The sequence below is a fragment of the Pseudoduganella albidiflava genome (assembly GCF_004322755.1).
Classification (GTDB): domain Bacteria; phylum Pseudomonadota; class Gammaproteobacteria; order Burkholderiales; family Burkholderiaceae_D; genus Rugamonas; species Rugamonas albidiflava.
This window is the reverse complement of sequence record NZ_CP036401.1, coordinates 115343-173013: the sequence shown is the minus strand read 5'-3', so window position 1 is coordinate 173013 and position 57671 is coordinate 115343. Positions and strand designations below refer to the sequence as shown.

Genomic DNA, 57671 nt, shown 5'->3' with positions numbered 1-57671 from the left:
TGCGATCGAGGGCGGCCCCGTGGCGAACGTGCAGGACGGCGAACTGCCGCTGGTCCTCACCGCCACCACGAGCATGCTCCTGCCGTCCGGCGAAACGGCGCTCGTGGTCGAAGGCAGTTTCCAGCGCCCCGCCGGCGACGAACTCCTGGGCGATGTCGAAGGCGCCCCCATCCACCTGTACCTGCTGCGCCAGCAGGACGGCGCATGGCACGTCGTCCGCAAGCACGAGAACATCGCGGAAAAGGGCCGCCATGGCACCGATGTGCGCTGGCTTGCACTGGGGCCCGGCAAGCCGGGACTGGCCGTCGAAACGCACTGGCTTGGCCAGGGCTACCAGGGCACGTGGCTGGCGCTGTATGACCCCGCCAGCGACAAGGTGGAGAACCTGCTCGGCGACAGCCTGATGACCATGTCGAACAACGAGGGAGTCTGCGAAGCGGAATGCTGGTCCGGTGAAGCCAAATGGCGCATGGACACCGGTTCCGGCGCCTCCCGGAATGCGCCCTACGACGATCTCGTGCTCGACATCACCGGCGAGGAAACGCTGCAACCAGCCAATGATGTCGAGGGCGACTCGGACGAGGCCTCGCCGGCGCAAACCGGTACCGCGGCACCGGCCAGGAAACGCTCGCTGGCCAGCACCGCGCGCTATGCCTTCAGCGGCGGCAGCTACCAGTTGCAGGAAGGCGCCAACACGCTGCCGTCGTTCTGAACACGCGTAGCGCGTGTTCAGCGAACCCGGCGGAAAACGCCTACAATCGCGCTTTTCGCACACGAAACGAGAGATTTACCATGCGCATCCTGCACACCATGCTGCGGGTCGGTGACCTGCAGCGCTCCATCGATTTCTACACCAAGGTGCTCGGCATGAAACTGCTGCGCACCAGCGACAATCCCGAGTACAAGTACACGCTGGCCTTCGTCGGCTATGGCAACAACCCGGACCACGCGGAACTGGAGCTGACGTACAACTACGGCGTCGACAGCTATGACCTGGGCAATGCCTATGGCCATATCGCGATCTCCACCGAGAACATCGTCGAAGCCTGCAATGCCGCGAAGGCCAGCGGCGGCAACGTGACGCGCGAACCGGGCCCCGTGAAGGGCGGCACCACCGTGATCGCGTTCATCACCGACCCGGATGGCTACAAGGTCGAACTGATCGAACGCTCCTTCGATGCCGAAGGCGGCGGACTGCGCTAGGAACCTGCCCGCGCAATGAAAAACGCCGGCCGTGCAATGCACTGGCCGGCTTTTTTTCGTTGGCGCTGGAGAACCGGTGTCTGATACTGCCGCCGTTAAGTCAAGCCCACCCCAAGGGCAAATTCCGGGGTCAGACCCGGCGGGTCTGACCCCAGCACTTCGCCGTTGGGGTACATGCATGGGCTTTCATGTGTCAGTTAATGCTCAACTTAGCGGCATTAATGTCGGACACCGGTGTTCGCCTGCCAACCGTTACCGCCCCATCATCCCGCCAGCAACGCGTTGATCGGTTCGAGATCTTCCGGCTTCAGCGTGCCCGCCGCCGCCTTCAGCCGCAGGCCATTCATGATCGTGTCGTAGCGCGCCTTCGACAGGTCGCGCTGGGTGGAGTACAGCTGGCGCTGCGCATTCAGCACGTCGATATTGATCCGCACGCCCACCTGGTAACCCAGCTTGTTCGATTCCAGCGCCGACTGGCTCGATACTTCCGCCGCCTGCAGCGCCCTCACCTGCGCCAGGCCGCTGTTCACGCCCAGGAAAGCCTGCCGTGCGTTCTGCGCGGCGGCGCGCCGGTTCGCTTCCAGGTCGTTCCGCGCGCGCTCTTCCAGCGCGATGGTTTCGCGCACCTTGCTGGTGACGGCAAAGCCGTTGAAGATCGGCACCGTCCACGTCACGCCCACCGAATTGCCGCGGGTGACGCCCTGCACGGGTGCGCTGTTGCGGTTCACGTTCGCCGTCAAGTCCACGGTCGGCAGGTGGCCGGCGCGGTTGCGCGTAATCTCGCGCTTGGCGATTTCCACATTCAGGCGCTGCGCCGCCACGTTGAAGTTGTCGGCCTCGGCGGCCGAGATCCATGGCTCGATATTGGCCGGCTGCGGCGGCGCGATCGTCACACCGGCGCGCAGTGTCGACAGGGTTGCCGGCGCGGTGCCGATGATCTGCTGCAGCGCGGAGCGCGCCACTTCCAGCGCGTTGATGGCGGCGAATTCCTGTGCCACCACCAGGTCATACGCGGCCTGCGCTTCGTGCGTGTCGGTGATCGTTTGCGTGCCCACCTCGAAGTTGCGCTTGGCCGATGCCAGCTGCTCGGTGGTGGCGGACTTCTGCGCCTGGGTCGAAGCCAGGTTGTCCTGCGCGGTCAGCACGTCGAAATACGCCTGGGCCACGCGCAGGATCAGGTCCTGCTGCGCCTGGGCGAACTGCACTTCGGCGACCGCCTGCGACAGCTTGCTCTGCTCGTACGACTGCCAGGCGCCATAGTCGAACAGCGGCTGCGACAGCGACAGCGTGTAGAGATTCACGTGCGAATCGGCATCGCGCTTGATGCCGCCCGGCGGCGTCACGGTGTCGTACTGGCGCGAATGATTTCCCTGCAATCCCACCACCGGCAACAACTGGGAACGCCCCTGCGTGATCCGCTCCTGGCCAGCCGTCAGCGTATTGCGCGCGACGGCGTACGTGGCGTCGTTCGCCAGCGCCTGCTGGTAGACTTGGATAAGATCGGCCGCCTGTGCCTGTCCGGTAAGCGTCAATGCGCTGGCGATCAGTACGGCGATAAGGGGTCTCTGCATTACATTCTCCGCGTAAGGTCGAGTAATAAACCGTCGAGTAATAGACCGTCGAGTCGTCGTCGTCGAGTGCTAAGTCGTCGAGTGGCAAGTCGTCGAGTGGTCAAAAGTCTTTGTAAGTGGTCTTGTTGCTTTTCCCGGCCGCCGATCGGGCAATGCTCAAATAGCAATGCTCAATACTTCGGCATCGATTCATCCACCTGCAGTGCCCAGGCATGCACCCCGCCCGTCAGATTCGTCACCTTCGCGAAACCATGCCGCTCGAGGAACGCCGCCACCTGCAGGCTGCGTGCGCCGTGGTGGCAGATGCAGACGATCTCCGCTTCTTCGTCCAGGTCGTCGATGCGGGCCGGGATGGTCTGCATCGGCATCAGGGTGGCACCTTCGATATGGCAGGTGTCGAATTCCCAGTTCTCGCGCACGTCCAGCAGGAACGGGCGCGCGCGCTTGTCATCGGCCAGCCATGCGGCCAGTTCGGGAGCGGTGATCTGTTGCATCGCCGGCCTCAGAACGTGAAGTGCGACGGCGTGACGGCAGCCTGCAGCGGCTTCACGTCGGTTTCAAACAGCTTCTTCGTGTCGTAGCTGGAATCGCCGTTGCGGGTGATCAGGTGCGCGGACATGACCGGCGATTCACCGATGATGGCCACGATGCGGCCTTCCGGCTTCACCTGCTGCAGCACCGTTTCCGGCAGCACGGGCAGCGCGCCGGCAAAGATGATCACGTCGAACGGCGCGCCGTTGCTCCAGCCTTGAGCGCCATTGCCCAGTTCCACGGTCACGTTGGTGACGCCGTTGGCCGCCAGGTTCTTCTGCGCCAGGTCCTTCAGGCCCGGGTCGATTTCAACGGCGGTCACGTGGCGGGCGCGGTGCGCCAGCAGCGCGGCCAGGTAACCGGTACCGGCACCGACCAGCAGCACGTTCTCATGCTTCTTCACGTGCGCGTCCTGCGTGATGCGTGCCTCGATCTTCGGGGTCAGCATCGCGGAACCGCCCGGCAGCGGAATGGAGATGTCGGCAAAAGCCAGGTTCTTGTAGGCTTCCGGTACGAAATTCTCGCGTTTGACGACCATCAACAGATCGAGGATATCGGTGTCCAGCACGTCCCACGGACGAATCTGCTGTTCGATCATATTGAATCGGGCTTGTTCGATATTCATCTTTTAGACTTTGGTGAAGGAATAAGAATCCATCATTTTATCGTTGAACTGGTCTGGACGGGATATTAACGATAACGATGGTATAAGGCTGGAAATTGCGACAGTCTGCAGTTTGGCGGGGTTGAACGAGCGAAATTGTCAGCATTCACACAGGCCGTGCCATGCCGCGTTCGACCAGCCCAAGGTAGGCATCCATGAACGCTTCCTGGTCGACCGGACCGCAGAAGGGATCGAAACTGTGCGCCCACAGCATCAGCATCGTGACGGGCGCGGTCAGCACGCGCGTCATGACCTGCGCATCGACGGGCATGAATTCGCCCCGTTCGACGCCGCGCCGCACGATCGATTCGATCAGGGCATGGCCGCGTTCGACCACTTCCTCATTATAGAAACGGGCTATTTCAGGAAAGTTACCGGCTTCCGCGACCATCAGCTTGGCCAGCCCGGAGGCCCTGGTGGAGGCAACGTCGGCCCACCAGCGCCGCAGCATGGTGCGCAGCAGCTCGGCGCACGAGGTGCTGTCGGCAGCGGCGAAGTCGCTCTCCGCCTTGCCGATCACGTCGACGATATTGTGGCGGACCACGGCCTTGAACAGCTCTTCCTTGTTTTCAAAGTAGAGATACAGCGTGCCTTTCGACACGCCGGCGCGGCGGGCCACGTCTTCCAGGCGGGTGGCGGCATAACCGCGGTCCACGAACAGGTCCAGCGCGGCGGCCAGCAGTTCCTGCGGCCGGGCGTCTTTGCGGCGCTCCCAGCGCGGTTTCGTGTCGGATTGCATATGAGGCGGAGAGTGACGGTTGCTGCGGATTGACTACGTTGCTTCAAGTATTGCCCAGGTAACCGCGCAGCGATGCGTGTGTTTTACCGTGACATTACTTACTTGCGGGTCAGTAAATGATAGACCTGCACTATAGCAACGTCAAGGAAACAAGGCCCTCCCTCACGGGCGATGCGTGACCCGGCTGCGCTCGGGGTTGGCGGAAAACTCGGCACCGCGGCGCACCGTTTCCAGCTGGCCGGACGGGAATGCCTGCTCATGCTCGCCATCGTCATCGTTCCAGCGGCAGCGGATATCGTCGCCACGCACCGCGATGACGATCATTTGCTGGTGCCAGCCGATCGGCCGCACCACGTCGCCGGCTTTCGGTCGCTCTCGATCCATGTTCACCTCCCGTGCCCTCATGCTAATCCAGGTCGCCGCATCGTGACGTACCGAACGGTATTGCCGGGCCGCGCCGACGTATCATCGGGCAAATCTTTTGCCGGGAGAATCTGTTGCCGTCCAGGGATCCGCTCATGCGGCTGCGCCGCATCCGCCGCATCGCCACCTGCCTGCTGGCCGCCATGGCCGGCGTCTTCCTGGCCGCCCGGCTGTTCCAGCCCGAGTACCCGTGGCTGGGCTTCGTGGCCGCTTTTGCCGAGGCGGCGATGGTGGGCGGCCTGGCCGACTGGTTCGCCGTCACCGCGCTGTTCCGCCACCCGCTCGGCCTGCCGATTCCCCATACGGCGATCATTCCCCGCAACAAGGACCGGATCGGCGCCAGCATCGCCGAATTCCTCGAACATAACTTCATCACCCCGGAGGTGGTGCGCAACGAACTGAAGGATGTCGACCTGGCCGGTGTCTGCGCGCGCTGGCTGGCCATGGATGCCAACAACCGCGCGGTGGCCGAACGCCTCGTCGGCACCATTCCCGCCGTGCTGAACATGGTCGAAGACCGCGACGCGGCCAGCTTCGTCGGCGGCACGCTGGCATCGAGCCTGAAGGACGTGAAGCTGGCGCCGCTGGCCGGGCAGGTCCTGTCGGTACTGGTGGCGAATGGCCAGCACGTGCGGCTGCTGCAGAAGGTGCTGGGGCTCGTGGCCAGCGCGCTGGAAGAAAACCGCGGCTACATCCGGCAGAAGGTGCACGACCACAGCCCGAAATGGATGCCGAAGATGCTCGACGAGAAGTTCTACGAACGGCTGATGGACGGCATCCAGAGCATCCTCGACGACATGGCCAACGAACAGGGCGAATGGCACGGGCGCTTCCACGCGGCCGTCACCGAGCTGATCGCGAAGCTGGAGGAGTCGCCCGAATACGAAGCAAGGCTGCGCTCCCTGCTGGCCCGGGGCCTGACGCATCCGCTGTTCCGCGAATACGTGGCCAGCGTATGGGCCGACCTGCGCACCCGGCTGCTGGCCGCCAGCGAGTCGCCCGAGTCGCGCCTGCTGCTGCGCACGCAGAGCGCACTGCGCATCTTCAGCACCGCGCTGGCGCAGAACGAACCGGTGCGCATGAAACTGAACGACTGGCTGAAAAGCTTCGCCGCCGAGGCGATCGTCGAGCGGCGCAGCCTGATCGTGGCGGTGGTGCAGAAGGTGATCGACAAATGGGATGCCGAGACCATTTCGCAAAAACTGGAACTGCACGTGGGGAGCGACCTGCAGTTCATCCGCATCAACGGCACGCTGGTCGGCGGCGTGGTAGGCGTGCTGCTGTATTCGATTACGCTGCTGCTGGGCGGGCACTAGGCGGCGTACAATAGCCGGTTTTCCGATCTGTTCCGCCGCTTCCATGAACTGCCGCGACCATTGCGGTGCCTGCTGCACCGCTCCATCCATCACCAGCCCGATTCCCGGCATGCCGAATGGCAAACCGGCTGGCGTACGCTGCGTGCAGCTCGACGACGACAACCGCTGCCGCGTGTTTGGCAAGCCGGAGCGGCCGGCGTTTTGCGGTGGCTTGCAGCCCTCCCTCGAGATGTGCGGTCCGGATCGCGAATACGCGATGGTGTGGCTGGCGGAGCTGGAGCGGGCGACCGCTCCAGCGTAGGACGCTTCACGTCGTCGCCCGCTCCACGATCGTAAACCCCACGTCGCACACCGGTTCGGCCACCACCTCCCCTTCGGCGCGCTGCATGATGTACTGCGCGGCGGTATGCCCGATCAGCGTGCCGTCGACCCGCACGGAAGTCAGCGCGGGGTGCAGTTCGCGCGACATGGCCAGGTCGCCCAGGCCGATGATGGCCAGCTGTTCCGGCACCCGGATGCCTTGCGCCTGCGCCTCGGTCAGCACGCCCAGCGCCACCATGTCGGAACTGCAGAAGATCGCGTCCAGCGATGGATCCTTGGCGAGCAGCGCACGCAGGCCCTCGCGGCCGCTGGCGACGGAACTGGGCGCCGGCACCATGTGCGTGGGCACCACCTCCACGCCCAGCGCCTGCGCCGCGTTGGCGAAGGCGTTGTTGCGGCGGATCGCGCGTTCGTCGTTGGCGCTGATGCAGGCCATCTTGCGCCGGCCCCGCGCGTGCAGGAACTGCGCCACGGCGCTGCCCACCTTTTCATGGGAAAAGCCGACCAGCATGTCGACCGGCGTGGGCGTCAGGTCCCATGTCTCGACCACGGGAATGCCGCTGGCCACCAGCCGGCGCCGCGCCAGCGTGGAATGCATGATCCCGGTGAGGATCACGCCATCCGGGCGGCGCCCGATGATGGTTTCCAGCAGCGCATCCTCGCGCGAGCCATGGTAGCCCGACTGGCCCAGCATCATCTGGTAGCCGTTGGCCGCCAGCGTTTCGGTCAGCGCCTGCACGGTTTCCAGGAACACGGAACCGGTAATGGTCGGCACCACGGCGGCCACCAGCCGCGAGCGGCGCGAAGCCAGGCCGCCGGCCAGCAGGTTCGGCACGTAGCCGGTGCGCTCGACGGCATCCTTCACGCGCTGCAGGATTTCGTCCGACACCGCATCCGGCGTGTTCAGCGCGCGCGATGCGGTGATCGGTGCCACGTTGGCCAGCCGCGCCACGTCGCGCAGCGTCAGCCCGAGGCCCTTGCGGCGGCGGCGCTTGCCGGCCGCGCTGTCTGCATCCTTGTCGTCGGCCATCAGCGCACCAGGCAAGGCCGTTTGCTGTCGAACTGCCAGCCGGGGATCAGGAACTGCATGGCCGCCGCGTCGTTGCGCGCGCCCAGGCCCATGCCCAGGTAGCGCTGGTGCGCCGCCTCCACTTCAACCATGTCCAGCTCCACGCCCAGGCCCGGCTGCTTCGGCACGTCGACCAGGCCGCCGGCGATTTGCAGCGGCTGCTTTGTCAGGCGCTGGCCATCCTGCCAGATCCAGTGCGTGTCGATCGCCGTGATGTTGCCCGGCGCCGCCGCGGCCACGTGCGTGAACATCGCCAGCGACACATCGAAGTGGTTGTTCGAATGCGAGCCCCAGGTGAGGCCGAAGGCCTGGCACAGCTGCGCCACGCGCACCGAACCCTGCATCGTCCAGAAATGCGGGTCGGCCAGCGGGATCGTCACCGACTGCAGTGCGATCGCATGGCTCATCTCGCGCCAGTCGGTGGCGATCATGTTGGTCGCCGTCGGCAGGCCGGTGGCGCGGCGGAACTCGGCCATCACCTCCCGGCCGGAATAGCCGTTCTCCGGGCCGCACGGGTCTTCCGCGTAAGCCAGCACGTCGCCCTTGTCGCGGCACAGCCGGATGGCATCCTTCAGCAGCCAGCCGCCGTTCGGATCGAGCGTGATGCGCGCTTCCGGGAAGCGTTCGGCCAGCGCCGTCACCGCCTCGATTTCCTCTTCGCCGCGCAGCACGCCGCCCTTCAGCTTGAAGTCGCGGAAGCCATAGCGCTCATAGGCCGCCTCGGCCAGCGCCACCACCGCTTCCGGCGTCAACGCTTCCTCGTGGCGCAGCCGGCTCCAGGCGTCCGGCGCATCCGGCTCGCTGGCGTACGGCAGGTCGGTTTTATGCTTGTCGCCGATGTAGAACAGGTAGCCCAGCATCGGCACCTGGTCGCGCTGCTTGCCCTCGCCCAGCAGCGCCGCCACCGGCACGCCGAGGAACTGGCCCAGCAGGTCGAGCATCGCGCATTCGATCGCCGTCACCGCGTGGATCGCCACGCGCAGGTCGAAGGTCTGCACGCCGCGGCCACCGGCATCGCGGCTGGCGAAGGCCGCGCGGGCCGCGTTCAGCACCGCGTTGTAGTCGCCGAGCGCGCGGCCGACGATCAGGCCTTGCGCATCTTCCAGCGTCTTGCGGATCGCTTCGCCGCCCGGCACTTCGCCGACGCCCTGCCTGCCCGAACTGTCGGTGAGGATCAGCAGGTTGCGGGTAAAGAACGGCGCATGGGCGCCGGAGAGGTTCAGCAGCATGCTGTCGCGCCCCGCCACGGGGATGACGCGGACGGAGGTGATGACGGGGGTATCGCTCATGATGTCTTTCATTGCAGGTGAAGAGTTGTTTCCAGCCGGATGTCGTCCGAGGCGCTGCCGACCATCAGCTTGAATTCGCCCGGTTCGGCGCCCCATTTCAGGTCACCGTTGAAGAATGACAGCGTGTCGCGGTCGATCGTGAAGGTGACGCGGCGCCGTTCCCCCGGTTGCAGGTGGACCTTGGTGAAGCCTTTCAGTTCCTTGACCGGGCGGACCACCGAGGCGACAGTGTCGCGGATGTACAGCTGCGCGATCTCGGTGCCGGCAACCTTGCCCTTGTTCTGCAGCTCGAACGACAGCGTGGCGGTCTGGCCCGGCCGCAGGATCGTGCGGTCCAGCTGCACGCCCGAGTAGCCGAATTCCGTGTAGCTCTTGCCGTGGCCGAACGCATAGCGCGGCGTGTTCGGCGAATCGATATAGGCCGAGCGGTAGACGATGTCCTTCTCGCTGGTCACCGGGCGGCCCGTGTTGTACTGCGCGTACGAGATCGGGATCTGGCCCAGGTTGCGCGGGAACGTGGCCGGCAGCTTGGCCGACGGGTTGTAGTCGCCGAACAGCACGTCGGCCACCGCGTTGCCGCCCTCGGAACCGGGGAACCATGCATACAGGATGGCATCGGCATTGTCGGCGATCTCGTTGAAGATCATCGGCCGGCCGGCGAACAGCACGGCCACGACAGGCTTGCCGGTGGCCTTCAGCCGCCGGAACAATTCGGTTTGCTGGCCCGGCAAGCCGATGTCGGTGCGCGACTTGGCTTCGCCGCTCATGTCCCAGGTTTCGCCGACGGCCAGCACGATCACGTCCGCCTTGCCGGCCGCGGCGACGGCGGCATCGAATCCTTCCGCCGTGGCGCAGCCCGGTGCGCACGCGGCGGCGTGGCTGATCTGCGCGCCCTGCGCGTGGTTACGGATGCCGTCGAGGATGGAAACCACCTCGCCGCGCACGTCGGAGACCACCCAGCCGCCTTCCAGGTCGCGGCGCGAATCGGCCAGCGGGCCGATGACGGCGATGCTTTTCGCGTTCTTCGCCAGCGGCAGGATCGCATTGCCATTGAGCTTGTCGTTCTTCAGCAGCACCAGCGACTTGCGCGCCACGTCGCGCGCGATGGCGCGGTGCCGGGGATCGGCCAGCACCGCCTGCTCGCGCTGTGCGTCGGAGAAGCGGTAGGGATCGTCGAACAGCCCCATCTCGAACTTCTTGCGCAGGATGCGGCGCACGGCGTCATCGACATGTTTCTGCGCCACCCGGCCATCCTTGACGGCCTGCGCCAGGTGGGCGATGTAGGCCTCCCCTTCCATGTCCATGTCGCTGCCGGCGTTGATCGCCTTCACGGCCGCGTCGGGCAAGTCCTTCGCATAGCCGTGCAGGACCATTTCCTTCACCGAGGCCCAGTCGGACACCACGAAGCCCTTGTACTTCCAGGCGCCCTTCAGGATGTCGCGCTGCAGGAATGCGCTGCCGGTGGCGGGCACGCCGTTCAGCGTATTGAACGAGTTCATGAAGGTGGCGACACCCGCGTCGACGGATGCCTTGAACGGCGGCAGGTAGACTTCGTACAGCTGCTGCAGGCTCATGTCCACCGCGTTGTAGTCGCGGCCCGCCACGGCGGCCCCGTATGCGGCGAAGTGCTTGGCGGTGGCCATCACGCGGTCAGTGGCGCCCAGCTTCGGGCCCTGGAAGCCGCGCACGCGGGCAGCGGCGATCTTCGACCCCAGGTAAGTGTCCTCGCCGGCACCTTCCATCACGCGGCCCCAGCGTGGATCGCGGCCGATGTCCACCATCGGCGCGAAAGTCCAGTGGATGCCGGCCGCTGCAGCCTCGCGGGCCGCCACCTGCGCCGATTGTTCGATGGCTTCCAGGTCCCACGATGCCGCTTCGCCGATCGGTACCGGGAACACGGTCTTGTAGCCGTGGATGACGTCCAGGCCGAACAGCAGAGGAATCTTCAGCCGCGATTGCAGTGCCAGCGCCTGCGCTTCGCGGGTATCCTTCGCGCCCTTGATGTTGAGCATCGAGCCGACATTGCCGGCGCGGATTTCCGTGTTCTGGCTGGCGCGCTTGGCCGCCTCGGGCCCGGTGGCCTCGGCACCGGACAGCTGGTGCAGCTGGCCGACCTTTTCCTGCAGGGTCATCTGCTTGAGCAGCGCATCGACCTTGCGGTCGATCGCATCCTGGGCCAGCGCGGGTGCCGCCAGGGGAATGGATGCGGCAATCAGCGCCGCGGCCAGTGCAACGGGTCGTAACGTCATCGACGGTCTCCTGTCAGTTTTGTTGGTTTTGCTTGTTTTGTTGGTATTGCTGCTGCTTCTTGTCGTAGTACGCCTTCAGCGTATGGAACGCCTGCTTGCGCTTGCCCGTCTGCGAGATCAGGCCCTTGCGGTTCCAGAAGTCCTGGAAATACGGGTGCGGGCGGCGCGGCGAGCGGAAGTCCACCAGCACCCACGGCGTCATGCCCCGCAGGCCGGGGATCGCTTCGAGCATCTTGAACTGGTTCTTGTACAGCTGGTCCTGGTATTCCTCGCTCCAGCGGGTATCGGCATCGCCATGGAAACCGCCCAGCGCATCGGCGCCGAATTCGGTGATCATTACCGGCTTGTCGTACGGAATGTTGAAGTGGAAGTCCAGCATGTCCTTGTTGCTGGCCCAGTACCAGCCGGCATATTCGTTGAAGCTGGCCAGGTCGAGCTTGTCGGCGAGCGGGTCTTCCACCGTCACTTCATTGCCCTTGCGGTGCACTTCCAGCGCGGCGCCGACCAGGCGCGTGTCGTCCAGCGCGCGCACCGTGTCGGCCAGCTTGAACATGAATGCGTTGCGCGGTTCGCTGACCGGCGTCTCGTTCCCGATCGACCAGACCACGACACTGGCGCGGTTCTTGTCGCGCACGACCAGCTCCGTCAACTGCTGTTGGGCGTTCTGCAAGGTGGCCGGGTTTTGCCAAGAGATCGTCCAGTAGACAGGGACCTCGGCCCACACCATCAGGCCCATCTCGTCCGCCAGCCGTATCATTTCCTCGCTGTGCGGGTAATGCGCCAGGCGCACGTAGTTGCAGTTCATGTCCTTGGCCCACTGCAGCAGCATGCGCATGTCGCCGCTGCCGCGCAGGCGGCCGGGAATCAGCGGGTTTTCATCGTGGAGGGAGACGCCGCGCCAGAACGTCGATTTGCCGTTCAACAGGATGTCGCGGCCACGGGTCTCGATGGTGCGGAAACCGATACGGTCGCTGACCTTGTCGCCGCCGGCGGCGATCGTCAGGCCATACAGCTTGGGATCTTCCGGCGACCAGTAGCGCAGTGCCTTCACCGGAATGCGGATCGTTGCGCGGCCATTCGCATCGGTACGCACCTTCGCCGACAGGTTCGCTTCAGGAATGGTGACGGTGACTTCCTGCTGCTTGCGTGCGCCATCGAGCTGCACGTAGCCCTCGATGCGGCGCGCATCGCCCTTCGCCAGCTGCACCTTGTAGTCGGCGATGTAGGTGGCCGGCACTTCGGCCAGCAGCACGTCGCGCGTGATGCCGCCATAGTTCCACCAGTCGGTGGAAACGGTGGGAATCTCGTCCTGGTGGCGCTTGTTGTCGGCCTTGACGACCACCGTGTTCGAGCCGGCGGCGAGCTTGCCGGTGACGTCGAACTGGAATGGCGTGAAGCCGCCCTTGTGGCTGCCCAGCTTTTTCCCGTTCAGGTAGACGTGCGCCTCGTAGTTGACGGCGCCGAAGTAGAGGAAGTAGCGCTTGCCGTCCTTTGGCGCGGCATCGAACTTCTGCCGCATCCATACGGTGCCTTCGTAGAACTCCAGTTTGGCATCCTGGGAATTCCAGTCGCCGGGAATGGCCAGCGTGGGCGAGCCATCGAAGCTGTATTCGACGATGTCGCCCTTGTCCTTCGGCTGGCGGTCGTCGTAGTAGCCGCCGCTGCCCTTCTCCGACTCGTCATAGGGTTTGCGGCGGTAATCGTAGTACCCCGTTTCATACGGATCGACGATGTAGTGCCAGCGGCCATCCAGGTTCTGGTGGGTGCGGCCGTAGATATTCTGTAGCGGCTGGTTCTGCAACGGCTGGTTCTGTGACGCCTGATTCTGTGGTGCCTGGTCCTGCGGTGTCTCGTGTTGCGGCGACGGGGCGGCAAACGCCCCCGCATGCCATGCCAGCACTGCAACAGCGACAGCGGAAAATCGGTTCAGCATCGTGTCTCCATGTAATTGTATAGTCGATTTGCCTGTGACCGCTGGTACCGCTACCAACCCTAAAATATAAGCCCGGCGGTCGAGGATGTCAAAATAAAAAAACTGCGCATGCCCGGATCGTCCCGGCCGTGCATTGGTGCCCGGGCAGGAGAGCGCAACAATGCCTCTTCCACCCAGGGTTCCGTGCCTGTAGATGAAAGCGCCAGCGCGATGGCGGATGCCGGTGGCGCCAGCGCTTGGTCGATTTTTTAGTACATCCCTGCCTCCTTCCGTTTCAGTCACAGGATGTCGCCACGTGGCTGAAACCGTTTAACACTCCCGCGCGTCACCGTACCGCCAGCCCAGCCACTTGCCTGATTCGGCGAAGCCAATGCCGGATTAAACGTTTTCCCCAAAACGCAACAAATCATCCGCGCAAGATGGATACGCGTTGTGGCTGGTAGCGGTTTCAATTATTCTAATCCGAAAATTGGAAAGCTTTCCAAGCACGTTCCACAAAACCCACAGGAGACCGCACAATGACGCGACACTTCATCCGGACCGCTACCGCCCTCACCTTCGCCATCGCGCTGCTGCATGCGCCCGCCGCGACGGCGGCAGGACAATCCCCATCGGCAGCGCCGCCCCAGGCCGCCCCGCTATCGGCAGCCATTACCCCACAAGCAGTGCTGGCCGCCATGGAGCGCGTGGCCGACTGGCAGCTGGCCAACCCGAGCCGCCACCGTCCCGACGACTGGACCCAGGCCGTCGGCTACACGGGCTTCATGGCGCTGGCCGGCGTGTCGAACGACACCCGCTACCGCGACGCGATGGTGCGCATGGGTGAAAAGAATGGCTGGAAGCTGGGCCCCAACCACTATCACGCGGACGATCACGTGGTAGGCCAGACATACGCCGAACTGTCGATCGCGTTGCGCGATCCGAAGATGATCGCGCCGATGCGTGCGCATTTCGACGACATCCTGGCCAACCCTCGCACCGGCTCGCTGGAATTCACGGTGAAGGGCAACCAGGACCGCTGGTCCTGGTGCGATGCGCTGTTCATGGCCCCGCCGGCATGGCTGCGGCTATGGTCCATCACCGGCGACAAGCGCTATGTCGATTTCGCCGTGCGCGAATGGTGGGTCACGTCCGACTACCTGTACGACAAGGACGAGCACCTGTATTACCGCGACAGCAACGCGTTCGCGGCGCGCGAAGCCAACGGCAAGAAGGTGTTCTGGGGCCGAGGCAACGGCTGGGTGATGGGAGGCCTGGTGCGGATGCTGCAATACCTCCCGGCTGCCCACCCGGCACGCGCGAAGTTCGAGCAGCAGTACCGCGAGATGGCGGCGCGCATCGCCGGGTTGCAGCAAGCCGATGGCCTGTGGCGTTCGAGCCTGCTCGATCCGGCCAGCTATCCGATGAAGGAGTCATCCGGCTCGGCGCTCTACACCTACGCGCTGGCGTGGGGGGTGAACGCCGGGCTGCTCGACCGCGCCACCTATGAGCCGGCAGTGCGCAAGGCATGGACCGCGCTGGTCGGCAACGTCAACCCGGATGGCCGGCTCACGCACGTGCAGCCGATCGGCCTTGCGCCGAAGGTGTTCGACGAGCAGGCCACCGAAGTCTACGGGGTAGGTGCGTTCCTGCTGGCCGGCAGCGAGGTATACCGGCTAGCCAGGCGATAACCCGCATGACTGACACCTAGATCGACTGATTACACGGGCTGCCGGCCCGCCGCTGCACAGCCAGGCCTGTCCGCACCCGCCGGACCGGGGCCAGGCCCCCTCACACCCAAAACAAGGAGACAACCATGCTGTGGAAAGAACAACGCACCCCGCTCGCGCTGGCGGCGGCACTGCTGGCGGCTGGCGCCGCCCATGCGCAGGAAGGCGATGGCGGCAAGCTGGAATCGGTCGTCGTCACCGCCAACAAGCGGGTGCAGAACCTGCAGGACGTGCCGGCATCGATCACCGTGCTGGGCGACGCCGTGCTGCAGCGTTCCAATGTGCGCGAGCTGGACGACCTGCCGTCGCTGTCGCCGGCGCTGACGCTGTCGTACGGCACGCAGCCGGGCAATTTCAGCATCAACATGCGCGGCGTGGGCACGTTTTCGCTGGGGATCGGCGTGGAGGCCGATGTCGCCGTGATCGTCGACGACATCCCACTCGGCATGCAGGCCAATGCGTTCAAGGACCTGGCCGACGTGCACCGCATCGAGGTGCTGAAGGGCCCGCAAAGCACGCTGTTCGGCAAGAGCTCGATCGCCGGCGCCCTGAACATCACCACCAAGCCGATCGGCGGTCCGGTGAAGACCAGCGCCACGCTGCTGGCCACCAACGACCATGAATGGCGCGCCGGTGTCAGCGTTTCGGGCGCCGTGTCCGACACGTTCCGCATGCGCATCGCCGCCAGCAAGACCGACTACGACGGCACGCTGGACAACCTGACGACCGGCGGGCGGCTCAATGGCAGCAAGGGCGACAACCTGAACGCGAAGTTCGAATGGCAGCCGCTCGACAACCTGACGTTCACGCTGTCGCCGCGCTACAACCGCACCGAGAAGTTCTGCTGCACCACGGCCTTCACGTCGATGACGCCCGGTGGCCTCTACCGCAACGCGCCGCAGCTGCCGCAATCGGTCGTGCTGCGCGACATCCACATCGCGCCGGGCAACCGCGGCGTGCGCAACGACTATCCCACCGGCGGCAAGTTCCGCGACTGGGGCGTGGGCTTCAAGGTCGACTATGGCCTGGCCGCCGGCCACACGCTCAGTTCCATCAGCTCGTACGGCAAGTACCACATGGACGACTACCAGGACAACGATGCCACCGACATCGACATCCTGCAATACCTCACCCTGCAGGATGGCTCGCCGACAGGGATGCACGGCGGCTTGTACCAGTATGGCCAGTTCAACGTGAAGTCGACCACGCAGGAGTTTCGCCTGACGTCGCCGGACCAGGGTACCGTGCGCTACGTGGTCGGCCTCTGGTACGGCAAGAATGACCTGAACCGCGAGCTGGCGAAGGCGCCGCTGATCTTCAACTACGGCACCAACTACGGCGCGGATGCGTGGAACGTGAACAAGGCGGTCTACGGCCAGGGCACGTGGGACCTGCGCCCCGACACGAGCCTGATCGTGGGCGCCCGCTGGAACGACGAGGATACCGGCTACAACTACCGCCGCTACACGGTACCGCCGCAGGCGTTCGCGCTGACCGAGTTCTACACGAAGTCGGACAGCAACAGCAGCAAGACATGGAAGCTCGGCCTGGAACACCGGCTGACGCGCGACGCGATGGTGTATGGCACGGTATCGACAGGGCACAAGGGTGTGGCGTACGACCTCACCTCCGGCTTCACCGCGGCGCTGGCGGCCAAGCCGGCGGTGCCACCCGAAACGGCGCGCAGCTATGAGCTGGGCTGGAAGCAGAGCCTGTGGGACAACCGGGCGATGTTCTCGATGGCGCTGTTCCGCACCGAGTTCCGCAACTTCCAGCAGTCGGCCGGGTTCTTCGACTACGACGGCATTTTCCGCACCGCGCTGAACAGCCTGGGCGGCCTGCGCACCCAGGGGCTGGAAGTGGAAGGTTCGGTACGCGCGACGCCGCGGCTGCAGCTGAACGGCAGCTTCGCGTACACGGAAGCGACGATCACGGAATTTCGCAACGGCCCGTGCTACAACGTGCTGAACGCGGCCGGCACCGCCGCCACGCCCGGGCCCGGCTGCTTCCAGAGCCCGGAATTCAACAACACCAATGTGCAGGACCTGGCGGGCAAGACCTTGCCCAACGCGCCGAAAGTAAAGCTGAACCTGGGCGGCCAGTACGACGTGCCGCTGGCGTCGCTGCCGTTCAATGCCTTCATTTCAGGCACTACGCGATTCCAGAGCCGCACGCAGTATTCGCTGAACCAGGATCCGATGACGATCCAGGGTGCCTATGCCATCAGCAACCTGTCGGTCGGGGCAACGGACAAGCGGGGCCGCTGGAAGGCCAGCCTGTTCGTCAACAACCTGTTCGACAAGCGCTATGCGGCGGGGCTGAACAACAGCATCGCCAACGGCACGTGGAGCCCGAAGGCGCCGAACGCGCCGCGCGCCGTGAATACGACGGAATGGCTGCCGCCGCGCGACTGGCACCGGTATTTCGGTGTGCGGGCGGACATGACGTTCTGACGGAGCGGTGCCGCCTCACCGGGCGGTCGCCGGCATGCGGGCCGCCGCCGGCAACGCGTCGCGGCCGTCCCATGCCAGCCAGCAGTATGAAATCAGCTGGATCGCCACCAGCGTACCGAGCGGCACGGCCAGCAGCGCCGGGAACGCCAGCACGAGCGTCAGTACGCGCGCCCAATTCTTCGCCTTCGCTGCGCCCCACCCCATCACCGCATGCGGGGCAGCCAGCGCGCCCACGCATGCCGGCAAGTGCCAGCCGGTTTCCACGCCGAGCAACGCCCCGGCAACCAGCAGCGCACCGCCCGACAGCGCGTAGCAGCCGGCGAAGATGAAGTGGGCGCGGGCGGCCCGGGTATGGTTTCTCATCGTTACCTCCTGGAAGATGGAAATCCATCTTTATCCAAAAGGCAATTTTGCTTATTGATTCATAACATCAGCGCGATGTCCTGGATCGCTGCCCTGGTCCATGTTTTCCGGATCGGTATCCCGGTCATGGCAGGCGGCACGGCCGGGCTCCGGATGTTGTCGAGGTCGCAACGTGGTAAGCTTCGGCGCGCGCTTTCCTCCTCGTTCCGTACACGTCTCACATCATCACCTTCCACCTACCTTACCCACATCCATGGACATCGTTCTCGCATTGAAGGCCCTGATCATGGGGCTGGTCGAAGGTTTTACCGAATTTTTGCCCATTTCCTCCACTGGCCACCTGATCCTGACGGCGAGCCTGCTGGACTTCACCGGCGAGAAGGTCAAGGTCTTTGAAATCGCGATCCAGGGTGGGGCGATGCTGTCCGTGATCTGGGAATACCGTGTCCGCATCGGCAGCGTCCTGGCCGGCCTGGCGTCCGAGCCGAAAGCACGGCGCTTCATGATGAACGTGCTCATCGGCTTCTTCCCGGCCGCCCTGCTGGGCCTGTTCTTCAGCCGCCTGATCAAGGAAAACCTGTTCGCGCCCGTGCCGGTGGCTGCCGCCTTCATCGTCGGCGGCTTCGTGATCCTGTGGGTGGAGCGCCGCGCGCGCAACAACCCGGTCTCGGTACGGATCCACTCGGTCGACGACATGACGATGGCCGATGCGCTGAAGGTGGGCTGTGCCCAGGCATTCGCGCTGATCCCCGGTACCAGCCGTTCGGGCGCCACCATCATCGGCGGCATGATGCTGGGCCTGTCGCGCAAGGCGGCCACCGAATTCTCGTTCTTCCTGGCCATTCCCACGCTGCTCGGCGCGACCTTTTATTCGCTGTACAAGGAACGCGAACTGCTGTCGGCGGCCGACCTGCCGCTGTTCGGCGTCGGTTCGGTTGCCGCCTTCATTTCCGCCTTCCTGTGCGTGCGGTGGCTGCTGCGTTATATCAGCACGCATGACTTCACCATCTTTGCGTGGTACCGTATAGTGTTCGGCATCGTGGTTCTCGCCACTGCCTACACCGGTACTGTTGCCTGGGTCGACTAAGGTTCCTCACCTGACTGTCGGCTGAACCCTGGCGGCAACCCCGGGCCGGACTTTACCCCGGGTTTAAAAGCTTATCAATGGATCAACTGGACATCTCCCAACGCGCCCTTCACCTGCTCGAAACCGTCTTCGGGTATTCGGCCTTCCGCGGCCAGCAGGCAGAAATCGTCGAACAAGTCGCCAATGGCGGCGATGCGCTGGTGCTGATGCCGACCGGCGGCGGCAAGTCGCTGTGCTACCAGATTCCCGCGCTGCTGCGCGATGGCGTGGGCGTGGTGATCTCGCCGCTGATCGCGCTGATGCAGGACCAGGTGGATGCGCTGGCCGAAGTGGGCGTGCGCGCCGCCTTCCTCAATTCCACGCAAACCTGGGAAGAAACCGCCCGCATCGAACGCATGGTGCGCACCGGCCAGCTCGACCTGGTGTACGTGGCGCCCGAGCGGCTGATGACGCAGCGCTGCTTCGACCTGCTGCAGGATTCCAAGATCGCGCTGTTCGCGATCGACGAGGCGCACTGCGTGTCCCAATGGGGCCACGATTTCCGGCCCGAGTACATCAAGCTGTCGGTCTTGCACGAGCAATTCCCCGGCGTGCCGCGCATTGCGCTCACGGCCACGGCGGACCAGCAGACCCGCGCCGAGATCGCGCACCGCCTCGATCTCACCAACGCCGCGCAATTCGTCTCGTCGTTCGACCGTCCGAACATCCGCTATTCGATTGTCGAAAAGACCAATGGCCGCAAGCAGCTGCTGGACTTCATCGGCGGCGAACACACGGGCGATTCGGGCATCGTCTACTGCCTGTCGCGCAAGAAGGTCGAGGAAACGGCGGAGATGCTGAACGAGAACGGCATCCGCGCGCTGGCCTACCACGCCGGCATGGACCACGCGAAACGCGCGGCCAACCAGGCCCGCTTCCTGCGCGAGGAAAACATCGTGATGGTAGCGACGATCGCCTTCGGCATGGGCATCGACAAGCCGGACGTGCGCTTCGTGGCCCACCTCGACCTGCCGAAAAGCATCGAGGGCTATTACCAGGAGACCGGCCGCGCCGGCCGCGACGGCATGCCGGCCAGCGCCTGGATGGCCTACGGCTTGCAGGATGTGGTGCTGCAGCGCCGGATGATCGACGAATCCGAGGCCGACGAGGATTTCAAGCGCGTGCTGGGCTCGAAACTCGATGCGATGCTGGGGCTGTGCGAGACGCTGTCGTGCCGGCGCGTGCGGCTGCTCGATTATTTCGGCGAAGCTTCCACGCCCTGCGGCAATTGCGACACCTGCCTGTTCCCGCCCGTGTCGTTCGACGGCACGGTGCCGGTGCAGAAGCTGCTGTCGACGATCTACCGCGTCGACCAGCGCTTTGCCGCCACCCACGTGATCGAGGTACTGCGCGGCCAGGAAACGGAGCGCATCAAGACATGGCGGCACGACCAGCTTTCCGTGTTCGGCATCGGCGCCGACCGCAGCGAGCAGGAATGGCGCGCCATCCTGCGGCAGGTGATCGCACTGGGCCTGGTCTCCGTCGACCACGACCAGTACATGTCGCTGAAACTGACCGATGCGGCCCGCCCCGTGCTGAAGGGCGGCCAGAAAGTGCAGCTGCGGCAGTATGCGAAACCGGTGAAGGTGAAACGCGGGTCCACGCCGAAGGGCTACGTGGAAATGGATCTCGATTCGTCGGAACAGGCGATCTTCGAGCGCCTGCGCACCTGGCGGATGGGCGCCGCGCGCGAGCACAATGTGCCGGCCTACGTGATCTTCGTCGACGCCACGCTGCGCGAAATCGCCAAGGCCAAGCCCACCTCGCTGGACGACCTGCGCGGCGTGTCCGGCGTGGGCGAGAAGAAGCTTGCCTCGTACGGCGAGGACATCGTTCGCCTGATTCGCGACCTGGCCTGAGTCAGGCCCTCATTCAGCCCGAGATTCAGCCCCTGAGTCAGCCCAGACTCAGCCCCGGAGCGCGGCGCGCCACTGGCCCGGCGGCACGCCGGTCGCCGCCCGGAAGCGGTGGCTAAAGTGGGACAGGTCCGCATAGCCGCACGCATCGGCCACCTGCTGCAACGGCAGCGCTCCCGTCTTCAACAAGCCCTTCGCGCGGTCGATGCGCCGCGCCGCGATCCATGCCGACGGCGGCATGCCGAACGACATGCGGAACATGCGCGCCAGGTGGAACTCCGACAGGCAGGCCAGTTCCGCCAGGCGGCCCAGCGTGACCGGCTCGTGCAGGTGCGCCTCGATCCAGTCCGCCAGCCGGCGCCGCAGGTAGGGTGCCAGTCCCCCTTTCAGGCGCAGGTCGGGACGCAGCGCCGCCTGGTCGCGCAGCAGCTGCGACAGCGCCTCGTGCGTGATCTCGTTGGCGCGCAGCAGCTGGTCGGTGCCGAGCCACGGCGCATCGAGCAGCGACTGGCACAGGTGCGCCAGCGCCGGGTTGTCGAAATAGGTGCGGTCCTGCAGCATCAGCTCGCGCGGCTCGCGGTCCAGCTCCAGCACGGCGCGGCGCGTGAACTGGTCGGGCATGAAGTAGATGTGCATCAGCCGCAGCGAATCGCGCACCATCCAGCCCGACTCGTGCCAGTCCGGCAGCGAGCACAGGCGGCCCGGCGCCCCGAACTGTCCGGGCGCGCCATGGCGCTCGACACGGTAGCCCCCGCCCAGGTAGCACGACAGCGTGTGATGGCCGGGCTGGCTGTACGCGGTGAGCTGCTCGTCCGTGTGGCGCTCCCACACCGCCGCCGCCAGGCCATCGCCCAGCCATGCGAAGCGCTCCAGCCGGGCATCGGTGCCGCTCATCGTGCGGAACACCGCGTGCCCCATCGCATCGCGCGGCGCCGCTTCGAGCGCCGCCCGCGCCGCCGGCGCCAGGCGTTCGTCGGGGATCGGGTAAGGGAGGATGCCGGTGTTCATGGCGAAAAGTCTAGCATCCCCCGCCCTCCTCCCGCCGCCTCCGCCCTTGAAATGCGCAAGACCAGACAAGCGGCCACGCATTCCACCCCGCAATATTTCCAGAAACCGGGGTCAGACCCTAATGCCGCTTAGACAAGCCCACCCCAAGTGCAAATTCCGGGGTCAGACCCGGCGGGTCTGACCCCGGCCCTTCGCTGTTGGGGTGAATGCATACGCTTCCAACGTATCGGGTAACGCTTAACTTAGCGGCATTAAGGTCAGACCCCGATTTCTGGCAACTATTGGAATACGGACATGAATGCTCTTCTTTATGTGACCACGGTGCTGATCTGGGGCACCACATGGATCGCGATCAAGCTGCAGCTGGGCGACGTGCCGGCGCCGGTGTCGATCGCGTGGCGGTTCTGGCTGGCGGCGGCGGTGCTGTTGCTGATACTGGTGGTGACGAGGAAACCGGTATGGCCGCCGCGCCGCGCATGGCGCTACCTGGTGGCGCAGGGCACGGCCCTGTTCTGCTGCAATTTCCTGTGCTTTTACTATGCCAGCGCGCACGTGCCGAGCGGACTGGTGGCCGTGGTGTTTTCCACCGCGCCGGTGTGGAATGCGATCAACGGCCGGCTGTTCCTGGGGCGGCCGATCCGGGGCATGGTGATGGGCGGCGCGGCGCTGGGCCTGGCCGGCATCGGCCTGCTGTTCCTGCCGCAGATGGCCGGCCACTGGAACGACGGCAACATGCTGGCCGGCCTGGCGCTGGCCCTGCTGGGCACGCTGTGCTTTTCGGCGGGCAACCTGCTGTCGTCGCGGATGCAGGCGCTGGGCCTGACGCCATGGCTGACCAACACGTGGGCCATGTTCATCGGCGCCGCCATCCTCACGCTCGGCGCGCTGGCGCTCGGCATGCCGTTCCGCTTCGAGCCGACCACGCAGTACGTGGGCTCGCTGCTGTACCTGGCGATCCCCGGCTCCGTGATCGGCTTCACGGCCTACCTGCTGCTGGTGGGAAGGATGGGCCCGGACCGCGCCGCGTACTGCACGGTCCTGTTCCCCGTGGTGGCGCTGACGGTGTCGTCGGTCTACGAGGATTACCGCTGGAGCGCCGCCGCCTTTGCCGGGCTGGCACTGGTCATCGCCGGCAACCTGCTGGCCTTCCTGCCGGCCAAAACGAAAACGCCGGCCGCCGTGGGGACGGCGTCGGCGCGTTCATGAGGCAAGGCGGGCTTGCCCGATGCGGGCTTGCTTGATGCGGGCTTGCTTGATGCGGGCTTGCTTGATGCGGCTTGCCCGATACGGGCTTACCCGATACAGGCTTACTTCTTCGTGAACACCAGGTCCCACACACCATGGCCCAGCTTCAGGCCGCGGTTTTCGAACTTGGTCAGCGGGCGGTAGGCCGGCTGCGGCGCGTAGCCCTCGGCCGTGTTCTGCAGCCCTTCCTCGGCGGACAGCACCTCGAGCATCTGCACCGCGTAATCTTCCCAGTCGGTGGCCAGGTGCAGGTAGCCGCCCGGCTGCAGCCGGTCGACCAGCAGCTTCACGAACGGCCCCTGGATCAGGCGCCGCTTGTTGTGCCGCGCCTTGTGCCACGGGTCCGGGAAGAACACGTGCACGCCGGCCAGCGTGCCGGCCGGGATCATGTTGTTCAGTACCTCGACCGCATCGTGCTGGATCACGCGCAGGTTGGTGAGCCCTTCCTCGCCGATCAGTTTCAGCAGGCTGCCCACGCCCGGCGTGTGCACTTCCACGCCGATGAAATCCTTCTCCGGCATGTGCCTGGCGATATGCGCGGTGGTCTGGCCCATGCCGAAACCGATTTCCAGCACGACCGGCGCGGTGCGGCCGAATGCCGCCGCCGTATCGAGCGGCGCCTTGGCATACTCGATCATGAAGCGCGGCCCCAGGTCGTTCAGCGCACGCTCCTGCGCGGTGGACAGGCGGCCGGCGCGGGTGACGAAGCTCTTGATGCGGCGTTCGGTCGGGTCGTACAGCATGGACCGCGCGGGGCCCTTCGGTGGGGTTTCGGAAGACATGGAACTTTGCTGAAAAAAAGGGCGATTATAGCAGCAGCCTCCGTGCCGAACGCCCCCCGCGGTCTGCTACACTTTTCCTTCGAACACTTTTCTGGAACGGAACATGACGCAAGCATGGCCGCCTCCGGTGCAGGCAGTCCAGGCACTGCCGTGTGTACCGGACATTCTCTCCGTCATGGCCGAAATGACGGGCCTGCGCTTCGTCTGCGTGGCGCACGTGACGCCGTCCAGCTGGACCACCTGCGCGGTACTCGACCGGCTCGGCTTCGGCCTGCAGCCGGGCGATCCGCTCGACGTCACCACCACGCTGTGCGACAGCGTGCGCAAGGCCGATGCCGTCATCGTGATCGACCATGTCAGCCAGGACGAGCTGTTCCGCGACCATCCCTGCCCGCGCCAGTATGGCTTCGAAAGCTATATTTCGATCCCCATCTACGACACCGCCGGCGCCTTCTTCGGCACGCTGTGCGGCCTCGATCCAAAGCCGCTGGTGCTGTCCGAATCGAAGACGGTGAAATCGCTGGAACTGTTCGCCCAGCTGATCTCGAAGCAGCTCGAAGCGGAACGCCGCCACGCCGAGCGCATTTCCGAACTGACCGATGAAAAGGCCACCGCCCTGCTGCGCGAAGGGTTCATCGCGGTGCTGGGGCACGATATCCGCACGCCGCTGTCCTCGATCCTCCACGGCGCGCAGATCCTGCAGCAGCGCGGCGGCGACAGCACCACGCTGACGGTGGCCCGCACGATCCAGCGCAGCGGCCAGCGCATCGGCCGCATGATCGACGACGTGCTCGATTTCGTGCGTGGCCGGCTGGGCGGGGGCATCGCGCTGGAACTGGAGCCGGTGACCGACCTGGCGGAGGCGCTGGCGCAGACCGTCGTCGAGTGCCAGAGCGAATATCCGCAGCGCGCCATCGTCACCGATATCGCCATCCCGGGCACCGTATGGTGCAACCGCGACCGCATGACGCAACTGCTGTCGAACCTGTTGTCGAACGCGCTGCGCTATGGCGAGCCCGGCACGCCGGTGCGCGTCGACGCGCACGTGGAAGACGGCACCTTCCGGCTGACCGTGATCAACGAGGGCGAGACGATCGCGCCGGACAAGCTGGGCAAGCTGTTCCAGCCCTACTGGCGCGACGACGACGGCCAGCCGCGGCGCGGCCTCGGCCTGGGCCTGTACATCGCCTCCGAGATCGCCCATGCCCACGGCGGCAAGCTGCACGTGGTCTCGCGCGATCGCCGCACCGCATTCACCTGTTCGGCGCCGGCCGGGCTGCGATAATAGCGGCCCCGCCAATTTCCGGACCGATCCGTGCAACAAGCCCTTCTCATCGCAATCATCCTCGTGGCGCTGCTCGCGCTGTATTTCCTCCTGAAGGGCCGGCCGAAGGCGGCGCCATGGCAGGGGCATCCCACCGGCGGTTCGTACACGCCGGTGCCGGACGGCGAACCGGTGCGGCACTGGTCGGACGGCGGCCGCTTCGAGCTGGAAGTGGTGGGCGAATCGCGCTACCGCGACACGATCCGGGCACTGGCCGGCGAACATGGCGAAGCGAACGCCGATGCACGCCACCCGGCACTGCTGCTGCCGGATGACGCCAATCCCTACGAGGACAAGGCCGTTGCGGTGTTCGTATCCGGCAGCATGGTCGGCTACCTGGCGCCGAAGGATGCGCTGGCGTTCCGCCAGATGCTGGCGCGCCACGAGATCGACGGCAAGCCCACGTCCACCGACGCCGCGGTGCGCGGTGGCGGCACGTGGGAAGGCAAGCGCCTCGCTTACTCGGTGTGGCTGGATGTATCGCTGAACGGCTGAGCGGCCGGTATAGGTGATATAGGTGATATAGGTGATATAGGTGATATGGGTGGTGCGGGAGGCACGGACGCTTCGTGCCGGTGACCGGCGATGTGCTCTTCGAGCCGTCCGCCGTCGATCAGTTCACGCGCCAGTGCGCGGGCCTCGATCTCGGCCGCATGTTCGCGCTTGAACAGCGCCGGCGTTTCAATCACGATGGGCGGCTCGAACGTGCGGCCCGTGTAGCGGTGCGCCTTGACATGAATGCAGCCGCGATAGCGTCCGGATTCTTCCACCACCTCGACGCTGTAGACGTAACCCTTCACCCAGATATCTTCGGTCATGCTACTTCAACAATATGAAAGGGCGGATGCTAGCACGCGCGACCAGGGCCGCGCGCACGCTTGCTGACAGTAATGACGGCGCTCAGGCAGGCTTGCCCAGGTGCTCGCGCACGGCCTTGACACTGGTCCCGGCATCCTTCACCGCCTGGCGCAGTTCGTCCGCGGACAAGCCCAGTTCCTTCGTCCAGTAACGCAGTTCCCACTCTTCGTTGACGTTGATGCGGCTGCGGTCCTGCGGGCCGCGCTCTTGCAGATTGTCCGACATGATGTTCTCCTTTGATGCATGAAATGAAGCAGGGAAATGACGCACGACATGCTCGATCACGACATGCGTCGTTCATGAAAGGATCGCGCGCGGTGCATTACCGGTCAGTTAGCTCACGCACCTTGCGGCAAGTTCAGTTCTCGCAATTCCAATGGTCCAGCGGGCGGATATGCAGGCGGAAATCCTGCTGGTCCGGGTAGGCACGCAACAGTTCCAGCGGGGCGCGGCGGCGGCTGGCCCATTCGCGCGCCCGTTCTTCCGCTTCTTTCGATGCGTTCGCCCCCAGCACGATGCCCGTCAGCGCTTCCGGCGCGAACTCCACCGGCCCAGGTCCCTCATAGCGCACCGCGCGCCATTCGCCTTCATACAGCCAGTGCCGGCTCTTCATCAGGAAGGTCTTGGCAGCCATGTCCTCGTCGCGATCGCGGAACGGATTGATCAGCTCACGGCGCTGCTCGTAGCCGATCGGCCGCGCTTCGCGCAGGAAGGCGGCGCGCGCATCGAAGCGCAGGCAGATGCCCTTGTGGCAATCGGCATAGTGCGACCACATCAGGATATGGTCGCGCTCGGAGGAAAGGCACAGCACGCCGACTTCCTCGGCCAGGATGCGCGAGTGCAGTTGCTGGATCCTTTGCTGCCCCTGCGGCGTGCGCAGGTCGGTGGCGGGATCGGCCAGGATCTTTTCCAGCTCTTCCTCGCAAGCCCGTTCGGTCAGCTGCGGCATCTGCTTGCTGCACATGCGGCGGTAATACGCCTTCATCTCGTCGAATGGCGCATCGAAGGTGAACGCGGGCCGCGAATCGAAGGGATCGTTGAACGTGCACGGCGGCGCGAAGTAGATCGTGTTGTCGCACACGATCTGCCGCGTGAACTCGATATCGCATTCGCTGGCGAACGGCCGGTATTTGTACAGGTACTCCGGGTGCACGGTCCTTCCTCCCGCTGTGATGCCGCATGCCGAAATCTTAGCGAAACGGGCGGGACGGAGCGCACGGCCCCGCGGCTGGCGTGTTGTAACGAACCCTAAGCCAGCGCGGCCAACCGAAAATCAGGATCGATCAGAACTTGGCGCGCACGCCGAACACGATGCCGCGGCCGGCCAGCGGCGCGATGTCCTTCAGCACCGATGTCGACACGCGGATCTCGTCGTTCAGCAGGTTCTTCGCCAGCAGGAAATACGTGAGGTCCAGGGCGCCGGCTTTCTGTGTATAGGACAAGTTGGCGTTCAGCTGGTTGTAGCTGTCCGTCGGTGTGCCTTCGAACGACGCCAGCCGGTCCTGCCCGCGCGCGTGCACCAGCGACAAGCCGGCGCGCAGCGCATCCATCTTGTAGGCGACCGATGCGCCGATACGGTCGGCCGGCTGCAGCGGCAGGCTGCCGCCGGCATCGAGCTTGCCGCGCGACGTGTCGGCAAACACGCGCCCCGACCAGCCCGCGCCATGCTCGTTGACCGTCAGCTCGGCCTCGGCGCCGCGGATCGTGGCATTGCCCTGCTCGAAGATCCGTTCGCGCAGGTCGCTGCCCGGGTTGCCCTCTTCATCCACCAGCACGCCGGTCACGTTCCCGTAGATGAAATCGTCGACTTTGTTGCGGTACAGGTTGGCCTTCCAGCGCACCAGGCCAGCCGTCTTCTGTACCGACAGCTCGACGTTGCGCGACACTTCCTTCTCGAAGTCGGGATTGCCGATGTCGAACGTCACGGTCGCGTCGTGCGGGCCATGCGAATACAGCTCCTCGGTGGCCGGCGCGCGCTGCGCATACGAGTACGTGACGCCGGCGGCATAGCCCGGCATGAACGGCCACTGCGCACCCACCGAGCCGGACTTCAGGCCGAACGAGCGGTCCAGCCCCGTGACGGGCTGGCGCTTCACATGCTCGAGCCGCGCCCCGGCGGACAGGCGCACCGGCCCCAGGTCTTTTTCCTCGACGAGGAAGCCGGCCTGCGACGTGGACCGCGTGACCGGCACCGTATCCGGCCCGCCCTCCGCCGACAGCGCGGAGAAGTGCGTATTCTCGGTTTGCAGGCCGAAGGTGCCCCGCCAGCCGGCCACCGGCAGGTGCGACAGTTCCGCCCGGGTTTCCGTCGAGCGATTGTCGAAGATCACTTCGGGCGCATCGTCCTCGCCCAGTTCCGCGTGTTCATAGCTTGTATGGCCTGCCTTCAATTTCAGGTTCTCGAACCCCGCGAACGGCGCCTTCACCACGCCTTCGATGTCGTAGCGCGTCTGCTCCTGGTCGATGCGCGACCCCTCGGCGCTGGGGATGCCGTACAGGTTCGTCAGGTGCGACACCGAAGCGCCGGCATAGCCCCAGTCATCGACATACGAACCGCCGAGGCCCACGTTGCGCTCCCGCGTAAAGGAGTTGGCGAGGCGGCCGGAACCCGAGTCCGGATCGCCGATCGAACGCGTGCCGGGGATCTTGTAGTCATCGGCGTTGCGCCAGTTGCCATCTGCATGCAGGGCGAACTTGCCGACCGAACCGTCGATCGTGCCGGACGCGTTCTTGCCCGTATCGACGGTGCTGTAGCGCGCCTCGGCCTGCCCGGTCAGTTTCGGTTCCAGCGTGGTGGGAATGCGTTCGTTGACGACGTTGACCAGCCCGCCGATCGCGCCGGACCCGTACAGCAGCGCGGCCGGCCCGCGCAGGATCTCGATCTGGCGCGCCACGGCGCCTTCGGCCGCCACCGCGTGATCGTTGGACAGGCCGGACACGTCCGACACGGCCATGCCGTTCTCCAGCATCTTCACGCGCGGGCCTTCCATGCCGCGGATGATCGGGCGCGACGCGCCGGCGCCAAAGGCCGAAGCGGAGACGCCCAGTTCCTGCGACAGCGTTTCGCCCAGCGAGCTGCCGGCCTTGTCGCGCAGTTCGTCGCCCTGCAGCACCTTGGCCGGGGTGAGGATCTGGTCGCCCTCCGTGCTGCGGAATGGATTGGCGGTGACGACCACCTGCTGGACCTGGCCGGTGCCCTGCGGATCGGCGCCCTGCGGTTCGGCGCTGCTGGTATCGGCGTGCGCGGTGGAAGAGATGGCGGCCAGGATGGCACTGGCCAGCAGCGTTTTTTGGGTGTTCATGATGCGTACCTCGGATATCGGGAATGACGAGCCGCCGCCGCGCACATGGGTACGCGGCGGCGAAAATTGCTGTTGCAGGTGCTGGTCAGGCCCGGGGCGGGGCGCGCGGCTGGAAGGCGCGGACGGTCTTGCTGCTGGCCGGCCGCGCGGACGGTTCTTCCAGCGATAGATAGCCGCTGCCGGCTACCTTGAAGTGGTACGTCGGCACGCCGAACGCGTGCGCGAGCTGGTCGGCCGAGAGGCATTGCGCGCACAGGTGATCCGTTGCCGCCGGCGGAGCGCCATCCTGGTCGCGCAACTGCTCGGTGGCGCTGCGCTGGACATGGGTATAGCCGTGTGCCAGCGCCAGTTGCTGGGAAACCAGCAACAGCAGCGACAACAACAACTGGACGATGACGCGCGGGGACATGCGACTACTCGGGGAACTTTCGGTTGGCTGGGCCGCGGCTCGGGAATCCGGCCGGCAGCGTGGCTGCGAACATGGAGATCTGGAGCGGGTGAAGGGGATCGAACCCTCGTCTTAAGCTTGGGAAGCTCCTGCTCTACCATTGAGCTACACCCGCGTGCCGCACATTCTACGCGGGATTAACGGGCGCTGACAATATTGCAGGCTTAACGCAAGGCGCTGCCGGAGTGCGGCGCTCGCGGCACGCGGCGCCTTCGGATTTCCCCGCAAACGCACCAGACCGGCAGATGGGGCGTGGCTCCTCAGTCCGGGTCTCGACCTGGTGCATTGCACTCTTCGTCGAAATACCATGACAGGAAAGCGTTGAAGGACTTCCACCGAGCCGGGACCCTGCCCTTGACGAAATCGTCATATTCGCAAAGATCGAAATCATGCACCGTCCCATCCTCTCGATCGAACAAATACATGCCTTCACTCTCATCCGATGTCAGGGCAAGAAATTTCTCCGGAAACCGATATCGATCTCGAACGTAATCCGTTTGGTCGGGAATAGCGGGAATCTGTGGGCCTTCAATGTCCAGCAATTCGGCCACAACGCGGGGACTGATGAAGTTCCCCTGGTAAGTCAGATAGAACTCGCCGAATTCGGTGCTGGCATCCACGCCGAGGCGGCGCAGCATATGCAACGCCGATGGACGATCATCGCGCAGCACATCGCCTGTCTCTTTCGCCAGGAATGCTCTCACTCGTGCCGGGATCATTTCCGACTCCTCGCCAATTTTCCGGGCTTTCTATCACTGGCGCAGTTCACGCATTTACCGGGGAGAAGATCGAACTGAGTATAGGCCGGGTGCAATGGGACCTGCGTGATACCGTGTGTACGTTTCAAAGAGTATCAGGTCACCTGGGAAAAAAATTTCCCCTCCACGTCTTTTGTATCAGCCAGATACAAGTAAGCGACTGCATCGGATAACCCGAAAATGTCGGCATGCCGGCTGGGAAAATCGGAGCTGCTCAGTTGTAGGATATAGTTGAAGCCATCGAGATCCATCTCTTCATTCTGCAGGAAAGTTGGCTTGCCTCCGATACGCGATCCGCAGTCCGCGTCATCCTTAACAGCCTCGCCTGTATCCATTCGATACGCCGCGATAGCATACGGCTGGCATATCTCCTGCCCGGCGCGGTGCTGAATCACCCTTGTCGTTCCTGAATCGATCACGGCAAGCTCTTCCGGGTGACCATGGTAGGTGATCTGATCCAGGAAGTAGTCGGCTTCCGAATAGTATGAGAAAACCGAAGTGAACATCCCTGCCGAGAGCTGAACCCCGGTATGTTGTGCCAGGAAAGTGTTGGGAATTGAAGCGACCAGCATCAATAGCGTTCCATCCGGAGCAACGGGCCATTCTGCAACCCCGCCAATCAGTGCGCCGCCACCGATGCGCGCTTCGAAAGGGTCGGTCGATTCATTGGTGAAAAGCAGACGCTTTGTCATATCTCCACATCCAAGAACATATGTACTTCCTGCAACTCAATCCGAAGTACGCACATTATTCACGTGCCGATGCGGCACGAACACGATAAATATCCATCTGGAGATTCACCTTCCAAGCGCGAGGGAAAGTCATCTTCGTACAGGCCTCGCACAGTCTACCGTGCCCGCAAGGTGACTGGGGGCCCGACTCAGCTACGTTTTCTGCGCCATCCGGCAGCACTCAGCGACAGTGCCGACGCCAGGAAATAGAATGCGCCAAACCCCGCATAGCCTACGAGGCTCACGATCGATGGCACCGTGGGCAACTGCGCCTGGTAGAGGAAGAACGCACCGGCGAGCGCGGATTGCGCGCCGCTCACGGCCATGGCCCATTGTGCCCCATGGCTTTTCCAACGCCGCACCGCCGTGCCGAGCTGGAGCAGGCCGGACAGGATGGCCCAGGCACCGAACACGCCCAAGGCGCCGTGCATGTCGGGCCATGTGACGGCCAGCGCCAGCGCTACGGCGACACTGACGACGACGTTCATCGACTGGGTACGGTTCGCAGCCAGCCCGCCGCTGCGCCTGCTGTCGATCAAATTGGCAACAGCATCCCAGGCTGGATACGCGACCAGCAGCACCGCACTGGCTGCTGCCGAAGAAGGCGCAATCGCGAGGACCGCGATGATCCACGTGATCGAGAAGGCTGCGCGGATAAAGTAATAGCGCTTGAGCCAGCCTTCGTGCGCGGCAGGGTGGAATACGGTGTCATTCATGTTGCTGCTCCCATCGTTAAGAATCCGGTTATCTGCCTACTAGTTGGTAGGTAGATCGATCAAAAAAATCGGCAGCGCAGATCGGCAGCTCATGAGAACTGGCTGGGCATGCGGCGCCGGTTACTACTCCGTCTCGACGCAGCAAGTGGCATATGCAGAGGGCCTATGACTCCGTCGAGTAGCGGGCCAGCTGGCTTTCCGCCACCGTGGCGAAGACGGCGACATCGCCGTAGGCCCGGGCGGACAGCATTGCCCCATGAATGCTTGCCATGAGAACCTCCGCCTCGACTTGCGGGCCATTCGCGGACCGGACGGTTCCCTCGCGCATCCCCTGCTCCAGCACCGATGCCATCCACCCCGACAGAAAGCGGAAATATGCGCGTACTTCCACCGCGATTTCCGCTGGCAGGACTGGCAACTCCCCGGCCAGCAGTGCGCAGATACAAAACGGCGCACTCAGGTCGCTGATGCACTGTTCCCAGTACCCCACATACGCGCGCAGCTGTCCCATGGCATCGGGAATGGCGTGGCGTAGATTGCCGAGCCCTTCTTCGGTTGCCTGGCGGTGCTGCACGACGAGCGCCTTGACCAAGTCGACCTTGTTCGGGAAATGGTGATGGATGCTGGCTTTGCGTATGCCGACCACGTCGGCGATGTCCGCATAGCTGAAAGCGTTGTAGCCGCCTGCGACGATGAGGCCGCGCGCGCACGCCAGGATTTCTTCGGAAGTGTTCGACAATTTTGCCATGGACGAAGCCTACCTTCTGGTAGGTTGGCTGTCAACTGGCTGTTATCGGCGCAGCGATGGCACCCATATCCGAATGCGCCGACTACATTTATATATGTAGTCGCGGTACATAATGCCATTTCGACGACTGTATGGAAAATACAACTTCTAACGCCAGCAGAGGATAGAAGCCGCGTTTACCGTTTACGGCGCGTGTATTTTTGATACAGTTTCGTCAATCCGGATATCTAGTTTTAGTACAAACGGTCGAACCGCCAGTAGAGCGTGGCCAAAGCAGCACTTTTCGAAAACCATTGGAGACATCAATGCACGACCAAGTATCGTCCCGCAGTTCGCTTGCCTGCTTCCCGCTGCATCCCATTGCCACCGCCTGCGCAGTGCTCCTGTCGTTATCGAGTATCCCGGCAATGGCCCAGGATGCCGTTGCCGCAGCCGCCGCGCCAGCCACTACCACGAGCACAGGAGACGGCAGCATCGCCACGGTGAAGGTCTCGGGCATCCGCCGCGGCATCGAGGATGCCATCTCCGTGAAGAAAGACGCCACGTCCATCGTGGAATCGATTTCCGCCGAGGACATCGGCAAGCTGCCCGACACGAGCATCGCGGAATCCATCGCGCGCCTGCCGGGCCTGGCCGCCCAGCGCGTGGCGGGACGGGCACAGGTGATCAGCGTGCGCGGCCTGTCGCCCGACTTCGCCACCACCCTGCTGAACGGCCGCGAGCAGGTGAGCACGGGCGACAACCGCAGCGTGGAGTTCGACCAGTACCCGTCGGAGCTGCTGAGCGCGGTCACCGTGCACAAGACGCCGGATGCCGGCCTGGTGGGCCAGGGCCTGTCCGGCACGATCGACATGCAGACCGTGCGGCCGCTGTCGTTCCCCGGGCGCACGATTTCGTTCAACGTGCGGGGCGAGAAAAACTCGCTGGGCAAGATCGCCGATGCGAAGGACCATGGCCACCGCGTCAGCGCCAGCTACATCGATCAATTCGCCAACCGCACCATCGGCGTGGCGCTGGGCGTGGCGAACATGGAGTCGCCGATCCTGGACAATGAAACCGGCACCTACGAACCGTTCGACCAGACGCGCATTTCCGGCGTGCCGGCCGGCACCTACGTCACGGCCGGTGTCAAGGCGCTGGCGAAAAGCGGCCGCCTGACCCGCACCGGCGTGATCGGCGTGCTGGAATACCGCCCGAGCCGCATGTGGACCAGTACCCTCGATGTCTTCGCGTCGAACTTCAAGCAGGTCGACACGAACAACCAGTTCGAAGTCAACCTGGGCGGCTTCAACGGCAACAACAACCCGATCGGCTTCAACTACGCGAGCACCAATATCGTCGACAACACGCTGATCGGCGGGACCGCCACGGGCGCCTATCCCCTGGTGCGCGGCCAGCATAATCACCGCGAAGACCGGATCCGCACCGCCGGCTGGGGCAACCGCTTCAATTTCGGTGACTGGTCGCTGGTCGTCGATGCCAACTATTCGCAGGCCAAGCGCGACGAGACTTACCTGGAGAACAACCTGCAATTGCAGACCGCGGATGGCGGCGCGTTCAACGATCCGCTGATGACGGTCGGCTGGCGCACCGGCCAGTTCGCACACCTGTCCGGCCAGCTCGACTACAGCAACCCGGCCATCCTGCATACAGGCAATTCGATCTATGGCTATGGCAAGACCTACTCGCCGCACCTGAAGGACCGGCTGGCGAGCCTGAAGGTAGCGGCAAACCTGCCGGCGCCGGCGGCAATTGAAAACTACCTTTCCGGCTTCGACGTCGGCGTCAACTACAGCGACCGCACCAAGACCAAGCGCCAGCCCGAAGGCCAGCTGTTCGCCAAGGGCACGCCGACGATTTCCAGCGACCTGCTGTACGCGCCGGTCGACCTGGGATTTGCCGGCGCCGGCATCGTGCCATCCTGGAATGTGCCGGCGGTGATCGCCAAGTACTTCGACCCGATCAACTACAGCCTGGCAAACAATGCCGGCACGATCAGCCGGGCGTGGGACGTCACGGAGAAAATCACGACAGCCTTCGCCCGCGCCAATATCGACAGCGAGATCGGTGGCTATCCCGTGCGCGGCAATATCGGTGCGCAGATCATCCGCACCGACCAGTCGTCGGAATCGCTGTACGCCGATGCGGCGGGCGTGGCCCACCCGATCGAAAGCGGCAAGAAGTACACCGACGTGCTGCCGAGCATGAACCTGGCGATCAGCCTGGACGACAGCCAGACCCTGCGCTTCTCGCTGGCGAAGCAGATCGCCCGCCCCCGCGTGGACCAGCTCAACGCGGGCTTCAACTTCAGCGTTGCCAGCGGTACCCGCCTGCCGAATGGCAGTGGCGGCAACAGCAAGCTCGATCCATGGCGCGCCAAGGCATTCGATGTTTCGTATGAAAAGTATTTCGACAAGAAGGGCTATGTCGCGCTGGCCGGTTTCTACAAGAAACTGGACACGTATATCTACACCTTCTCGGAAACGCGCGATTTCTCGCAATTCACACCGGGCACGAACGCCATTTCCAACTTCGGCCAGTACACCACATCGTACAACGGCGATGGCGGCATCTTGAAAGGTGCCGAACTGACCGTGTCGGTGCCGCTGGAACTGCTGACGCCGGCGCTGGATGGCTTTGGCGTGCTGGCCAGCTCCTCCTGGACGGAAAGCGGCATCGACATCAAGGAAGTCAATTCGGCGATCGGCAAAATCCAGCTGCCGGGCCTGTCCCGCAATGTTTCGAACATCACGCTCTACTATGAAAAGGCGGGATTCTCGACACGCGTCAGCGGCCGCCGCCGTTCCGATTATGTGGGCGAGATCGGCAATTTCGCCGGCGACCGCCAGCTGCGCTTCGTGCACGACGCCCCGACGGTGGACGCGCAGGTGGGCTACACCTTCAACGACGGCCGCTACAAGGGCCTGGGTCTGCTGCTGCAGGTGAATAACCTGAACAATGCCGCGTATGAAACCTATGCGAACCGCAAGGATCGCCAGCTGGAATATGCCAAGTATGGCCGCACCGTGCTGTTCGGTGTGAACTACAAGTTCTGACGGACACCCATCGTCCAAGGACGCCGGCGCGACAGTGCCGGTTTGGGCCCTGCGGGCTTGCTGCCTGCAGGGCCATTTTTTTTTGCGCTTGGGAGTGTTCTTCGTGATGGTTCACGCAAGAAACATGCGGCAGCGCAATCCGGTTCTATACGGGTTTCGATGTAATCGGCATCGGTGCCATGCGAGCCAGTGTCAGTTCTTGAACCTTGAAAGCGCCAGATCAGCCGGCCTCCGAAGCCATTGCAGACCAGGGCCAGCGCAGCCTAGCGGCGTTGCCGTCATTCGCAGCGATGCCGAGCATGGGCCGACGATGGATGCTGCCGTCGCCATGTTTCACGCTGGAGTACCGGGTTCAAATCAAAGCTGGGAAGGGGCAGGACTGCAACATGACGAGTGACCTTGGATTGATCGCGAGCTAGAAGTTCGAGAAAACGACCAGCTTTCCTTCAGGATACCGTCCATCCCATCCGCAAGGAAACCCGTCGTGCAGATATACATCCAGAATAGTCTTCCAGATATCGGGAAAATACTCATTGGAATAGCAGTTCAGTATTATTCTCATATCCCGGATCATCAGTTCATGCAACAGGCAAGGTCCTTGCGTAAGTTTTATATCGGCACCATTGAAGTTCTTTGCTTCGATGCCAAAGTACCTGTTCTTGTGCAGATTGTGGTCGATCCAGCTGCTCCAGTCGAAACTCTCCGGGAACACCGCTTCTGAATCTGTAACCGTCTCCCATTCGTCGAAATCATCAAACGAATCGTCCGACGCATATTTAAACGCAGCTTTACCATCCTGAATAATTAATTTATTCGATCCATCTCCACTATATGGTTTCGTGAAGTAAGCATCTCTGTCCAAATATTCAATGAATGGCGCGGCTACTACAACCAGATCTTTCCAGTGTTTCCTCATGTACACTCCAAAAGTGCCACACAATCTAGTGCGATTTCGTTTGGCAAGTAAGCATCACGCAACACTTCGACCATTGCGCCGTCGTCCGCACTTACGCAGCAGCGCTTCGTCAAGCACGCATGGTCGTGCCGTCTCGATAGTGATGCCACCGCCATCACGCACGCCAGGCAAGACTGTGGCAACGGTCGCGGGACAGGTCGAGGAGGTTTCGGCATGGCGTTCACACCATCGTTACTCTGCGGCGGCAGTCCCGGCACTGAAGATAGATTACAGGTGCTGCCGTCTCGCCAGGTCAGCGTGAACTGCGTGTCATATCGCGGCGCGCGGATAACACCCTCGCCGCAAAGGGCGTGCTGCTCGCCGGGTGTCAGCGCCGCTTACAAAGTGCGATGTTACTGGCTTCCTGATAGACCAGGCTCCTGCGCTGCGACAAAGGGAGCGTGCAAGCGGCCAACTCAACCGCGCCGCCAGTGGATTAACGGATGACGTTCGCCCAGTCCACTATTTTCCCTGCAAGATACTTATCTTCCGATTGCTTTTCCTTTTCGGAAGAAACTCTCGTATCTGCTTCAATCTCATCTTCTTCCGAATCGCTGAGTACCATTGCAAGCCCTCCCAAAGCGTTCAGATAGTCGTTTGCAGCTTCGTATCGAAACGACTCAAGCGCCTCTTCCAATATGTGCTGGATCGACAAAGAATGCCCTTCCTGCAGGTACAATATCAGGCAAGACAAAGCGTAATAACCCCGGTTGACTAAAGATTCTTCAAACCCAGCATCTTGCTCATCGACTATCAATCGCTCTATTTTTCGATCGATTTTTGTCAGTGCAACCCTGTTTTTCTGCCCTCGTAACACGAGCCAAAGATCTTCGACAAAAAGCGAAATCTCAGCAGGCACGGTTAACTTTCTGGATTCCAGATTCAACAGAAGCCTGCCGATGCACTTGAGTGCCACATATAACTCTGTTTCTCTGAAAATCATTGTTTTCTCGATGAGTAGGCAAGCAGTAGGCAGACGGCATCTGCTTCTAAATCTGCTTGCTGATGCAACCCGGCATTCGGTAGATAATTCAATACATATACCTCAAGTACAGGAATCTATTCTTTAGTGCTCCTAAAACTGGAGAGCATTTCTTCGAGCTTCTCCGCGATGCCTTCAGTCCGACCGTGCTTGATCTGTAGTCGAATCCTTTTCAATGTCGCATCGGTATCCATCAATTACCCTCCCATCAATAGCGTCTCGATGATCTAATATACCTGTCTTAATCACCCGTCTTCATATCGGTCGCCTTCCGCACTCCGTTTTGTAAAGCGGTAATTTGTTAAGCCGCAGCGTGTGGTCGAGGTTATTCTGCCTAGGTAGAGAACACGATTCGTCGTCGCCGTTGACGAGTTCCATCACGCGCAGCGTCCAGCACACTGCCGTCCGGATCCGTCACGCGCGTGGTGTCATCGTTTAGATAGGCAATGGCCACTTCGTTGCGGCCAAAATTTATAGACTTTTCCTTCTCCAAATATCGACGCCAGAAGTTACTGCACAGAGTTTACGCTCGCTATCGTATTCAAATCTATAATTAGCTTGCACATCGAAAGGCGCAGTTGCCATTGATGCTGCACTAACCAGACCCTCGCTGTCGCAATAATATATAATTATTGTATAAGAATTTCGACTCCCTACGCCTACGCAGACTTTGATGCCAAGACTGTAATTAAATATTTGCTTCACCCCTATCAATTCAGGCTGCTTTAGGGAAGAATGCAAACTATTATTATAAATTCTTATAGATGAGCTATCGATTACATCAGAACCATGCGAAAAGAAAGTTGCGACTATGGGAGTACTGGCTGGCTTGGAAGGATCTATAGTTACCACGTGCGCACCATTTTTAAACCCAGAGCTATAGGCACCCTTCAGCCTCGCCTCAAAAGGGTCGCGAAAACTTCTTTTCAGCAACCTTCCACCATCAAAACCGCTCATCTCAGAAGTATAAGGTGGCTGATCAAATATTGGACCAGTTGAATACTTCCACTCATCAATGACATCAATCAATGTAGAATACTTCTGTAAAGAAGACTTATCTTCCTTCTTGCGCATAAAACTATCACGAAGTTCGTCGCGCTTTTCCAGCAACTCGATATTGTCAAATATATTTGTCATGTTACCGCCACCTTTCTTGGCCGACAGCTCGGCGGGCTGCGAGATCGAACCGGCTTGTCTTTTCGGAAGATATTCTGAACGCTCTCCGATCAGGCGCTTACTGAGGGCAAAGTCCTCGACGGCGCGGGCCGCCATGTCCGGGACTTTATTTCTTGCATATTATTGAATGAATCCATAGAAACTATACAGTTAATATGTGTAAAAGAATGGCATTTGGTCAGTTTCAACAATATAGTCGTCCTCGTCACTACTGCACCAAATCTCGAATTGATTCCCAACAGGGTCGAAAAGGCGGGCATAGTAACCACCAGGATGCCTGCATGCCATATCAAAGAGGGCACCCCGCTTATACGCCGCCAAGCAAAACGACAAGAAATTCCTTTGCACTTCAAACGAAAAATGAGGCAGTTGCTTTCTCGCAGTGGAGAGTGGCTCATCCTCACTACTAGCGTTCATTATAAGTAGCGCAATGGAATCATTCTCAATTGGCAGAAATAGTAACCCATCACCCTCTTTACACAATAATGCATTAAGGTAATAAAGCTTAACCTCGTCATGGTTTTCACTATTAACGGGAATTATAATATTAACGGTTGCCATAGCGACATAAGACCTTACTAGGTGGTCAATTGCTTGCCGTCATCCGTGCGGACGCGCAGCAGCACTTCGCCGGGTGTGCCTGATGTTGCCGCTCGATGGTGATGCCGGTGCCATCGCGCTCGGCGCGCCGGTGAGGTGGAAACGCTGGGTGAGCGCCGGTGCGCGGGGCTTCAGCATGGCGTTCACGCCCTAGTAGCATGCCGCAACTAGTCGTCGCCGCGCAGCACAACGATGTCAATGCCGCCGTCGCGCCAGGTCATCGTGAAATGCGTATTATGGGTGTCGGGACGCAGGACAAAAACTTTTGCCGCGCCGGTCGTGCTTCTGTCCAGGAACAGTCGGGCGTCATAAGAAGCCTAATACCGAAAGAAGAATGGCATTTCCTCAGAACTAACTTCATTATTGTCTTCATCGAAGTTATCACAGAATATCTCAAATTGATTTCCAGCAGGATCGCAAATTCTTGCAAAATATCCGCCTGGGGTCTCACATGCCATATCAAATATCGCCCCCTTCTTATAGAGTGCTAGGCAGTAGGACAGAAAGTTGCTTTGTATTTTGTAAGAGAAACTCATATAACGCTTCCCCGAAGGAAAAAAACGCCTCTCTTGCTCCGTTATCCTTTTCAATTTTATTGAAACGGAAGAAACTTCTAAGGGCAGGAAAAATAGTTCACCAATTTCGACGAACGATAATATATCGCGATAATACATCCGCGCCTCGTCGTAATTATCAACTGGCAAAATTATTTGCCCACGCGGAGGGGCTTGCATACGCACCTTGCCTTCAATGACATTTGTGTCCCTCTTTATTTCACTCGAGAAAAGGCGAGACGGCTCAATAACTAGATTCAGCGCTTCAGAGATTTTCTTATATTCAAGTACGTCGATATCGTCATCAAAGCTCATGCACGAAATTTCGAACACATTATCAGCTGGATCGCGAACGCGTGCGTAGTAGCCCTCTTCATGCTTAAAAACCTCATCAATCAAACCACCATTTTGATATATCACCCAGCAATAGGAAAGGAAATTTTTCTCCAACTCATATGCGAATATTGGGAAATTCTTCTTTGGCGGATAGCGCTGCATAGACTCCCAGGTAACGGCCATTACCTGAAGAGAGATAGGGGGATCTTCAACAGGAAGCAAGAACTCCCCTTCATCCTCGAAGAATAACATAATGTCACGATAATATGCTTTGACTTCAGCGATATTTTCAACAGGAATGATTATATTAACGGCTGTCATAATTGACACAAGAGCTACGGAAATTCATCTCTTGCATATTACTGAATGAATCCCATAGGAAATGTAAAGTCACTATGTATAAAAAAACGACATTTGATCTATCTCAACAATGTGGTCGTCCTCGTGCACGCGCAGCAGCACTTCGCCGGGGCGTGCCTGGTGGTGCCGCTCGATGGTGATGCCGATGCCATCGGCCGTCGCCGCCCTGCACGAACGTATAGGTGCTGCCGTCGCGTCAGGTCAGCGTGAAGTGCGTGTCGCAGTCGCGGCGTAGCACAAAACCTTCGGCGCGGTGGTCATGCTGCTGGCCCGGTGCCAGCGCCGGCAAAATAGAGCGTGCCGCGAAGGCTCAAGTTTCGATCTTAAATTAAAGCGATAGAGGCAGTTCCGCCATTGAGGCGTTGAATTTTATTTCGAAATACTCTAGATAGGACATCGGTCAAACTTCGCCCTGCTATTCATAATCACTGACGCCATTACGCAAAAATTCAATCCCTTTTATCGCAGCCCTATTGCATGCTTGTACAAGATCCTCCGAAACAACAATGGTTTCAAGGTCTTCCTTACACCTTACAATATCGTGTGATTCCAAACTATTCTCAATGAACTCGTATCGCGTAAAGCTTTTCGGGCCTCCTGGATCACTTTTTATAAGCGGCTTATAGATGGATTTTTTCATGTCAATACAAGCAACTGAATGCAAAATATTCGCTATATAAAATCTGTTGATTTTTTTGTTATTTATAAATACAGTAGCCTCAATAAGCTGCACATCATTTGGAGCAAAGGCTCGTATCAGTTCGGCAAACTTAGGGCTTATAAAATCTCCCCCATCTGACATGAAGAAGTCATGCTCCATTAATCGATCGATGCCGATTTTTCCATTCAGCCTAAATGTGGGTTGCAGGCTTAAGTCCCCGACAAGCCTCGCTGATTTAAACGAGAGATAGTTTGGTGAGCCGGCATGATCATATTTGAAATAATAGTTATCCGGGTAATCATCACTAACCGATAAAACGTAATACATTGCAATTCTCCTATGCCGCTGCCATCGCGCTCGGCGCGCCGCGACAAGTAAAAGCGTTGCGTGCGCGCCGGCTCGCGGGGCTTGAGCATGGCGTTCACGCCGTCGTAGCCGTGCGGCAGCCAGCCGTCGCAACCGAGGATGAAGGTGTCGTTGCTGCCGTCGCGGCAGGTCAGCGTGAACTGCGTGTCGCTGTCGCGTCGCAGGTCAGATCGATTCCGACGAAGCCCCGAATCGCTTGGCTATCGTAGATGGCGTCTTCAATGCCTTCGTCGGACAAGCCAAAGCACTGCTGGACGATGTACATGCGCAGCATGCGCTCCAAGCCCATCGGCGGGCGCCCACGTCCATCGCCCCTGGAATAATACGGCAGCAAGGCGGCAACCAATGCCGCCCAAGGAGTGATGGCCTCGATTTCAGCGAGGACCCGCTCGCGGCGTGTGCGTTTCTTCTTGCCAGCGAACTCGACGTCGGAAAAGCTCGATTGCTTCACCATCAGGGGAGCAGAACAGGGATGTGTCATTGTGCCAGTACGGCAGCATGCCGGGGTAGCAAGATGGCGCTTAATCAGTGCTTCCCTAGGAATCGCAAGCGAGCATTTTTCGCACTTCGCTCTCTTTATTCGTACTCTCTCACTCCATTACGCAAAAAATCAACTCCTTTTATCCCATGGCTTATGCACGCTTGCTTAAAATCCTCCGATACAACAATGGTTCGAGGACTCTCTTTACACCGAACAATTTTATGCGACTTTAAACTATTTTCAATGAATTCATATCGTATGAATTTTTTTGGCCCCTCTGGATCTTTTTTGATAAGTGGCTTGTAAGTAGAATTCCCCATATCAACACAAGAAACCAAGTTTTTAATATTTGCTATATAATATTCCTCAATTCTTGTTTTGTTTAAATAAACCTCAGCCTCTATGAGCTGCACATCATTTTGAGCAATATTTCTTATTAATTCAGCAAATTTTGAACTTATAAAATACCCTCCATCTGATACTAAAAAATCAAACCCAATTAATCCATTAGCGCTAATTTTTTTATTTAGAATAAATACGGGCTTCGCGCCCACCTCCTTAATCACCGACCCCGATTGAAACGAGAGATAGTCTGGCGAATTAACATGGTCATATTCGAACCAATAATTATCCGGGTAATCATCACTAACCGATAAAACATAATACATTTCACCCCCCTATAGCAAACATGAATTAGAGCGTTTCGAATTCTTGTTCAGCATGATTTCACCACGCCTAAGTTGAACGCGCTTTTCCGTGATTAGGTCTTCTATTGCACTTTTGTACTGTGCTTGCCCCCAACCGCTCTCTCGACCCCTCATATCGATATCAGTTAGCTCCTCCGCTATTACAACACTATATCCGGGATGCGATCCTTTATGCACAGTCCGGGTAGGATGATTTTTCTCATCACAAGGCAAGTATATGATGTTTTTAGGATCATGAATGTTTATACCAGACTTTTGCATTGCAGGATGCTTTTGCCACTGCTGCGGTATAACATGGTGTTTCTGCATGCCCGGAATATTAGGCATATTATTATAGTTCCATCCGCTCGCAGGGCGTGCCTTGCCAGCTGCTAAGCCAAGTGGATCCGCCCATAACGTTGGATTCGGTGCATAAATATATGAGTTTTCCCCGCCAAGCAGTCCAATCGGATCTTGCGTGACATACCGGGCCGAGTCGGGATCGTAATACCTATGACGATTATAGAAGAGCCTGGTTTCCGAGTCCTCGTATTGACCTTGAAACCTCAGTGGCTGGTCTACATGCTGAACAAATTTCTGAGATAGGCGTCCCCAAGTTCGATATCGCGCCGTCCAAGCAGCTGTGCCGTTTTCGCCAATCAGCTCCTGCGCAGTGCCCATATAATCACATTGGTAGTGCAGAATGTGGTCGCTTGGGGCATGATTTTTAGCATCAACTAATATTTTCTGCCAGTTTTTTCGGTGGCAATTCTCGTGTTCCAATTGCGTATGCAGCCGCCAAATTCTGACATGCGTATCCTGTATCGCTTGGCCATCCAAAAACTGACCGTCCCCGATTCGCTGTATATTTATATCTGAAGGATGGTAAGTCTCACCACCACCTACCGACTCCACCCGCGCTAACGGCACAAAACTATCCGGCTCATAAATATACGTAACCGTCTTATCAGCCAACACCTCCTGCACCATCACATCGCCATCCCACACGAACAGCGTGAGCTTGCCCGTATGCGCCTGCCCAACAGGCGGCGGCTCCTCCCCTTCCACCCACCGCTGCTCATCGACCCGCTTTGCAATACGCCGCCCGAACGCATCGTAGCTGTACCGCGCAACGACACGAGAGTTGGGGAAGCTGCGAACAGCCGTCGTCAGCCGATTGTCGGCATCGTAAGAGAACGTCAGCACGCCTTCTTCATTCGCCGTCGCGGCGAGGCGTGGCCGCTTGACGACTGTATTGCCCTGCACATCGTATTCGTACGCATACCCCATGTACTGCAACAGCAGGTTATGCGTCACCTTAGCCAGCCGCGCGGGTGGTCGGGTGCCAGGTGAAGGCTGCTCATCGAGCTCACGCAATACCTGGCGCGTATCGATCGGGGCGGATGCGGGCGCCGATGCAGACGCCGCTGCAGGTCCCGGATCGAGCAAATTACCCGCCGGATCAAACGCAAACGTTTCCGTCAGCCCAGGCTGCACGGCCGACAGCAACTGCCCCAGCGGATCGTAGGTGTAGCGGATGCTGCCGCGCACCTTGTCATCGATATGCACCAGGTTGCCGGTCGCGTCGTATTCGTAAAGACGCTCGCGCAGCCGCTTCGAACCCAGGTCAAGACTAAAGCCGCTTAGCCGCGACTGCGGATCGTAGCTGCGGCGCTCCGTCAGCCGTTCGCGGCCGCTGCCCAGTTCGCGCACGGTTTCGCGGTGCAGGTGATCCCGCTCCAGATCCACCAGCGTCCTCCCCTGCCACAGCGTGCCATGCCAGTGCCCGCTGCCGTAGCGCAGCGTGTCGATGCGCCGGCCATTGGGCAGGATGGTCTGGATGCGGTTGCCCAGTTCATCGTACGCATGCGTCATCGTGAACGCGGCAATGGGTTCGACTTCCTGTCCAGGCAATAGTGCCGGCCCGGGCGAATAGGCCGCACGTTCGTCGATCAGTTGCCCGACCGGGTCGTACATGAAGCGGTGCTCGGCCTCGCGCGTAGAAGTGGCGATCAGGCGGCCCAGCGCATCGTAGGCGTAGCGCACGGCGCCATCGGCATTGCTCTTGGCCAGCAGGCGACCGAGGGCATCGCGTGCGAAATCCGTGCGTACGCCGGCACATTCGCTGGCCATCAGGTGGCCGGCGTTGCTGTAGATGTATTTGGTGACCTTGCCGTCGAAACCGGTCTCGCTGGTCAGGCGGCCTTCGGCGTCGTAGGTGAAGAAGTACGATTCGTCGTTGCCGTTGACGAGTTCCGTCACGCGCAGCGCCTTGTCGTACCGATACCCCAGCGTCTGTTCCTTGGCATCGATGCGCTCCACCAGCAGCCCGTGGCCATCGTAGCGATAGCGCATGCGCTGGCCCTTGCCATCGATATGCGCCAGCAGGTTGCTGTCGGCGTCGTAATCGAAACCTTCCGTCGTGCCGTCCGGGTGGACGACTTCGACCACCCGGCCCATCGTGTCGTAGCGATAGCGGGTGGTGTTGCCCATCGCATCGACCTGCTCGGCCAGGCGGCTCGCCTCGTCGTAGTGGTAGCGCGACGTGAAGCCCGAGCAGTCGGTGTATGAGGCGAGGCGGCCGGCGCTGTCGTAGGCCAGGCGTTTATTTCCGCCTTTGGCATCGGTCACCGTGTCGAGCCGGCCCTTGTCGTCGTAGGCGTAGCCGGTGCGCCGGCCCAGTGCATCGGTGCGCTCGACGAGCCGGCCAGCGGCGTCGTAGCGGCTGTGCGTGGCGTGGCCCAGGGCATCTATCACCGCGACCGGCAGGTTGTCGGGGCCGTAGCTGATGCGCGTGACGTGGCCCTGCGCATCGGTGACGGTGGTCAGATTGCCGGCGGCATCGTAGCCGTAGCGCGTTTCCGCGCCGTCGGCGTCGATGTCGGCCAGCAGCATGCCGTCGCGGTCCCATTCGCGACGGCCCAGCGGGCGCACGCTGCCGTCCGGGCCGATACGCCGCACGGAGGTGGCGAGCCAGCTGGCGTTGAAGGTGTATTCGAGCACGCCGCCGTCCGGCTCCGTCACGCGGGTGGTGTCTTCGTCCAGGTAGGCGATGGCCACTTCGTTGCGGCCGTCCGCCGTGGTGGTGCGTACGGCGCGCGCCTGGTAGCTGTTGTGCAGGGCGATGGGATTGCGCTCCGCGAGCCGCGCGTCGTCCAGCGTGGTGCCGGACCAGCGTTCGCGCAAGGCGGCAAGGCTGATCCAATGCAGGCCGTGGGCGAAACCGGAATACGTGGTGTAGCGCACCAGCAGGTGGTGTTCATACGCATAGGTGCGCGACTGGCCGGCGATGTTGAACTGCTCGACCAGGTCACAGCGCACTGGCAGTGCGTCGAACGAACCGGCGGCCGTATCTGCGGGCGGCACCACCGGCACGTCGGCCTCGTAGCGATAGCGCACGTGACACACACGGGTACCGTCGGCGAATACCTGGTCGACCTGGCCGATGCGTGGCGCGGCCGGGCGGTCCGCTTCCAGCTCGGCGGGGAGCCATGCGTCGCGCAGCGCTTCGATGACCATGCCATCGTCGGTGCGCACGCGCAGCAGCACTTCGTCCGGGCGTGCCTGCTGGAAGCGCTCGATGGTGATGCCGGTGCCATCGCGCTCGGCGCGCCGGGTGAGGTGGAAGCGCTGGGTGCGCACCGGATCACGGGGCTTCAGCATGGCGTTCACGCCATCGTAGCCATGCGGCAGCCAGCCGTCACAGCCCAGCACGAACGTGTCGGTGCTGCCGTCGCGCCAGGTCAGCGTGAACTGCATGTCGCTGTCGCGGCGCAGGACAAAGCCTTCGGCACGGTGGTCGTGCTGCTCGCCCGGCGCCAGCGCCGGCAGGCGCAGCGCGCGGCCGCTGGCTTCGTGGTAGATGGTGCCCTGCGCGCAGATGGACAGCGAACTGGTATGGGGTGTGGCCCAGCGCGCGCCCAGCAGGCCCCAGTCTTCCGTTTCCGAACCCGAGCGGTAGATGCGGGTCCAGTCCAGGGGCGTGGGGCCATCGAGCACGAAGTCCGTCTGCGGCAGGATTTCCTCGCCGGTGCCGAAGTGCACCGGGTGCGCGCTCTTGACGGGCTTGCCGCCGGGGGCGCCATCCTTCGGGCAGCAATCGGAAGGCTTGTCGTCCTTCGGCTTTTTCTGCTGCTTGGTCTTGCCGCCGTCGTGGCCATCCTTGTCGTTGCCGCCGCCCGCCTTGGCTGGTGGCTTCGCCGGCGCCGGGGTCGATCCGGGTTTGCCTTTGCCGCCGAACGGCAGCAATTTCATTATCCCGCCGCCGAAGCGTTTAATCCTGTTGAGTGCCAGGTTCTCTACGCCGCTGCTGGCTATACCCGCCGCCGTGCCGGCCCAGTCGGGCGTCTTGCCGGTCAGGATGAGATCCGCTGCCTGGTCGAGCACCGCGGCCGTGCTATCCAACGCATAACCACCGCTAAGCATCACGCCGCCGGTAGCTCCGCCGACTCCCGCAACCGTTCCCATCGCGGCCGCAACCGGCGCGCCCACCCCGGTAGCACCTACCGCCAAACCGGCCACGCCGGTTGCTGCGCTGGCCGTCATCAAGTCGCCGCCCTTGTCCATTCCGGCCTGGCCGATGTCGTGCATGTCGGCGGACACATTGTCCTTGTAGTACTGGGCCGCGTCCTTCGCGCCTTCCTTCAGCCAGTCGCCAAGGCGCTGCAGGCGGCTGCGCGGCGCCTGCACGCCCCGCTCGTAGATGCGGCCGATCGTGTTGCGGTTGTTCATCCACACGAAGCGCGATTCCTGCACCGTTTGCGTGCCGTTGGCGCCCTTGGTGGAGCTGTTGCCCAGGCTCTCCACTTTCTTCAGGTTGGTGCCGCTCTTGATGCCGCCCAACGTGCCCCGCTCGTCGCCTTTCACCGCCGGGATGAAGCTGCGCCCATGCAGGAAGGCCGGTTCGCCGTGCGTCTTCACATTGGCCGACACGGCTTGCGCATCGGCGAATTCGCCCGTGATCGTGTACGGGATCGGCACGACGGTACTGCCGACCGGGGTCTTGCAGATGTCGGGAAGCGTGCTGACGCAGTAGAAGCGCTTGGATTTCGTGACTGTTTCGTGGGCCATGGCGGTCTGGGAAATCAGGCGGGAACGGCGGGCTGGGTGTCGCCGGCGGTGTCTGCCGGCTCGTTCCAGAGGGCCAGGCGGTCCAGTTGTTCCGGCGTATGGGCATGCAGCAGGCGGGCGTCGGCGAACCGGCCATCGGCAACCAGGCAAAGCCGCCAGGTCAGTTCGACGGTGCCGGCCAGCGTGTCGATCAATACCGTATCGATGGCGAGCGGCATGGCGGCGACGGCGCCGTCCTCGCCAGCCGCCAGCGCGAACAGCGCTTGCGCCGGCAGGGTGAACGCCAGCACGCTGTTGCCATCGCCATCGATCCGCACGGATGGCGCATCGTGCGGCAGCATGTTGACGAGCGTGAAGCGCTCCTTGCCGGTGAGATGGTCGCATTGCTGGTCGGCCGGGGCGCCGTTCCAGTAGGCGAAGTCGAAGTCCGGCGGCAGGCGCGGCACATCGTCGGCATCCCACGCCGCGTTGCCGTCCACCGTGCCGGCGAGCTCCCGGCGCGGCAGCCATGCCCGGCCGACGAAGCCGAAACCGGCCGGCGTCAACCCGGCCTTGCCGCGGCAGGCCGCCCAGAACAGGTCGGCCGTGAAGGGCGCGCCGGGATAGCCGACCTGCGGCGCCGGAAGACTGGCTGGATTGGCGGCGTCCAGGTACCACGCGGGCGCGAAGCCCCGGCCCGCCGGGTTGGCCTGGCATGCGTCGTGGGCGGCCGGGGCAACCTCCATGTGCCCGTACTGCGCCTGCTGCGCGGCACTCAGGCGCCAGCGCTGCGGTACCCGTTCCGCGGCTGCGCTGTTGCCTTCCACGATGACCTGGCCGCCCTGGGCAACTTCATACCGCACCGGTACGCGCAGCGCGGGCGCGGGCTGGGTGAGCTTCCATGGGCTCGATCCGATCGCGCCCAGCGTGGCAGGCCGCAGCAGGCCAAGTGCTTTCGTGCGCCGGCGCAGCTGGCGGCTTCCCGTCACCTGCAGCACCTTGTCGATGAGCCGCCGGCCGGGAACCACTTGCCGTGCCGCCTGCTCGGCCTGGGCGCGCCAGCGCTGCTGGGCCGCCGGCGACACGGGCTGGAAAGGGTTGAGCGGGCGAGGCGGTTCCGGCGCCGGCAGCGGCTGGTCCGGGTATTGCACCCGCAGCGCGACCGGGAACGATGCCGCCGCACGGCCTCCCGGCGCGCAGGCATCGCCGACGACGATGACGTCGCAGCGCGGCTTATAGGGCGCCAGGTCGCTTTCCGCGCGCACGCTGCAATCGACGTCGTCGTCGTAGTGGCGGTCCTGCTGGTGCAGCGGCGCTGGGGAATCGAGCGGCACCAGCGTGGCCAGTCCATCGCTGCCGCACGGGCCGAGCGTGTAGCCGGTCTTGGCGGCGATCACGTGGAATGGCACGTCATGCTGGTCCAGCGTATCGAAGTGCAGGGCATCGAAATCCGTGTCGTTCCTGAACCGCAGGGACGGAAAATCCGGGAGGGCCGCCATGTCAGCCCTGCGGGTTGATGTCGACATCGTCGCCATGCACCTCGACCTTCTTCGAGCCGCGAATGATGACTTCCTTGCCCGAGATTTCGATGCGGCCATCGTTGCGCATCACGAAGGTGCTGTCGCCGACTTCGATCCTGAACTCCTCGCCGGCCGTAAACAAGATCTTCTGGCCCACCACCACCGTCTTCGACAGGCCCACCTCTTCCGCCTGCATCAGCGCGACGGTCGTGTTCATGCCCGCCCCCACCGAGGTCTGGTAGGCGCCGCCGATCGTGAGCATCTTCGCCAGCGCCACCGTTTCAGTCTTGACCTTGCCGATCACCACGTGGCGGCTGCCGCCGATGCTGACGTTTTCGTCCGCGCCCACGTCTTCCGTGCGGTTTTCGCCGATGCTGATGGTTTCATTCTTCGCCACGTCCTCGGTCCGGTTGGCGCCGATACTGATCTTTTCGTTGCGGCCCACCTGCTCGGTGCGGTCGCGCTTGATATGGCTGTTCTCGTCGCGGTCGATGGTCTTGCGGCGGTCGTTGCCCACCCATTTGTCCTCGTCATGCTCGACCTCGGTCAGCTGGTCCTTTTCCGCATGCAGCCACAGCTGCTCCGAGCCTTTCTTGTCCTCGAAGCGGATGGCGTTGGCGTTCTCGTAGGCGCCGCCCGGCGTGGAACGCGACAGGATGCCGCTCTGTGTCTTGTTGGCGGGCAGCGGCCACGGTGGCATGGTGTCGGCGTTGGGCACCATGCCGGTCAGGAGCGGGCGGTCCGGATTCCCGTCGAGGAACTGGATGATGACTTCCGAGCCGATGCGGGGCACCGATGTCATGCCGAAGTTCGCGCCGGACCACGCGGTGGCGACGCGCACCCAGGCCGAGCTCTTGTCATCGAACTGGCCCACGCGGTCCCAGTGGAACTGGACACGCACGCGGCCATACTCGTCGGTATAAATTTCCTCGCCGGGCGGCCCCACGACGATGGCCGTCTGCAGGCCGTAGATCTTCGGTTCGGTGCTGTTGTAGCCGCGGCCGGGGCGCCATGGCACCCGGATGCGGCTGCAGGTGATCCGGTTGGCGTAGTGGGATGCCGCATCGGAACCGTCTTGCAGGTTGTTGCTCGCGGTGTGATGCGCTTCCACGATCAGGAAGTCCAGGTCCGCCCCGAGCTCGGCATCGAAGTGCGTGCTCAGGGTGAACTTGCGGCCAGGCTGCGCGGTGCGATCGTTGCCGAATCCCTCGAAGGATTTACCGTTCGCCTCGATCTCCTCGGAGCGGATGCGCGCCTGGGCCTCGCCATCCGCGCGATCCTTGAAGCCGAACGCTCCGGCATAGGCATAGGATTCCATGCGCAGCACGTCGCCCTGTTCATTGATCGAGGGCAGGTCGACCGCGACCGGGCGCGGCTTCTTGAAATCAAAGCTCGACAGGGCCACGCTGGCGGGGACCAGGCGGCGTATCGAGGTCCATCCCGCCAGGCCGTCATCCTCGTTGCTGCCCGCTTCGCTCTGGAAGGGAATGTCCGTCCGGGCGCCTTCGATGGGCGGCGATTGCACGGAATCGTCCGACAGCACCAGGGTGTGCCCATCGGCGCTGTGCTCATACCGGTAATGCCAGCCCAGCTGCTCCCAGCGGCGGTGCAGGTAGTTATAATCGGATTCGTCGTACTGGCAGGCGAATGTCACTTCCGGATCGTCGCCGGTGATTTGCAATTGCGCGGTGGCCACCGGGTAATCGGCAAGGATCTCCTGCGTCTGCTCGGCAACCGTCATGTTGTGGAACAGGTAGTTATCGCGCCGCAGCCGCAGGTAGGCCATCCATGGCATCAGCACCATGTGGTAGAACACCAGTCCGCCATCGCTGCCATCCCGGCGGAATTCGAACACGTAACCGTTGAAGTAGCGCAGACTGCCGTCTTCGCGCACCAGCTCGACCGTTGCCATCTTGCCCTGCACATCCTTCAGGGCGATATTGGCATCGTTCGAGATCACTTCCACCACGAAGCGGAAATCGCGCGACAGGCCTTCCGTGGCGTCGAGCCGGTTGGCTAGCATCAGGGCATCCGGCCCGTCGGCGTTGGGGAAATCCAGGCGCAACAGGCGGTTGTGCTGGCGCAGCCTGCTCAACAGCTGGAATCCGGCGCCAAGTGCTCCGTTAACGTTCGTATCCATCGTGTCATGAATGTCCGGTTTGCCGCGCAGCGTGGACTGATTCGAAAAAGCACGCAGGCGCGTATGTTCAAAAGTACAGTGCGTTCAAAGTACTGTGCGTTCGGAAATATAGTGCGTTCGGAAAATGCAGTGCATTCGGAAATGCAGCCCCGGTGGTACTCGAAGGCGTTCCGGATAAAGCTGCCCGGGGTGGCTGGATACATCGGCCGCGCTGGAACCGGGTGTAACGAATTCATCCGCGTTATTATCCAGATAATACGGGAAAAAGTCGATTTATAATCGCTCGCCTTACCAGGTGCAAGCGACTTCGCGGCTAGCGATGTGAAAGCCGATTCATGGATGCTAGTAATAGCCTTGGCATGGCGTGCGATCCGCGCCGGCGGTTATGCTCGATTATCTCCAGCCGCATGGCGGCACGTTACCACCTTGCTGCGGGCACTTGAGATTAATCAAGGATGTACCGCATTCGCATTGGCGGCATATTATTTAACCGCGGGGAAATTATCTGTTCTGCTCAGCATTATTAATCAGGCACTGATTTGGCGGCTATCCCCATGTTTATTCGTGTGCGGGAATACCGGCATACCGGGCAGGCCCGCGGAGCTCGCCGGTAATCATGAAATGGCATGGTTTGACATGAGCCACGCACCGGCATGCGGCCGGTGCGTGTCAGGGTGCCGGGCTTATTCCGGCTGTTCCAGCACATACCCCTTGGCCTGCAGCTCGGCCAGGTAACTCTGCTTGCCCAGGATGAACCGGAGCGGCAGCACGGCGAACGTGCTCTTGTTGGCGCCCAGCGCCTTTTCCGCGGCGCCGATCCAGGTGGCCCGCATCTTGCCGTCGATGTCGCCGAGGCCCCGTTCCTGCATCACCTTGCTGTTCTGCACCGCGTTCAGGCAGGCCGCTTCCTGCTCCGAGAAATCGAGGCCGCGGATCGCATCGATATCGCCTTTCGACCATGCGTTGGCGCGGGCGCGCAGCGCATCGAGGTCGGTTTCAAAGCGGTCGACCGTTTTCGTGAAGCAGGCCACGTCTTCCAGCGGGGTCTTCTTGAATTCGCGGATCGCCTTGACCGGGCTGTCCAGCTCCATCTTCACCGTGGCCCACGTGACTTTCACCTTGTTCTGCTCGGCGATCTGGACCATCTTCTTCGTCAGGTCCATCTGCTTCGACAGCCCGGCGGCGGACATGGCCTTCTCCGACAGCTCGCCGGCGGCGAACAGCGGGCGCTTGCGCTCGAAATCGTCGTCGTCCTTCAGGTATTTCTTGCGCAAGGCAAGCCAGCGCAGGTGCGTTTCCGGGGGCACCAGGTCGCCCAGCACCTTGCCGTCCGGGTTATCCTCCATGCCGATCATGAATGGCAGGACGGTCAGGCTGCGGAACCAGCCCATGCCCAGGTTGGCGCTCGGCGCGGTGATCAGTTCCTGCGATTGCGCGATGAGCTTTTCCACCTGCTGCGAGCGCCATTCCATGTTCTTCGGCAGCGGGGCATAGGTGCCGAACACCCACATCACGTGATCGTCCTTCGACACTTTCCACAAGCCCGGGCCGGGTTTCTGGCCGACGACGAGGATCTGTTCCGGCGGCGCCTCGGGCGCGGCGGCAGTGCCCGCGACAGGCTCGGTGGCGGGCTGCGGCGGCTCGGTCTGCGCCCAGGCGGATGCGGTCAGCAGGGAAAGGCACAGTACGGGAACGACAGCGGAAACGGCACGACGGGACATGGAGGACTCCTTGGACTTGTTATAGGCACCCGGGCGCTTTCATCGCGATGCGAAAGCTGGCCCATCGTATTGCAATTTCACAAAGGAATCCAGCGTGGCAAAATGCCTGCACACACAAGGAGACCGAAGGAGACCGAATGACGAATCGCCGCACCGCCCTGCTGTCCGCCCCCCTGTCCTTCCTGCTGGCCGCCGGCGCCGCCGCCCAGAGCTACGAATCCCCCGGCATCGAACACAACATGCCCGTCTTCGCTCCCGCGCTGAAGGCGAAGATGACGTATCCGATGGCATGGTCGCCGGCCGTGAAGGACCTGAAAGCGTGGCGCGAGAAGGGCCGTGCCAAAGTGTGGGAAGCCACGCTGCAGCAGCCCGACCGCACGCCGTTCAAGGCCGAAGTCATCGCCGAGGAAGATCGCGGCAGCTACGTGGCGCGGCAGGTGGTGTTCAACCTGACCGGCATGAGCCGCGTGCGCGCGCTGCTGCTGGTGCCGAAGTCCGCCGGCAGGCATCCGGCGACGCTGATGCTGCACGATCACGGCGGCAAGTTCGACATCGGCAAGGAAAAGATGATCGAGCCTTTCGGTACGGTGAACGCGGCCGATGGGGCGAAACATGCTTCCGCCAAGGCTTGGGCCGACAAGCACTTTTCCGGCCGCTGGCCGGGCGATGCGCTGGCCGCCCGCGGCTACGTGGTGCTGTGCACGGATGCCGTGGGCTGGGGCGACCGCGGCCCGCTGACGGGCGAACAGCAGCAGGCGCTGGCCTCGAACTTCTTCAACCTGGGCAGCTCGATGTCCGGCAACATGGCGCTGGAAGATGTCCGTGCGGCCGAGTTCCTGGCGTCGCTGCCGGAAGTGGACACGAAGCGCGTGGCGGCGCTGGGCTTCTCGATGGGCGCGTTCCGTGCGTGGCAGGTGGGCGCGCTGTCGGACGCGGTCACCGCCGTCATCGCCTCGAACTGGATGGCCACCACGGAAGGCTTGATGGTCCCCGGCAGCAACCAGCTGCGCGGCTCGTCCGCCTTCCAGATGATGCATCCGGGGCTGCTGCGCTACCTCGATCATCCGGACGTGGCCAGCCTTGCCGCACCGAAGCCCACGCTGTTCTTCGCCGGCGAAACGGACAAGCTGTTCCCCGTGGCCGCGGTGCGCGCGGCGTACGCGAAGATGGGCAAGGTGTGGCAGGCCTACGGCGCGGCGGACAAGTTCGAGGCGGTCGTGCGGCCGGGCGGCCACGAATTCCCGAAGGAGGCGCAGGACTACGCGTACGACTGGCTGGACCGGCAGTTCGGCAAACGGTGAAGCGGCCGGGCGCGCCGGATCACTGGCGCAGCAGCTCGAGGATCATCCTCGGCGCCGAGTTGGCCTGGGCCAGCATGGCGAAGCCGGCCTGCTGCAGGATCTGGGCGCGCGTGAGCTTCGAGGCTTCGGCGGCATAGTCGGTATCCATGATGCGCGAGCGCGCCGCGGCCAGGTTTTCCGAGGCCATCATCGCATTGCCGTAGGCGTACGTGAAGCGGTTCTGCATCGCGCCCAGGCTGGCGCGCTGCTTGTTGAGGAACTCCAGCTTGCCGTCGATGTACTGCAGCGCCGCGGTGGCGCCGGCATGGCTGCCCATGTCGATGTCGGCATCTTCGGTGGTGAGCATGGCGCCGATCGAGAAATCGATGGTGTCGCCGGCGCGGTCGCTGGCCTGCACCGCGCCGGCGAACGAGCCATCGAGCAGCGCGATACCGTTGAAGCGTGTCTCGGCCACGATGCGCCGGTTTTCCAGCACCAGCTGGCTGGCTTCGATCTGGATCGCCTGGCGGTCGCTGGCGTTGTTGGTGTCGTTGGCCGCCTGCACGGCCAGTTCGCGGATGCGCTGGTAATTGTTGCCCAGCTCGCCGATCGCCCCCTCGGCCGTCTGCGCCACCGAGATCCCGTCGTTCAGGTTGCGGCCAGCCTGGGAGAGGCCGCGCAGCTGCGCCGACATGCGCTGCGCGATCGCCAGACCCGCCGGATCATCCTTCGCCGAATTGATGCGCAAGCCACTGGACAGGCGCTGCAGCGACGTCGCGATGTCGGCCGACGAGCGCGCCAGTGCCCGCTGGACGAACAGCGAATTCACATTGGTGTTCAAGATCATTGCCATGCCGGCACCATTGCCTTATGAGGAATAGAAATTTCCTCTACTCATCAATTACGGCATGGAAATTCAAAACTCCATCACCAATTGTCACACAGCATCAAATTTAATTGCCGAGCCTGTGTCGTGGGTCGGATTGCAGAAGTTGCAAATGTCAGGGGGGCATTGCAGGGGTTTCAAAGAGCACCGCTCTTTGCCTGCAATGCGGTGATGCCTTGCAAGGCATCACTCCTCCCAGGCACGCTGACACGGGCTCGACTGGGGTGCTATTGCAGAGGCTGTGTCAGGGTGTCAGGCACCCTGACACGGGCTCGACAGCGGTGGAAGCTGAGTGGGAGGTGGAAGCGACAGTGCCCAGGCGATGGCTGGCTTCGCGCAGGTAGCGGGTGGCGCCGGGTTCGCCGTTGCGTTCGGCGAGCTGGAACCACTGCAGGGCCTGGGCCATGTCGGCGGGGGTGCCCTGGCCGGCGAAATACATCAGGCCCACGTTCAGCTGGGCGCGGGCGTGGCCCTGCAGTGCTGCCTGGCGGTACCAGTCGAAGGCGAGGGCAAAGTCGCGTGGCACGCCCAGGCCATTGTCGTAGCGGAGCGCGAGCGTGAACTGCGCCAGCGTATGGCCCTGGCCGGCCGCCTTGGCATACCAGGCGTTCGCCCGCATCACATCCGGCGCGGGGCTGTCGTCGCGGTCGTGCAGCACGCCGAGGTTGTACTGGGCGGCGGCGTAGTCCTGCTCCGCCGCGCGGCCGTACCAGTGCATCGCTTCGGCCAGGTCGCGCGGCACGCCCTGCCCCGTTTCATAGCGCAGGCCCAGGTCGAACTGGGCGCGGACGTGGCCCTGGCCGGCCGCCTTGCGGTACCAGTCGATCGCCGCGCCGGCATCGCGGGGCACGCCGTTGCCCGATTCATGTAGCTGGCCCAGGTGGTACTGCGCCGCCGGAAAGCCCTGGCCGGCCGCCTTGCCGTACCAGTGCGCCGCTTCGGCCGGGTCGCGCGGTACGCCCTGCCCCAGCTCGTAGCGCTGGCCCAGGTTGTCCTGCGCGGCGGCATGGCCCAAGGCGGCGGCGCGCCGGTACCATTCGAGCGCCTGCCGCTCGTCGCGCGGCACGCCCAGGCCGTTGTCGTGGATCAGGGCCAGGTTGAACTGCGAGCTGGCATGGCCCTGTTCCGCCGCCGCACGGTACCAGCGCACGGCTTCGGCGCTGTCCTGCCCGACGCCGTCGCCCTTCTCGTGGCGCAGTGCCAGGTTGAACTGCGCCGCCGCGTGGCCCTGCTCGGCCGCCTTGCGGTACCAGCCGATGGCCGCTTCCACGTCGCGCGCGACGCCCTGGCCGTTCTCGTAGCGCTGCCCCAGGTTGAACTGGGCGCGCGCATAGCCCTGCCCGGCGGCCTTGCGGTACCAGGCGATCGCCTGCGCGTAATCCTGCGGCACGCCCTTGCCCGTGTCGTACATCATGCCGAGGTTGTTCTGGGCGCCGGCATCGCCCTGCTCGGCGGCCTTGCCGAACCAGTGGCGCGCTGCATCGGTATCCTGGTCGATGCCGTGGCCCTTGGCGTACAGCCAGCCGAGGTTGTACTGCGCGGCGGGATACCCCTGTTCGGCGGCCAGGCGGTACCAGCGTGCCGCTTCGGCCAGGTCGATGTCGACACCCTGGCCTTTCTGGTACATCACGCCCAGGTTGTATTGCGCCTGCTCGAGCCCCCCGTTGGCGGCCTGGCGGTACCACGCCAGCGCCATCTCGTAGCTTTGCGGTACGCCATCGCCATTGAAGTAGCGGAAGCCCAGCGCGTGCTGGGCATGCGCGACGCCGTCTTCCGCCAGCGCCCGGATATGCGCGAGATCCCCCATGCGCGGTCAGTCCTGCAACGCGAGCGGCAGCGGTTCGTGTTCCGGCAAGCCTTGCCGTTGTTTCAGCACGCCGATGAAGCCCGCCAGCGATACCGGCCGGTAGTACAGGTAGCCCTGCATCGTGGTGCAGCCGTTGGCCTGCAGGTAGCGCGCCTGCGCCGCCGTTTCCACGCCTTCGGCCACCAGGTGCAGCCCGAGCCCGCGGGCGATCGAGATGATCGCCAGGATCACCGGATAATGGCCATCCTCGTCGTGGATCTCCTTGACGAAGCTCTGGTCGACCTTGATCGTGTGGATCGGGAAGCGGTGCAGGTAAGCCA

The 57671-nt window shown here is 62.4% G+C and carries 47 protein-coding genes, 1 tRNA gene and 1 pseudogene (2 of these 49 running past the window's edge); 13 read left to right on the top strand and 36 right to left on the bottom strand.

Features of this window, described 5'->3' with window-relative positions; translation table 11 throughout:
- Both EYF70_RS00720 and gloA read left to right on the top strand, forming a co-directional pair.
- A protein-coding gene (locus EYF70_RS00720) for a hypothetical protein (protein WP_131143680.1) crosses the window boundary here: on the top strand, window positions 1-712 show its 3' portion. Its footprint begins 182 nt before the window's first position; the window shows 712 of its 894 coding nt (coding positions 183-894); the start codon falls outside the window, past its left edge; its stop codon occupies window positions 710-712.
- A gap of 80 nt (window positions 713-792) precedes the next feature.
- Window positions 793-1203: a lactoylglutathione lyase gene (gene gloA / locus EYF70_RS00715; protein ID WP_131143679.1), complete on the top strand. Its 411-nt coding sequence runs from the start codon at window positions 793-795 to the stop codon at window positions 1201-1203.
- A gap of 263 nt (window positions 1204-1466) precedes the next feature.
- Here gloA and EYF70_RS00710 read toward each other — a convergent pair whose 3' ends face one another.
- From EYF70_RS00710 to EYF70_RS00690, 5 genes are all read right to left on the bottom strand, one after another.
- Window positions 1467-2774, bottom strand: a complete 1308-nt coding sequence (locus EYF70_RS00710; RefSeq protein WP_131143678.1) for a TolC family outer membrane protein — start codon at window positions 2772-2774, stop codon at window positions 1467-1469.
- Window positions 2775-2944: 170 nt separating this feature from the next.
- Window positions 2945-3268: a rhodanese-like domain-containing protein gene (locus EYF70_RS00705; protein ID WP_131143677.1), complete on the bottom strand. Its 324-nt coding sequence runs from the start codon at window positions 3266-3268 to the stop codon at window positions 2945-2947.
- Between the two features lie 8 nt (window positions 3269-3276).
- Complete coding sequence (locus tag EYF70_RS00700; RefSeq protein WP_131143676.1) at window positions 3277-3930, bottom strand: protein-L-isoaspartate O-methyltransferase family protein; 654 nt, start codon at window positions 3928-3930, stop codon at window positions 3277-3279.
- Window positions 3931-4075: 145 nt separating this feature from the next.
- On the bottom strand, window positions 4076-4708 hold the full coding sequence (locus EYF70_RS00695; RefSeq protein WP_131143675.1) for a TetR/AcrR family transcriptional regulator: 633 nt from the start codon (window positions 4706-4708) through the stop codon (window positions 4076-4078).
- 162 nt (window positions 4709-4870) lie between these two features.
- On the bottom strand, window positions 4871-5092 hold the full coding sequence (locus EYF70_RS00690; protein WP_131143674.1) for a hypothetical protein: 222 nt from the start codon (window positions 5090-5092) through the stop codon (window positions 4871-4873).
- 134 nt (window positions 5093-5226) lie between these two features.
- Here EYF70_RS00690 and EYF70_RS00685 point away from each other — a divergent pair, with 134 nt between their 5' ends.
- Together EYF70_RS00685 and EYF70_RS00680 are read left to right on the top strand one after the other, a co-directional pair.
- Window positions 5227-6447: a DUF445 domain-containing protein gene (locus tag EYF70_RS00685; protein ID WP_131143673.1), complete on the top strand. Its 1221-nt coding sequence runs from the start codon at window positions 5227-5229 to the stop codon at window positions 6445-6447.
- A gap of 43 nt (window positions 6448-6490) precedes the next feature.
- Window positions 6491-6748 (top strand): YkgJ family cysteine cluster protein, encoded by a 258-nt coding sequence (locus tag EYF70_RS00680; RefSeq protein WP_131143672.1) that lies wholly within the window; start codon window positions 6491-6493, stop codon window positions 6746-6748.
- Window positions 6749-6754: 6 nt separating this feature from the next.
- Here the strand turns inward: EYF70_RS00680 and EYF70_RS00675 are convergent, their stop codons facing one another.
- The 4 genes from EYF70_RS00675 to EYF70_RS00660 are packed head-to-tail and all read right to left on the bottom strand — an operon-like array spanning window position 6755 to window position 13308.
- Complete coding sequence (locus EYF70_RS00675; protein WP_131143671.1) at window positions 6755-7798, bottom strand: LacI family DNA-binding transcriptional regulator; 1044 nt, start codon at window positions 7796-7798, stop codon at window positions 6755-6757.
- Complete coding sequence (gene gudD, locus EYF70_RS00670) at window positions 7798-9126, bottom strand: glucarate dehydratase (protein ID WP_307722104.1); 1329 nt, start codon at window positions 9124-9126, stop codon at window positions 7798-7800. The genes EYF70_RS00675 and gudD overlap by 1 nt, the downstream gene beginning before the upstream one ends.
- Window positions 9127-9134: 8 nt before the next feature.
- Window positions 9135-11375, bottom strand: a complete 2241-nt coding sequence (gene bglX / locus EYF70_RS00665) for a beta-glucosidase BglX (RefSeq protein ID WP_131143669.1) — start codon at window positions 11373-11375, stop codon at window positions 9135-9137.
- A gap of 13 nt (window positions 11376-11388) precedes the next feature.
- Entirely contained in the window at window positions 11389-13308 is a 1920-nt protein-coding gene (locus EYF70_RS00660) for a glycoside hydrolase family 2 protein (protein ID WP_131143668.1), read from the bottom strand.
- Between the two features lie 518 nt (window positions 13309-13826).
- On the opposite strand from EYF70_RS00660, the gene EYF70_RS00655 reads away from it, so the two are divergent.
- A complete protein-coding gene (locus EYF70_RS00655) occupies window positions 13827-14978 on the top strand; it encodes a glycoside hydrolase family 88/105 protein (RefSeq protein WP_131143667.1) in 1152 nt (383 codons plus the stop codon).
- A 125-nt stretch (window positions 14979-15103) separates the two neighbouring features.
- Window positions 15104-17470, top strand: coding sequence for a TonB-dependent receptor (locus EYF70_RS00650; RefSeq protein ID WP_131143666.1), 2367 nt, complete (start codon window positions 15104-15106; stop codon window positions 17468-17470).
- 15 nt (window positions 17471-17485) lie between these two features.
- Here EYF70_RS00650 and EYF70_RS00645 read toward each other — a convergent pair whose 3' ends face one another.
- Entirely contained in the window at window positions 17486-17833 is a 348-nt protein-coding gene (locus tag EYF70_RS00645; protein WP_131143665.1) for a hypothetical protein, read from the bottom strand.
- Window positions 17834-18086: 253 nt separating this feature from the next.
- On the opposite strand from EYF70_RS00645, the gene EYF70_RS00640 reads away from it, so the two are divergent.
- Window positions 18087-18920 carry an undecaprenyl-diphosphate phosphatase gene (locus EYF70_RS00640; RefSeq protein WP_131143664.1) on the top strand — a complete coding sequence of 278 codons (834 nt, stop codon included), beginning with the start codon at window positions 18087-18089 and terminating at the stop codon, window positions 18918-18920.
- 77 nt (window positions 18921-18997) lie between these two features.
- Entirely contained in the window at window positions 18998-20818 is a 1821-nt protein-coding gene (gene recQ / locus EYF70_RS00635; protein WP_131143663.1) for a DNA helicase RecQ, read from the top strand.
- Between the two features lie 48 nt (window positions 20819-20866).
- Here the strand turns inward: recQ and EYF70_RS00630 are convergent, their stop codons facing one another.
- Window positions 20867-21823: an AraC family transcriptional regulator gene (locus EYF70_RS00630; protein ID WP_131143662.1), complete on the bottom strand. Its 957-nt coding sequence runs from the start codon at window positions 21821-21823 to the stop codon at window positions 20867-20869.
- Between the two features lie 294 nt (window positions 21824-22117).
- On the opposite strand from EYF70_RS00630, the gene EYF70_RS00625 reads away from it, so the two are divergent.
- The gene (locus EYF70_RS00625) at window positions 22118-23029 is read left to right on the top strand and encodes a DMT family transporter (RefSeq protein ID WP_131143661.1); all 912 of its coding nucleotides are present in this window, start codon (window positions 22118-22120) and stop codon (window positions 23027-23029) included.
- Window positions 23030-23130: 101 nt separating this feature from the next.
- Here the strand turns inward: EYF70_RS00625 and trmB are convergent, their stop codons facing one another.
- Window positions 23131-23811: a tRNA (guanosine(46)-N7)-methyltransferase TrmB gene (gene trmB, locus EYF70_RS00620; RefSeq protein WP_131148813.1), complete on the bottom strand. Its 681-nt coding sequence runs from the start codon at window positions 23809-23811 to the stop codon at window positions 23131-23133.
- Window positions 23812-23953: 142 nt separating this feature from the next.
- Between trmB and EYF70_RS00615 the strand changes: the two genes are divergently transcribed.
- Window positions 23954-25135, top strand: coding sequence for a GAF domain-containing sensor histidine kinase (locus EYF70_RS00615; RefSeq protein WP_131143660.1), 1182 nt, complete (start codon window positions 23954-23956; stop codon window positions 25133-25135).
- 30 nt (window positions 25136-25165) lie between these two features.
- Window positions 25166-25669 (top strand): hypothetical protein, encoded by a 504-nt coding sequence (locus tag EYF70_RS00610; protein ID WP_131143659.1) that lies wholly within the window; start codon window positions 25166-25168, stop codon window positions 25667-25669.
- Here EYF70_RS00610 and EYF70_RS00605 read toward each other — a convergent pair.
- From EYF70_RS00605 to EYF70_RS00560, 10 genes are all read right to left on the bottom strand, one after another.
- Window positions 25633-25992, bottom strand: coding sequence for a hypothetical protein (locus EYF70_RS00605; RefSeq protein ID WP_131143658.1), 360 nt, complete (start codon window positions 25990-25992; stop codon window positions 25633-25635). The two genes, EYF70_RS00610 and EYF70_RS00605, sit on opposite strands and share 37 nt — an antisense overlap.
- 82 nt (window positions 25993-26074) lie before the next feature.
- Entirely contained in the window at window positions 26075-26257 is a 183-nt protein-coding gene (locus EYF70_RS00600; protein ID WP_131143657.1) for a DUF3606 domain-containing protein, read from the bottom strand.
- Between the two features lie 133 nt (window positions 26258-26390).
- Window positions 26391-27185: a DUF2971 domain-containing protein gene (locus tag EYF70_RS00595; RefSeq protein ID WP_131143656.1), complete on the bottom strand. Its 795-nt coding sequence runs from the start codon at window positions 27183-27185 to the stop codon at window positions 26391-26393.
- 130 nt (window positions 27186-27315) lie between these two features.
- Window positions 27316-29334 carry a TonB-dependent receptor gene (locus EYF70_RS00590; RefSeq protein ID WP_131143655.1) on the bottom strand — a complete coding sequence of 673 codons (2019 nt, stop codon included), beginning with the start codon at window positions 29332-29334 and terminating at the stop codon, window positions 27316-27318.
- Window positions 29335-29419: 85 nt separating this feature from the next.
- Entirely contained in the window at window positions 29420-29743 is a 324-nt protein-coding gene (locus EYF70_RS00585; protein ID WP_131143654.1) for a hypothetical protein, read from the bottom strand.
- An 80-nt stretch (window positions 29744-29823) separates the two neighbouring features.
- A tRNA-Gly gene (locus EYF70_RS00580) sits at window positions 29824-29897 on the bottom strand.
- A gap of 145 nt (window positions 29898-30042) precedes the next feature.
- A complete protein-coding gene (locus tag EYF70_RS00575) occupies window positions 30043-30501 on the bottom strand; it encodes an SMI1/KNR4 family protein (RefSeq protein WP_131143653.1) in 459 nt (152 codons plus the stop codon).
- A gap of 134 nt (window positions 30502-30635) precedes the next feature.
- Window positions 30636-31232, bottom strand: a complete 597-nt coding sequence (locus EYF70_RS00570; RefSeq protein WP_131143652.1) for a hypothetical protein — start codon at window positions 31230-31232, stop codon at window positions 30636-30638.
- Window positions 31233-31420: 188 nt separating this feature from the next.
- The gene (locus EYF70_RS00565; protein WP_131143651.1) at window positions 31421-31987 is read right to left on the bottom strand and encodes a DUF308 domain-containing protein; all 567 of its coding nucleotides are present in this window, start codon (window positions 31985-31987) and stop codon (window positions 31421-31423) included.
- A gap of 163 nt (window positions 31988-32150) precedes the next feature.
- Window positions 32151-32735, bottom strand: coding sequence for a TetR/AcrR family transcriptional regulator (locus EYF70_RS00560; protein ID WP_131143650.1), 585 nt, complete (start codon window positions 32733-32735; stop codon window positions 32151-32153).
- 305 nt (window positions 32736-33040) lie between these two features.
- On the opposite strand from EYF70_RS00560, the gene EYF70_RS00555 reads away from it, so the two are divergent.
- Window positions 33041-35791 carry a TonB-dependent receptor gene (locus EYF70_RS00555; protein ID WP_131143649.1) on the top strand — a complete coding sequence of 917 codons (2751 nt, stop codon included), beginning with the start codon at window positions 33041-33043 and terminating at the stop codon, window positions 35789-35791.
- Between the two features lie 415 nt (window positions 35792-36206).
- On the opposite strand, the gene EYF70_RS00550 is transcribed toward EYF70_RS00555, so the two are convergent.
- From EYF70_RS00550 to EYF70_RS00500, 11 genes and pseudogenes are all read right to left on the bottom strand, one after another.
- Window positions 36207-36707: a hypothetical protein gene (locus tag EYF70_RS00550; protein ID WP_131143648.1), complete on the bottom strand. Its 501-nt coding sequence runs from the start codon at window positions 36705-36707 to the stop codon at window positions 36207-36209.
- Between the two features lie 475 nt (window positions 36708-37182).
- On the bottom strand, window positions 37183-37689 hold the full coding sequence (locus EYF70_RS00545; protein ID WP_131143647.1) for a hypothetical protein: 507 nt from the start codon (window positions 37687-37689) through the stop codon (window positions 37183-37185).
- Window positions 37690-38199: 510 nt separating this feature from the next.
- Window positions 38200-39000 carry a hypothetical protein gene (locus tag EYF70_RS00540; protein ID WP_131143646.1) on the bottom strand — a complete coding sequence of 267 codons (801 nt, stop codon included), beginning with the start codon at window positions 38998-39000 and terminating at the stop codon, window positions 38200-38202.
- 821 nt (window positions 39001-39821) lie between these two features.
- Complete coding sequence (locus tag EYF70_RS00535; protein ID WP_131143645.1) at window positions 39822-40715, bottom strand: VOC family protein; 894 nt, start codon at window positions 40713-40715, stop codon at window positions 39822-39824.
- Between the two features lie 454 nt (window positions 40716-41169).
- Window positions 41170-41742 (bottom strand): imm11 family protein, encoded by a 573-nt coding sequence (locus EYF70_RS00530; RefSeq protein ID WP_131143644.1) that lies wholly within the window; start codon window positions 41740-41742, stop codon window positions 41170-41172.
- Between the two features lie 205 nt (window positions 41743-41947).
- Window positions 41948-42235, bottom strand: a pseudogene (locus EYF70_RS00525) (transposase); the annotation flags it as partial.
- Window positions 42236-42357: 122 nt separating this feature from the next.
- Window positions 42358-42930, bottom strand: coding sequence for an imm11 family protein (locus EYF70_RS00520; RefSeq protein WP_371861696.1), 573 nt, complete (start codon window positions 42928-42930; stop codon window positions 42358-42360).
- Between the two features lie 9 nt (window positions 42931-42939).
- Window positions 42940-48018, bottom strand: a complete 5079-nt coding sequence (locus EYF70_RS00515) for a PAAR-like domain-containing protein (RefSeq protein WP_131143642.1) — start codon at window positions 48016-48018, stop codon at window positions 42940-42942.
- Window positions 48019-48032: 14 nt separating this feature from the next.
- Window positions 48033-49496 carry a DUF2169 family type VI secretion system accessory protein gene (locus EYF70_RS00510; RefSeq protein WP_165497540.1) on the bottom strand — a complete coding sequence of 488 codons (1464 nt, stop codon included), beginning with the start codon at window positions 49494-49496 and terminating at the stop codon, window positions 48033-48035.
- 1 nt (window position 49497) lies between these two features.
- Window positions 49498-51657 (bottom strand): type VI secretion system Vgr family protein, encoded by a 2160-nt coding sequence (locus EYF70_RS00505; protein ID WP_229420646.1) that lies wholly within the window; start codon window positions 51655-51657, stop codon window positions 49498-49500.
- Window positions 51658-52340: 683 nt separating this feature from the next.
- A complete protein-coding gene (locus EYF70_RS00500; protein ID WP_131143640.1) occupies window positions 52341-53378 on the bottom strand; it encodes a TraB/GumN family protein in 1038 nt (345 codons plus the stop codon).
- A 137-nt stretch (window positions 53379-53515) separates the two neighbouring features.
- Between EYF70_RS00500 and EYF70_RS00495 the strand changes: the two genes are divergently transcribed.
- Entirely contained in the window at window positions 53516-54679 is a 1164-nt protein-coding gene (locus tag EYF70_RS00495) for a dienelactone hydrolase family protein (protein ID WP_131143639.1), read from the top strand.
- Window positions 54680-54698: 19 nt separating this feature from the next.
- Here the strand turns inward: EYF70_RS00495 and EYF70_RS00490 are convergent, their stop codons facing one another.
- The 3 genes from EYF70_RS00490 to EYF70_RS00480 form a co-directional block, all read right to left on the bottom strand.
- Entirely contained in the window at window positions 54699-55511 is an 813-nt protein-coding gene (locus EYF70_RS00490; protein WP_131143638.1) for a flagellin N-terminal helical domain-containing protein, read from the bottom strand.
- Between the two features lie 277 nt (window positions 55512-55788).
- A complete protein-coding gene (locus EYF70_RS00485) occupies window positions 55789-57351 on the bottom strand; it encodes a tetratricopeptide repeat protein (protein ID WP_131143637.1) in 1563 nt (520 codons plus the stop codon).
- A 6-nt stretch (window positions 57352-57357) separates the two neighbouring features.
- Window positions 57358-57671: the 3' portion of a putative bifunctional diguanylate cyclase/phosphodiesterase gene (locus tag EYF70_RS00480; RefSeq protein ID WP_229420645.1), read on the bottom strand. The gene runs 1900 nt beyond the window's last position; only the last 314 of its 2214 coding nucleotides appear in the window; the start codon falls outside the window, past its right edge; the stop codon is at window positions 57358-57360.

Excerpts from the sequence above, each read along its gene's own strand:
- EYF70_RS00495 (WP_131143639.1), top strand. The coding sequence starts at position 53,516 with ATGACGAATCGCCGCACCGCCCTGCTGTCCGCCCCCCTGTCCTTCCTG.
- EYF70_RS00535 (WP_131143645.1), bottom strand. The coding sequence starts at position 40,715 with ATGACAGCCGTTAATATAATCATTCCTGTTGAAAATATCGCTGAAGTC.
- EYF70_RS00650 (WP_131143666.1), top strand. The coding sequence starts at position 15,104 with ATGCTGTGGAAAGAACAACGCACCCCGCTCGCGCTGGCGGCGGCACTG.
- EYF70_RS00505 (WP_229420646.1), bottom strand. The coding sequence starts at position 51,657 with ATGGATACGAACGTTAACGGAGCACTTGGCGCCGGATTCCAGCTGTTG.
- EYF70_RS00500 (WP_131143640.1), bottom strand. The coding sequence starts at position 53,378 with ATGTCCCGTCGTGCCGTTTCCGCTGTCGTTCCCGTACTGTGCCTTTCC.
- EYF70_RS00695 (WP_131143675.1), bottom strand. The coding sequence starts at position 4,708 with ATGCAATCCGACACGAAACCGCGCTGGGAGCGCCGCAAAGACGCCCGG.
- EYF70_RS00710 (WP_131143678.1), bottom strand. The coding sequence starts at position 2,774 with ATGCAGAGACCCCTTATCGCCGTACTGATCGCCAGCGCATTGACGCTT.
- EYF70_RS00605 (WP_131143658.1), bottom strand. The coding sequence starts at position 25,992 with ATGACCGAAGATATCTGGGTGAAGGGTTACGTCTACAGCGTCGAGGTG.
- EYF70_RS00565 (WP_131143651.1), bottom strand. The coding sequence starts at position 31,987 with ATGAATGACACCGTATTCCACCCTGCCGCGCACGAAGGCTGGCTCAAG.
- gloA (WP_131143679.1), top strand. The coding sequence starts at position 793 with ATGCGCATCCTGCACACCATGCTGCGGGTCGGTGACCTGCAGCGCTCC.
- recQ (WP_131143663.1), top strand. The coding sequence starts at position 18,998 with ATGGATCAACTGGACATCTCCCAACGCGCCCTTCACCTGCTCGAAACC.
- EYF70_RS00540 (WP_131143646.1), bottom strand. The coding sequence starts at position 39,000 with ATGGCGGCCCGCGCCGTCGAGGACTTTGCCCTCAGTAAGCGCCTGATC.
- EYF70_RS00510 (WP_165497540.1), bottom strand. The coding sequence starts at position 49,496 with ATGGCGGCCCTCCCGGATTTTCCGTCCCTGCGGTTCAGGAACGACACG.
- EYF70_RS00545 (WP_131143647.1), bottom strand. The coding sequence starts at position 37,689 with ATGATTTTCAGAGAAACAGAGTTATATGTGGCACTCAAGTGCATCGGC.
- EYF70_RS00700 (WP_131143676.1), bottom strand. The coding sequence starts at position 3,930 with ATGAATATCGAACAAGCCCGATTCAATATGATCGAACAGCAGATTCGT.
- EYF70_RS00590 (WP_131143655.1), bottom strand. The coding sequence starts at position 29,334 with ATGAACACCCAAAAAACGCTGCTGGCCAGTGCCATCCTGGCCGCCATC.
- trmB (WP_131148813.1), bottom strand. The coding sequence starts at position 23,811 with ATGCTGTACGACCCGACCGAACGCCGCATCAAGAGCTTCGTCACCCGC.
- EYF70_RS00600 (WP_131143657.1), bottom strand. The coding sequence starts at position 26,257 with ATGTCGGACAATCTGCAAGAGCGCGGCCCGCAGGACCGCAGCCGCATC.
- EYF70_RS00585 (WP_131143654.1), bottom strand. The coding sequence starts at position 29,743 with ATGTCCCCGCGCGTCATCGTCCAGTTGTTGTTGTCGCTGCTGTTGCTG.
- EYF70_RS00660 (WP_131143668.1), bottom strand. The coding sequence starts at position 13,308 with ATGCTGAACCGATTTTCCGCTGTCGCTGTTGCAGTGCTGGCATGGCAT.
- EYF70_RS00550 (WP_131143648.1), bottom strand. The coding sequence starts at position 36,707 with ATGAGGAAACACTGGAAAGATCTGGTTGTAGTAGCCGCGCCATTCATT.
- EYF70_RS00490 (WP_131143638.1), bottom strand. The coding sequence starts at position 55,511 with ATGGCAATGATCTTGAACACCAATGTGAATTCGCTGTTCGTCCAGCGG.
- EYF70_RS00675 (WP_131143671.1), bottom strand. The coding sequence starts at position 7,798 with ATGGCCGACGACAAGGATGCAGACAGCGCGGCCGGCAAGCGCCGCCGC.
- bglX (WP_131143669.1), bottom strand. The coding sequence starts at position 11,375 with ATGACGTTACGACCCGTTGCACTGGCCGCGGCGCTGATTGCCGCATCC.
- EYF70_RS00530 (WP_131143644.1), bottom strand. The coding sequence starts at position 41,742 with ATGTATTACGTTTTATCGGTTAGTGATGATTACCCGGATAACTATTAT.
- EYF70_RS00560 (WP_131143650.1), bottom strand. The coding sequence starts at position 32,735 with ATGGCAAAATTGTCGAACACTTCCGAAGAAATCCTGGCGTGCGCGCGC.
- EYF70_RS00625 (WP_131143661.1), top strand. The coding sequence starts at position 22,118 with ATGAATGCTCTTCTTTATGTGACCACGGTGCTGATCTGGGGCACCACA.
- EYF70_RS00640 (WP_131143664.1), top strand. The coding sequence starts at position 18,087 with ATGGACATCGTTCTCGCATTGAAGGCCCTGATCATGGGGCTGGTCGAA.
- EYF70_RS00690 (WP_131143674.1), bottom strand. The coding sequence starts at position 5,092 with ATGGATCGAGAGCGACCGAAAGCCGGCGACGTGGTGCGGCCGATCGGC.
- EYF70_RS00680 (WP_131143672.1), top strand. The coding sequence starts at position 6,491 with ATGAACTGCCGCGACCATTGCGGTGCCTGCTGCACCGCTCCATCCATC.
- EYF70_RS00520 (WP_371861696.1), bottom strand. The coding sequence starts at position 42,930 with ATGTATTATGTTTTATCGGTTAGTGATGATTACCCGGATAATTATTGG.
- EYF70_RS00655 (WP_131143667.1), top strand. The coding sequence starts at position 13,827 with ATGACGCGACACTTCATCCGGACCGCTACCGCCCTCACCTTCGCCATC.
- EYF70_RS00485 (WP_131143637.1), bottom strand. The coding sequence starts at position 57,351 with ATGGGGGATCTCGCGCATATCCGGGCGCTGGCGGAAGACGGCGTCGCG.
- EYF70_RS00575 (WP_131143653.1), bottom strand. The coding sequence starts at position 30,501 with ATGATCCCGGCACGAGTGAGAGCATTCCTGGCGAAAGAGACAGGCGAT.
- EYF70_RS00570 (WP_131143652.1), bottom strand. The coding sequence starts at position 31,232 with ATGACAAAGCGTCTGCTTTTCACCAATGAATCGACCGACCCTTTCGAA.
- EYF70_RS00555 (WP_131143649.1), top strand. The coding sequence starts at position 33,041 with ATGCACGACCAAGTATCGTCCCGCAGTTCGCTTGCCTGCTTCCCGCTG.
- EYF70_RS00645 (WP_131143665.1), bottom strand. The coding sequence starts at position 17,833 with ATGAGAAACCATACCCGGGCCGCCCGCGCCCACTTCATCTTCGCCGGC.
- gudD (WP_307722104.1), bottom strand. The coding sequence starts at position 9,126 with ATGAGCGATACCCCCGTCATCACCTCCGTCCGCGTCATCCCCGTGGCG.
- EYF70_RS00515 (WP_131143642.1), bottom strand. The coding sequence starts at position 48,018 with ATGGCCCACGAAACAGTCACGAAATCCAAGCGCTTCTACTGCGTCAGC.
- EYF70_RS00630 (WP_131143662.1), bottom strand. The coding sequence starts at position 21,823 with ATGAACACCGGCATCCTCCCTTACCCGATCCCCGACGAACGCCTGGCG.
- EYF70_RS00705 (WP_131143677.1), bottom strand. The coding sequence starts at position 3,268 with ATGCAACAGATCACCGCTCCCGAACTGGCCGCATGGCTGGCCGATGAC.
- EYF70_RS00615 (WP_131143660.1), top strand. The coding sequence starts at position 23,954 with ATGACGCAAGCATGGCCGCCTCCGGTGCAGGCAGTCCAGGCACTGCCG.
- EYF70_RS00685 (WP_131143673.1), top strand. The coding sequence starts at position 5,227 with ATGCGGCTGCGCCGCATCCGCCGCATCGCCACCTGCCTGCTGGCCGCC.